Source organism: Paenibacillus sp. P36 (assembly GCF_045866505.1).
Classification (GTDB): Bacteria; Bacillota; Bacilli; order Paenibacillales; family NBRC-103111; genus Paenibacillus_E; species Paenibacillus_E chondroitinus.
Genome location: NZ_AP038372.1, coordinates 772,501 through 830,171 on the forward strand (window position 1 = coordinate 772,501; position 57,671 = coordinate 830,171).

The 57,671-nt window shown below is 49.0% G+C and carries 43 protein-coding genes, 28 tRNA genes and 5 rRNA genes (2 of these 76 only partly in view); 61 read left to right on the forward strand and 15 right to left on the reverse strand.

Translation table 11 applies throughout. The features are described 5' to 3' along the window. The 28 genes from ACKTT9_RS03445 to ACKTT9_RS03580 form a co-directional block, all read left to right on the forward strand. Positions 1–1,222: ribosomal RNA gene (locus ACKTT9_RS03445) — 23S ribosomal RNA — on the forward strand (it extends 1,694 nt beyond the left edge of the window). A gap of 69 nt (positions 1,223–1,291) precedes the next feature. Continuing rightward, positions 1,292–1,408: ribosomal RNA gene (rrf, locus tag ACKTT9_RS03450) — 5S ribosomal RNA — on the forward strand. A 48-nt stretch (positions 1,409–1,456) separates the two neighbouring features. Then, positions 1,457–1,533 (forward strand) — tRNA-Ile (locus tag ACKTT9_RS03455). A gap of 28 nt (positions 1,534–1,561) precedes the next feature. Further along, a tRNA-Ala gene (locus ACKTT9_RS03460) sits at positions 1,562–1,637 on the forward strand. A 3-nt stretch (positions 1,638–1,640) separates the two neighbouring features. Beyond that, positions 1,641–1,713, forward strand: a tRNA-Asn gene (locus ACKTT9_RS03465). 19 nt (positions 1,714–1,732) lie between these two features. After that, positions 1,733–1,821: transfer RNA gene (locus tag ACKTT9_RS03470), tRNA-Ser, on the forward strand. A gap of 23 nt (positions 1,822–1,844) precedes the next feature. Further along, a tRNA-Met gene (locus ACKTT9_RS03475) sits at positions 1,845–1,918 on the forward strand. A 15-nt stretch (positions 1,919–1,933) separates the two neighbouring features. Then, a tRNA-Ser gene (locus ACKTT9_RS03480) sits at positions 1,934–2,022 on the forward strand. Between the two features lie 21 nt (positions 2,023–2,043). Further along, positions 2,044–2,118: transfer RNA gene (locus tag ACKTT9_RS03485), tRNA-Glu, on the forward strand. 26 nt (positions 2,119–2,144) lie between these two features. Beyond that, positions 2,145–2,220: transfer RNA gene (locus ACKTT9_RS03490), tRNA-Val, on the forward strand. Between the two features lie 23 nt (positions 2,221–2,243). Further along, positions 2,244–2,320, forward strand: a tRNA-Asp gene (locus ACKTT9_RS03495). Between the two features lie 17 nt (positions 2,321–2,337). Then, positions 2,338–2,413, forward strand: a tRNA-Thr gene (locus ACKTT9_RS03500). Between the two features lie 9 nt (positions 2,414–2,422). After that, positions 2,423–2,504: transfer RNA gene (locus tag ACKTT9_RS03505), tRNA-Tyr, on the forward strand. A gap of 20 nt (positions 2,505–2,524) precedes the next feature. After that, positions 2,525–2,597, forward strand: a tRNA-His gene (locus ACKTT9_RS03510). 13 nt (positions 2,598–2,610) lie between these two features. Continuing rightward, positions 2,611–2,682 (forward strand) — tRNA-Gln (locus ACKTT9_RS03515). Between the two features lie 10 nt (positions 2,683–2,692). Then, a tRNA-Lys gene (locus ACKTT9_RS03520) sits at positions 2,693–2,768 on the forward strand. A 19-nt stretch (positions 2,769–2,787) separates the two neighbouring features. After that, positions 2,788–2,867: transfer RNA gene (locus ACKTT9_RS03525), tRNA-Leu, on the forward strand. A gap of 37 nt (positions 2,868–2,904) precedes the next feature. After that, positions 2,905–2,976, forward strand: a tRNA-Gly gene (locus tag ACKTT9_RS03530). Between the two features lie 4 nt (positions 2,977–2,980). Beyond that, positions 2,981–3,051: transfer RNA gene (locus ACKTT9_RS03535), tRNA-Cys, on the forward strand. A 15-nt stretch (positions 3,052–3,066) separates the two neighbouring features. Then, positions 3,067–3,152, forward strand: a tRNA-Leu gene (locus tag ACKTT9_RS03540). Between the two features lie 21 nt (positions 3,153–3,173). Next, positions 3,174–3,250: transfer RNA gene (locus ACKTT9_RS03545), tRNA-Arg, on the forward strand. A 5-nt stretch (positions 3,251–3,255) separates the two neighbouring features. Next, a tRNA-Leu gene (locus ACKTT9_RS03550) sits at positions 3,256–3,334 on the forward strand. A gap of 6 nt (positions 3,335–3,340) precedes the next feature. After that, positions 3,341–3,414: transfer RNA gene (locus ACKTT9_RS03555), tRNA-Pro, on the forward strand. A 13-nt stretch (positions 3,415–3,427) separates the two neighbouring features. Continuing rightward, a tRNA-Gly gene (locus ACKTT9_RS03560) sits at positions 3,428–3,498 on the forward strand. A 384-nt stretch (positions 3,499–3,882) separates the two neighbouring features. Further along, positions 3,883–4,074 carry a hypothetical protein gene (locus ACKTT9_RS03565; protein WP_157319811.1) on the forward strand — a complete coding sequence of 64 codons (192 nt, stop codon included), beginning with the start codon at positions 3,883–3,885 and terminating at the stop codon, positions 4,072–4,074. A 329-nt stretch (positions 4,075–4,403) separates the two neighbouring features. Continuing rightward, positions 4,404–4,982: a TetR/AcrR family transcriptional regulator gene (locus tag ACKTT9_RS03570; protein WP_407870510.1), complete on the forward strand. Its 579-nt coding sequence runs from the start codon at positions 4,404–4,406 to the stop codon at positions 4,980–4,982. 94 nt (positions 4,983–5,076) lie between these two features. Continuing rightward, positions 5,077–5,514 carry a HEAT repeat domain-containing protein gene (locus tag ACKTT9_RS03575; protein WP_407870511.1) on the forward strand — a complete coding sequence of 146 codons (438 nt, stop codon included), beginning with the start codon at positions 5,077–5,079 and terminating at the stop codon, positions 5,512–5,514. Positions 5,515–5,587: 73 nt separating this feature from the next. Beyond that, the gene (locus ACKTT9_RS03580; RefSeq protein ID WP_407870512.1) at positions 5,588–6,220 is read left to right on the forward strand and encodes a spore coat protein; all 633 of its coding nucleotides are present in this window, start codon (positions 5,588–5,590) and stop codon (positions 6,218–6,220) included. 49 nt (positions 6,221–6,269) lie between these two features. On the opposite strand, the gene ACKTT9_RS03585 is transcribed toward ACKTT9_RS03580, so the two are convergent. After that, the gene (locus ACKTT9_RS03585; protein ID WP_407870513.1) at positions 6,270–7,019 is read right to left on the reverse strand and encodes a YqcI/YcgG family protein; all 750 of its coding nucleotides are present in this window, start codon (positions 7,017–7,019) and stop codon (positions 6,270–6,272) included. Between the two features lie 62 nt (positions 7,020–7,081). Next, positions 7,082–7,669, reverse strand: coding sequence for a DUF1989 domain-containing protein (locus tag ACKTT9_RS03590; protein ID WP_407872953.1), 588 nt, complete (start codon positions 7,667–7,669; stop codon positions 7,082–7,084). Positions 7,670–7,845: 176 nt separating this feature from the next. Here ACKTT9_RS03590 and ACKTT9_RS03595 point away from each other — a divergent pair, with 176 nt between their 5' ends. From ACKTT9_RS03595 to ACKTT9_RS03630, 8 genes are all read left to right on the forward strand, one after another. Beyond that, entirely contained in the window at positions 7,846–8,919 is a 1,074-nt protein-coding gene (locus ACKTT9_RS03595; protein WP_127458748.1) for an aromatic acid exporter family protein, read from the forward strand. 383 nt (positions 8,920–9,302) lie between these two features. Continuing rightward, positions 9,303–10,838, forward strand: a 16S ribosomal RNA gene (locus ACKTT9_RS03600). Between the two features lie 215 nt (positions 10,839–11,053). Beyond that, positions 11,054–13,969: ribosomal RNA gene (locus ACKTT9_RS03605) — 23S ribosomal RNA — on the forward strand. A gap of 104 nt (positions 13,970–14,073) precedes the next feature. After that, positions 14,074–14,190, forward strand: a 5S ribosomal RNA gene (rrf, locus tag ACKTT9_RS03610). Together the 16S, 23S and 5S rRNA genes with 3 tRNA genes alongside form the textbook arrangement of a ribosomal RNA operon. 30 nt (positions 14,191–14,220) lie before the next feature. Then, positions 14,221–14,297: transfer RNA gene (locus ACKTT9_RS03615), tRNA-Met, on the forward strand. A gap of 8 nt (positions 14,298–14,305) precedes the next feature. After that, positions 14,306–14,381 (forward strand) — tRNA-Lys (locus ACKTT9_RS03620). A 19-nt stretch (positions 14,382–14,400) separates the two neighbouring features. Then, positions 14,401–14,480 (forward strand) — tRNA-Leu (locus ACKTT9_RS03625). Between the two features lie 167 nt (positions 14,481–14,647). Beyond that, positions 14,648–15,355 (forward strand): phytanoyl-CoA dioxygenase family protein, encoded by a 708-nt coding sequence (locus ACKTT9_RS03630; protein ID WP_407870514.1) that lies wholly within the window; start codon positions 14,648–14,650, stop codon positions 15,353–15,355. A gap of 9 nt (positions 15,356–15,364) precedes the next feature. Here the strand turns inward: ACKTT9_RS03630 and ACKTT9_RS03635 are convergent, their stop codons facing one another. After that, positions 15,365–16,234, reverse strand: coding sequence for a helix-turn-helix domain-containing protein (locus tag ACKTT9_RS03635; RefSeq protein WP_407870515.1), 870 nt, complete (start codon positions 16,232–16,234; stop codon positions 15,365–15,367). A 138-nt stretch (positions 16,235–16,372) separates the two neighbouring features. Between ACKTT9_RS03635 and ACKTT9_RS03640 the strand changes: the two genes are divergently transcribed. The 3 genes from ACKTT9_RS03640 to ACKTT9_RS03650 all read left to right on the forward strand — a co-directional run bounded on the left by ACKTT9_RS03640 (position 16,373) and on the right by ACKTT9_RS03650 (position 16,634). Continuing rightward, a tRNA-Gly gene (locus ACKTT9_RS03640) sits at positions 16,373–16,447 on the forward strand. Between the two features lie 8 nt (positions 16,448–16,455). Then, positions 16,456–16,532: transfer RNA gene (locus tag ACKTT9_RS03645), tRNA-Arg, on the forward strand. 28 nt (positions 16,533–16,560) lie between these two features. After that, positions 16,561–16,634: transfer RNA gene (locus ACKTT9_RS03650), tRNA-Pro, on the forward strand. A 70-nt stretch (positions 16,635–16,704) separates the two neighbouring features. Here the strand turns inward: ACKTT9_RS03650 and ACKTT9_RS03655 are convergent. Continuing rightward, positions 16,705–17,277, reverse strand: coding sequence for a DUF1697 domain-containing protein (locus tag ACKTT9_RS03655; RefSeq protein ID WP_407870516.1), 573 nt, complete (start codon positions 17,275–17,277; stop codon positions 16,705–16,707). A 367-nt stretch (positions 17,278–17,644) separates the two neighbouring features. Here ACKTT9_RS03655 and ACKTT9_RS03660 point away from each other — a divergent pair, with 367 nt between their 5' ends. From ACKTT9_RS03660 to ACKTT9_RS03685, 6 genes are all read left to right on the forward strand, one after another. Then, the gene (locus tag ACKTT9_RS03660; RefSeq protein WP_407870517.1) at positions 17,645–18,682 is read left to right on the forward strand and encodes an HD-GYP domain-containing protein; all 1,038 of its coding nucleotides are present in this window, start codon (positions 17,645–17,647) and stop codon (positions 18,680–18,682) included. Positions 18,683–18,724: 42 nt separating this feature from the next. Beyond that, complete coding sequence (locus tag ACKTT9_RS03665) at positions 18,725–19,615, forward strand: diguanylate cyclase (RefSeq protein WP_157319448.1); 891 nt, start codon at positions 18,725–18,727, stop codon at positions 19,613–19,615. Between the two features lie 21 nt (positions 19,616–19,636). Further along, positions 19,637–21,436 carry an ATP-binding protein gene (locus ACKTT9_RS03670; protein ID WP_127458589.1) on the forward strand — a complete coding sequence of 600 codons (1,800 nt, stop codon included), beginning with the start codon at positions 19,637–19,639 and terminating at the stop codon, positions 21,434–21,436. A gap of 5 nt (positions 21,437–21,441) precedes the next feature. Then, a complete protein-coding gene (locus tag ACKTT9_RS03675) occupies positions 21,442–23,103 on the forward strand; it encodes a thiamine pyrophosphate-binding protein (RefSeq protein ID WP_407870518.1) in 1,662 nt (553 codons plus the stop codon). Positions 23,104–23,241: 138 nt separating this feature from the next. Then, positions 23,242–24,120, forward strand: coding sequence for an aldo/keto reductase (locus ACKTT9_RS03680; RefSeq protein ID WP_127458587.1), 879 nt, complete (start codon positions 23,242–23,244; stop codon positions 24,118–24,120). A 136-nt stretch (positions 24,121–24,256) separates the two neighbouring features. Further along, the gene (locus ACKTT9_RS03685; protein ID WP_407870519.1) at positions 24,257–26,272 is read left to right on the forward strand and encodes a transglycosylase domain-containing protein; all 2,016 of its coding nucleotides are present in this window, start codon (positions 24,257–24,259) and stop codon (positions 26,270–26,272) included. Positions 26,273–26,348: 76 nt separating this feature from the next. On the opposite strand, the gene ACKTT9_RS03690 is transcribed toward ACKTT9_RS03685, so the two are convergent. Both ACKTT9_RS03690 and hprK read right to left on the reverse strand, forming a co-directional pair. Continuing rightward, on the reverse strand, positions 26,349–27,287 hold the full coding sequence (locus ACKTT9_RS03690; RefSeq protein ID WP_407870520.1) for a hypothetical protein: 939 nt from the start codon (positions 27,285–27,287) through the stop codon (positions 26,349–26,351). 62 nt (positions 27,288–27,349) lie between these two features. After that, on the reverse strand, positions 27,350–28,258 hold the full coding sequence (hprK, locus tag ACKTT9_RS03695) for an HPr(Ser) kinase/phosphatase (protein WP_127458584.1): 909 nt from the start codon (positions 28,256–28,258) through the stop codon (positions 27,350–27,352). A gap of 180 nt (positions 28,259–28,438) precedes the next feature. On the opposite strand from hprK, the gene ACKTT9_RS03700 reads away from it, so the two are divergent. Beyond that, the gene (locus ACKTT9_RS03700) at positions 28,439–28,705 is read left to right on the forward strand and encodes a zinc ribbon domain-containing protein (RefSeq protein WP_407870521.1); all 267 of its coding nucleotides are present in this window, start codon (positions 28,439–28,441) and stop codon (positions 28,703–28,705) included. A gap of 78 nt (positions 28,706–28,783) precedes the next feature. Here ACKTT9_RS03700 and ACKTT9_RS03705 read toward each other — a convergent pair whose 3' ends face one another. The 4 genes from ACKTT9_RS03705 to ACKTT9_RS03720 all read right to left on the reverse strand — a co-directional run bounded on the left by ACKTT9_RS03705 (position 28,784) and on the right by ACKTT9_RS03720 (position 32,559). Then, the gene (locus ACKTT9_RS03705; RefSeq protein ID WP_157325949.1) at positions 28,784–28,954 is read right to left on the reverse strand and encodes a hypothetical protein; all 171 of its coding nucleotides are present in this window, start codon (positions 28,952–28,954) and stop codon (positions 28,784–28,786) included. A gap of 148 nt (positions 28,955–29,102) precedes the next feature. Next, positions 29,103–30,485 carry a DUF4129 domain-containing protein gene (locus tag ACKTT9_RS03710; RefSeq protein ID WP_407870522.1) on the reverse strand — a complete coding sequence of 461 codons (1,383 nt, stop codon included), beginning with the start codon at positions 30,483–30,485 and terminating at the stop codon, positions 29,103–29,105. Further along, the gene (locus tag ACKTT9_RS03715; protein WP_407870523.1) at positions 30,448–31,599 is read right to left on the reverse strand and encodes a DUF58 domain-containing protein; all 1,152 of its coding nucleotides are present in this window, start codon (positions 31,597–31,599) and stop codon (positions 30,448–30,450) included. Before ACKTT9_RS03715 ends, ACKTT9_RS03710 begins: the two co-directional genes overlap by 38 nt. 3 nt (positions 31,600–31,602) lie before the next feature. Beyond that, positions 31,603–32,559 (reverse strand): AAA family ATPase, encoded by a 957-nt coding sequence (locus tag ACKTT9_RS03720; RefSeq protein ID WP_407870524.1) that lies wholly within the window; start codon positions 32,557–32,559, stop codon positions 31,603–31,605. A gap of 226 nt (positions 32,560–32,785) precedes the next feature. Here ACKTT9_RS03720 and ACKTT9_RS03725 point away from each other — a divergent pair, with 226 nt between their 5' ends. The 7 genes from ACKTT9_RS03725 (at position 32,786) to ACKTT9_RS03755 (ending at position 42,980) form a co-directional block, all read left to right on the forward strand. Further along, the gene (locus tag ACKTT9_RS03725; protein ID WP_407870525.1) at positions 32,786–34,444 is read left to right on the forward strand and encodes a response regulator; all 1,659 of its coding nucleotides are present in this window, start codon (positions 32,786–32,788) and stop codon (positions 34,442–34,444) included. 114 nt (positions 34,445–34,558) lie between these two features. Next, entirely contained in the window at positions 34,559–36,253 is a 1,695-nt protein-coding gene (locus ACKTT9_RS03730; protein WP_407872954.1) for a sensor histidine kinase, read from the forward strand. Between the two features lie 12 nt (positions 36,254–36,265). After that, a complete protein-coding gene (locus ACKTT9_RS03735; protein ID WP_407870526.1) occupies positions 36,266–37,252 on the forward strand; it encodes a substrate-binding domain-containing protein in 987 nt (328 codons plus the stop codon). Between the two features lie 112 nt (positions 37,253–37,364). Continuing rightward, the gene (locus ACKTT9_RS03740) at positions 37,365–38,447 is read left to right on the forward strand and encodes a galactose ABC transporter substrate-binding protein (RefSeq protein ID WP_315956034.1); all 1,083 of its coding nucleotides are present in this window, start codon (positions 37,365–37,367) and stop codon (positions 38,445–38,447) included. Positions 38,448–38,584: 137 nt separating this feature from the next. Further along, a complete protein-coding gene (locus ACKTT9_RS03745) occupies positions 38,585–40,102 on the forward strand; it encodes a sugar ABC transporter ATP-binding protein (protein WP_157325961.1) in 1,518 nt (505 codons plus the stop codon). A gap of 18 nt (positions 40,103–40,120) precedes the next feature. Beyond that, the gene (gene mglC / locus ACKTT9_RS03750) at positions 40,121–41,152 is read left to right on the forward strand and encodes a galactose/methyl galactoside ABC transporter permease MglC (protein WP_407870527.1); all 1,032 of its coding nucleotides are present in this window, start codon (positions 40,121–40,123) and stop codon (positions 41,150–41,152) included. 97 nt (positions 41,153–41,249) lie between these two features. After that, positions 41,250–42,980 (forward strand): methyl-accepting chemotaxis protein, encoded by a 1,731-nt coding sequence (locus tag ACKTT9_RS03755; protein ID WP_407870528.1) that lies wholly within the window; start codon positions 41,250–41,252, stop codon positions 42,978–42,980. 324 nt (positions 42,981–43,304) lie between these two features. On the opposite strand, the gene ACKTT9_RS03760 is transcribed toward ACKTT9_RS03755, so the two are convergent. Next, positions 43,305–43,769 carry a RidA family protein gene (locus ACKTT9_RS03760; protein WP_407870529.1) on the reverse strand — a complete coding sequence of 155 codons (465 nt, stop codon included), beginning with the start codon at positions 43,767–43,769 and terminating at the stop codon, positions 43,305–43,307. Between the two features lie 33 nt (positions 43,770–43,802). Next, positions 43,803–44,960: an alanine racemase gene (locus tag ACKTT9_RS03765; RefSeq protein ID WP_407870530.1), complete on the reverse strand. Its 1,158-nt coding sequence runs from the start codon at positions 44,958–44,960 to the stop codon at positions 43,803–43,805. 281 nt (positions 44,961–45,241) lie between these two features. On the opposite strand from ACKTT9_RS03765, the gene ACKTT9_RS03770 reads away from it, so the two are divergent. The 6 genes from ACKTT9_RS03770 to ACKTT9_RS03795 all read left to right on the forward strand — a co-directional run bounded on the left by ACKTT9_RS03770 (position 45,242) and on the right by ACKTT9_RS03795 (position 53,028). Continuing rightward, entirely contained in the window at positions 45,242–47,038 is a 1,797-nt protein-coding gene (locus ACKTT9_RS03770) for a sensor histidine kinase (RefSeq protein ID WP_407870531.1), read from the forward strand. After that, positions 47,035–48,594: a response regulator gene (locus tag ACKTT9_RS03775; RefSeq protein WP_407870532.1), complete on the forward strand. Its 1,560-nt coding sequence runs from the start codon at positions 47,035–47,037 to the stop codon at positions 48,592–48,594. Before ACKTT9_RS03770 ends, ACKTT9_RS03775 begins: the two co-directional genes overlap by 4 nt. Positions 48,595–48,723: 129 nt before the next feature. Then, positions 48,724–50,073: an extracellular solute-binding protein gene (locus tag ACKTT9_RS03780; RefSeq protein WP_407870533.1), complete on the forward strand. Its 1,350-nt coding sequence runs from the start codon at positions 48,724–48,726 to the stop codon at positions 50,071–50,073. A gap of 78 nt (positions 50,074–50,151) precedes the next feature. Next, positions 50,152–51,027: a carbohydrate ABC transporter permease gene (locus ACKTT9_RS03785; protein WP_127458203.1), complete on the forward strand. Its 876-nt coding sequence runs from the start codon at positions 50,152–50,154 to the stop codon at positions 51,025–51,027. A 35-nt stretch (positions 51,028–51,062) separates the two neighbouring features. Further along, entirely contained in the window at positions 51,063–51,935 is an 873-nt protein-coding gene (locus ACKTT9_RS03790) for a carbohydrate ABC transporter permease (protein ID WP_127458202.1), read from the forward strand. Positions 51,936–51,963: 28 nt separating this feature from the next. After that, complete coding sequence (locus ACKTT9_RS03795; RefSeq protein ID WP_407870534.1) at positions 51,964–53,028, forward strand: Gfo/Idh/MocA family protein; 1,065 nt, start codon at positions 51,964–51,966, stop codon at positions 53,026–53,028. 106 nt (positions 53,029–53,134) lie between these two features. On the opposite strand, the gene ACKTT9_RS03800 is transcribed toward ACKTT9_RS03795, so the two are convergent. The 3 genes from ACKTT9_RS03800 to ACKTT9_RS03810 form a co-directional block, all read right to left on the reverse strand. Continuing rightward, the gene (locus tag ACKTT9_RS03800; protein ID WP_157326010.1) at positions 53,135–53,977 is read right to left on the reverse strand and encodes an SDR family oxidoreductase; all 843 of its coding nucleotides are present in this window, start codon (positions 53,975–53,977) and stop codon (positions 53,135–53,137) included. 96 nt (positions 53,978–54,073) lie between these two features. Then, positions 54,074–55,690, reverse strand: a complete 1,617-nt coding sequence (locus tag ACKTT9_RS03805; protein ID WP_407870535.1) for a long-chain fatty acid--CoA ligase — start codon at positions 55,688–55,690, stop codon at positions 54,074–54,076. Between the two features lie 141 nt (positions 55,691–55,831). Then, the gene (locus ACKTT9_RS03810) at positions 55,832–56,629 is read right to left on the reverse strand and encodes a Cof-type HAD-IIB family hydrolase (RefSeq protein ID WP_407870536.1); all 798 of its coding nucleotides are present in this window, start codon (positions 56,627–56,629) and stop codon (positions 55,832–55,834) included. Positions 56,630–56,750: 121 nt separating this feature from the next. On the opposite strand from ACKTT9_RS03810, the gene ACKTT9_RS03815 reads away from it, so the two are divergent. Together ACKTT9_RS03815 and ACKTT9_RS03820 are read left to right on the forward strand one after the other, a co-directional pair. Next, a complete protein-coding gene (locus tag ACKTT9_RS03815; RefSeq protein WP_407870537.1) occupies positions 56,751–57,443 on the forward strand; it encodes a DNA alkylation repair protein in 693 nt (230 codons plus the stop codon). A gap of 36 nt (positions 57,444–57,479) precedes the next feature. Continuing rightward, positions 57,480–57,671, forward strand: partial view of a helix-turn-helix domain-containing protein gene (locus ACKTT9_RS03820; RefSeq protein ID WP_407870538.1) — the start only. The gene runs 651 nt beyond the window's last position; 192 of the gene's 843 nt are visible here — the first part of the coding sequence; it begins with the start codon at positions 57,480–57,482; its stop codon lies off the right edge, out of view.

Genomic DNA, 57,671 nt, shown 5'->3' on the forward strand with positions numbered 1-57,671 from the left:
TCTCGTTAAGGAACTCGGCAAAATGACCCCGTAACTTCGGGAGAAGGGGTGCCTCGGTAGGGTGAATAGCCCGAGGGGGCCGCAGTGAAAAGGCCCAAGCGACTGTTTAGCAAAAACACAGGTCTGTGCGAAGCCGCAAGGCGAAGTATACGGGCTGACGCCTGCCCGGTGCTGGAAGGTTAAGAGGAGTGGTTAGGAGCAATCCGAAGCTATGAATTGAAGCCCCAGTAAACGGCGGCCGTAACTATAACGGTCCTAAGGTAGCGAAATTCCTTGTCAGGTAAATTCTGACCCGCACGAATGGCGTAACGACTTGGGCGCTGTCTCAACGAGAGATCCGGTGAAATTTTAATACCTGTGAAGATGCAGGTTACCCGCGACAAGACGGAAAGACCCCATGGAGCTTTACTGCAGCTTGATATTGGACTTTGGTACGATCTGTACAGGATAGGTGGGAGCCTTTGAAGCCTGAGCGCCAGCTTGGGTGGAGGCGCCGTTGGGATACCACCCTGATCGTATCGGAGTTCTAACCTGGTACCGTGATCCGGTATGGGGACAGTGTCAGGTGGGCAGTTTGACTGGGGCGGTCGCCTCCTAAAATGTAACGGAGGCGTTTAAAGGTTCCCTCAGAATGGTTGGAAATCATTCGCAGAGTGCAAAGGCATAAGGGAGCTTGACTGCGAGACCTACAAGTCGAGCAGGGACGAAAGTCGGACTTAGTGATCCGGTGGTACCGAATGGAAGGGCCATCGCTCAACGGATAAAAGCTACCCTGGGGATAACAGGCTTATCTCCCCCAAGAGTCCACATCGACGGGGAGGTTTGGCACCTCGATGTCGGCTCATCGCATCCTGGGGCTGAAGTAGGTCCCAAGGGTTGGGCTGTTCGCCCATTAAAGCGGTACGCGAGCTGGGTTCAGAACGTCGTGAGACAGTTCGGTCCCTATCTGTCGCGGGCGTAGGAAATTTGAGAGGAGCTGTCCTTAGTACGAGAGGACCGGGATGGACGTACCGCTGGTGTACCAGTTGTCTCGCCAGAGGCACCGCTGGGTAGCTATGTACGGAGGGGATAAGCGCTGAAAGCATCTAAGCGCGAAGCCCCCCTCAAGATGAGATTTCCCAGTATGTAAGACCCCTTGTAGACGACGAGGTTGATAGGTTCGAGGTAGAAGTGCGGTAACGTATGCAGCTGACGAATACTAATCGGTCGAGGGCTTAACCAATAAACCTATAGTTGTAACTTTACGCAAGTTTCGTATCTAGTTTTCAAGGCGCAAACCACGCTTTGACTGTTTGGTGATGATGGCGGAGGGGACCCACGCGTTCCCATCTCGAACACGACCGTTAAGCCCTCCAGCGTCGATGGTACTTGAACCGCAGGGTTCTGGGAGAGTAGAACGTTGCCAAGCAGTACCCCTTGTGGGTGTTTTAATATCCACAGGAGTAGTTATCAATTTTGGCCCTTAGCTCAGCTGGTTAGAGCGCACCCCTGATAAGGGTGAGGTCGGTGGTTCGAGTCCACTAGGGCCAACCATTAATTTTTTGTTCCAGACAAGCCTTAAGGGGCCATAGCTCAGCTGGGAGAGCGCCTGCCTTGCAAGCAGGAGGTCAGCGGTTCGATCCCGCTTGGCTCCACCATATTCCCTGATAGCTCAGTTGGTAGAGCACTCGACTGTTAATCGAGTTGTCACAGGTTCGAGTCCTGTTCGGGGAGTCCTAACCCATAAATACTAGGAGAAGTGTCCGAGCTGGCCGAAGGAGCACGATTGGAAATCGTGTAGGCGTCACAAGCGTCTCGAGGGTTCGAATCCCTCCTTCTCCGTTTCTTATAAAGTTAGACATTATGGCGGCGTAGCTCAGCTGGCTAGAGCGTACGGTTCATACCCGTAAGGTCGGGGGTTCGAGCCCCTCTGCCGCTAGTAATTCGTTATATTGGAGAGATACCCAAGTGGCTATAAGGGGACCCTCTGCTAAGGGGTTAGACTGCGTAAGTGGTGCGAGGGTTCGAATCCCTCTCTCTCCGTTGTAAATTTTCATTCAGCATGGCCCGTTGGTCAAGTGGTTAAGACACCTCCCTTTCACGGAGGTAACAGGGGTTCGAGTCCCCTACGGGTCACCATTCTTACCTTAGAATTTTATTCCCATGGAGGCTTAGCTCAGCTGGGAGAGCATCTGCCTTACAAGCAGAGGGTCGGCGGTTCGATCCCGTCAGCCTCCACCATACATGTTCAACTTTATAAATGTGGAGCCGTGGTGTAGAGGCCTAACATGCCTGCCTGTCACGCAGGAGACCGCGGGTTCGAATCCCGTCGGCTCCGCCATTATAACAATTGAATACGCCGTTGTAGCTCAACTGGTAGAGCAACTGACTTGTAATCAGTAGGTTGGGGGTTCAAGTCCTCTCGACGGCACCATTGCTTTATGGAGGCTTAGTGAAGTGGCTAAACACGGCAGACTGTAAATCTGCTCTCTCCGAGTTCGGTGGTTCGAATCCATCAGCCTCCATTTCTTTACCTTTTAATGTGGCGGTCGTGGCGAAGGGGTTAACGCACCGGTTTGTGGATCCGGCATTCGCGGGTTCAAGTCCCGTCGTCCGCCCATTACCTTTCATTGGGGATTAGCCAAGCGGTAAGGCAACGGACTTTGACTCCGTCATGCCAAGGTTCAAATCCTTGATCCCCAGTTTCTTTCATGAGTCATTAGCTCAGTTGGTAGAGCACCTGACTTTTAATCAGGGTGTCGTAGGTTCGAATCCTACATGACTCACCATTTGCCTTATTTACAGCATGCGCGTATGGCGGAATTGGCAGACGCACTAGACTTAGGATCTAGCGGGCGACCGTGGGGGTTCAAGTCCCTCTACGCGCATCATTCCTCAAAATAGTTGAGGAAACCCCATTATCATGCGGAAGTGGCTCAGGGGTAGAGCATCGCCTTGCCAAGGCGAGGGTCGCGGGTTCGAATCCCGTCTTCCGCTTTTTGGCGCTATAGCCAAGTGGTAAGGCAGAGCTCTGCAAAAGCTTTACCCCCAGTTCGAATCTGGGTAGCGCCTTCTGCCTTTAAGCAAGCCGGAGTGGCGGAATCGGCAGACGCACAGGACTTAAAATCCTGCGATAGGTGACTATCGTACCGGTTCAAGTCCGGTCTTCGGCATTATTTACCTCAATTTCATACGCGCCCTTAGCTCAGCTGGATAGAGTATTTGACTACGAATCAAAAGGTCGGGAGTTCGAATCTCTCAGGGCGCGCCACATATGCCGGCGTGGCGGAATGGCAGACGCGCTCGACTCAAAATCGAGTTCTCACGAGTGGAGGTTCGAGTCCTCTCGCCGGTATTTTCTCGGGACGTAGCTCAGCTTGGTAGAGCACCTGCTTTGGGAGCAGGGGGTCGCATGTTCAAATCGTGTCGTCCCGACTTTTAACATCATGCGGGTGTAGTTCAATGGTAGAACTTCAGCCTTCCAAGCTGGTAGCGTGGGTTCGATTCCCATCACCCGCTTTAAGCAAATGACCACCTTCGGGTGGTTTTTTGCTTTAGCAGGTACAAATAAGAGAACACCAGGTCGCTATTTTAGCAATAATAGCCCTTTGAGCAAGTGTAGGGGAACAGGGATCCCTTATTTCATTATTTAAATCAGCCAGTTGCTCCATTTAGCCAAAATAGAACCCTGTAGTTCCCCATTGCCTTCTGAGTTCCCTCATTTCAGCAGAATAAGGGACTGAAGTTCCCCAATGGATCTCTCCTTCCCTGCGGATGAAGTTTATGGACGAAGCATCAACTGTGAATATTTTAGCATAAGGACTAAGACAAACAGACAAGCATAGGCGAATATACATATACGGATTCATCAAAAGTTGATTATCAACTAGGAGGTGTTTCGGTATGGTTTTTTGGATAATCGTCGTTGTCATTGTTGTAATCGGTTTGTTAATCTGGGCTAGCAGGAAGAAGAAAACGGCGGTAGAAACAACAGCAGTGAAAACACATAAGGAGTGCTCCTACTGTAATGAGGAAATCGAAATCGATGCGGCAGTTTGCAAGTACTGCAGGGGGATTGTGGTAAGCTCAAGCTAACTCGATACATGATAAAAGCAAAAAGCAAAAACCTGAGGGGAACAAGCCTCAGGTTTTTGTGCATTCATGTTATGCTGCGGCAGCCGAAAAGCACGCTATTCCGATTGAAAAATGACCACCGGTTACGAATATATTTATACTGTTGGTCATAATTTATTTCGGAAATTAGATTCCAAAATATGAGAAAATAAATACATGCTATGCTATTAATAAAGTCACTTCCCATAAATTATTGTACCTATGGTCATTTTATTAATTGAACAAACCCGACGTTTCCTCTATACTTGGAATATACAGCGTAAACATTAGCGATAAACGGAGATGACTCAATGAACCGTGAGGAAAAAAAGCGGGCAACGCGCAAAAAAATCATAGACACAGCGCTAGAACTGTTTGCGGAGCAAGGTTACGAAGCGACAACGGTTCATCAGATCACGGAGCGTGCTGGTGTTGCGAAGGGAACGTTTTTTAACTATTTTGCGACGAAAGAAGAAGTTTTCTGTGATATTCAAACATTCTGGGCGTCGACGGAGTTTGTTAAGCTGAAGGATAAAGTTGGGCCAATTCTCCCTCATTTGCGGGAGTTTCTTATCGAATTGGTGAGGCTCGTACCTTATACCCGACAACTTGCCCGTGCATTATTTCAAAGCAATCTTAGCAACGAGAAGTCACTATCTAATCAGTTGGAGATGTTGGAAGAGCTAAAAGTAGTGCTCATTCCTGTCATAGAAGAAGCACAAAAACGAGGAGAATTCTCAACCGTTTTCCCAGCAGAAATGATAGCGGACCAAGCTATTCAAACGTATATGGGCGTATTAATTACCTGGGGCATGGGGATGGGCGATGAGAGGCTTAATACTCAGATGGCTGTCAGTTTCGAGCTGTTTTTTCGAAGTCTGCGGCCATAGATCTATTTCATTGGCGCTCCGGCCCAAAAAAGTGTAACATCATTGTAGTAAAAAAACATGCGCAAATTGCAGCAGTCAAAGGAGCTTGAGCCAGTTGAATATAGAAGTAAACAATGAAGTACCCGCCAATTTTGAGGAACTAAAAAAATCCGCAAATCGCTCATCCAATTGGAGAGAACGTCAGGATGCTGTCGAACAATTAGGACAATGGAATGATCAACAGAGCATAAATATTTTGACTCGTATGATGACCAGTGATGCCGTATATCCCATTCAAGAGCTGGCTTACCGCAAGCTTAAAGCTTTTGGTGAAGATGTTCAGCTGCCGCCACGGAAAAAAGGGGATTTGGTCAAAGGTGCAGGCAAGGTATTTGTGCGCATTAAAAAGAGCTTACCAGAAGGTCATACCTTTGAGGCGTTTAAAGAAAAGCTTCAAAAAACCAGAACTGACGTGTACGATACGTACGAAGGGGACAAGGGCGCTGACTTTGATCATTGGCTTGAGACCACTTGGGCTTCATTGCTGAAGTAAGAGAAACGTATAATTTCCACTAATCTAACTCATATTATCGAAGTTACCAATCCATATCAAAGGAGACTTCGAGATGCAGCAGCAAACACCATACAATAACATGAATCAAATGGCGCCTAATATGAACCATGGGGGACACGAGCTCTTTGATTTGCATGAAGTGTTAGCTTGTACCATTAATGTACTTGATCAGTTTATGATTTTCAGGCAGTTCGTCCAAGATCCCGAGCTTCTGGATATTTTGGATCATCAGTACAGCTTCACCCTCTACCACTACAATTTAACGGCAGAGTGCTTTACTACAGGGCAAAAGCCGAGCCAAGAGACACAGACCTACATGATACGGAATCTGTCTCAGCCCATCTATGGAATCAAGCCTACTCAGCCCAAAAAGCCGAATCAATCGCTGGCTGATGTGAAGGATGCTGGTATTAGCGCACATATGCTGGGGCTTATCAAGTCTCATGCCTCGCTATTAACGATGACCTCTGTTGAGGTAACGAACCCTACAGTGCGTCGTGTACTGGCTTCCCAAGTGCAGAACTTTATTGAGATGGCTTATGAAATTTTCTTGTATCAAAATAGAAATGCTTACTATCAGGTTCCACAATTGGGTACAGCTGATATGCAGAAAATGCTGAATACCTTCGTCCCGGCTCAGGGCATGCCGCAAATGCCTCCAAATAATCGGGCAACGATTCATTAAAAGATAAAAAACCAGCTGGGGTCTGCTTAGACCTTGGCTGGTTTTTTAGTTACTTCTTTTTCATGGACATCGACGCAAAAGGGCATTTCGAAGCTACACTTTCATCGTCACGCAGAAAATATTGCTCCCACTCCAGATTGTCTGTCTGACCATACCATTTGAGGGAGGGATGCGCTGGAACGCCGTCGTACTCGACCAGTTTCTGACGAATCAAGCTTTTCATATTGCGTCCGAAAGCGGTAGAATCATTGATTTCCTCAAAAACCCATCGAGGCTGGAAGGTGATTAGAAAATAAGGTGTCCACCGGCTTCGGCGAACCTGATGGGCAGGTGTCCCGCAAAAGGCGAAGTACGGATGCCCACTATAACAGAACTCCCAAGCATGGTGGGAGGGGTCTTGAGGAATGTGTGCGGGCCACGGCACCGGATCTTTGGCGCTTACCCGGCTTAATACGGACCAGAAGACCTGTTCATAATCTTCTACAGAGAAATTAGCCGTCATGTCTGTTGGCGTTTCAAAAAATATAACAAGCGAAGCGTACCGACCGGTATCACGGGAGCATTCACCGTATTGATACAGCAGCTGCGCAGTCTCTTCAATTGCTTTATCGGATCTGGGATCTGCTGCAAAGCCAAACCTCAAGCTGTCAGTGAGATACCCCTGCCGCCCTGGGATGCAGGGGTACATGCGTTCATCATCGGCAATCATATGCCCGAACTTGCGAAAGGCGTCTTGCTGCCAGTCAGGCAGCTCTTTTCCATTGTGATCCAGCCAACTCTTAGATTTCAAATGAACCATAACCAAACCCTCCTTCTTCCATTCGGAGCATAGTATGCTGAGTGGAAGAGTTGGGTGAATGCCTACATGATTTCTACATCAATAGGTGAACACTTGAACCCATTACATGCGCTCTCGGAGCACGGACAAGCAGACACCGCTATGATTAAATCCATTTCCGCCCGAAGCTCAATATAATCGCCAGCCTTCGATAGCGGCCTCTCAACCGTAATTTCCCCTGATGGATGTATGACGGAATTCATAAATAAGTTGACGGGGTAATGTTGATCAGGGGCAGGGATTGCAAACTCGGCTAAAGCCTGATTCAGGTTATGATAACAGCTTGCATGATCCTTTTTATTGTATAGCACCTCGTACATTTCGCTGCGGCAAGCTGGATTAATGAAATCGTGTTGACCTACGCGGTCGGTTACGATGGTTAACATTGGCTTGTATGTATTAGTATAAAGCAGATCCCCTGGCTTCACTTTCAGTTTATGAAGGGAATCCATTGTAACTCCCGGGTCCAGCCGTTCCCTAAAGTCGTTATCACGATAAGCGACAAAGTCAGCGACTTGCTCGCCTTCTACATCGGTTATTCTAACCGTTTGACCCTTGCTGAGCTTGAATCCAAGCCCCTGGGTGGCCGGAATTCGCCATTTTTGTTTGATCATATGTGCCTCCAAAACGAGTTTGTGGAAATTACTTTAACAGTATGGCTTCAGCAAGAGACTGTCATGCAGTTAGACTGGCAGAATTGAACTAGGGAGCTAAGAGCTTATTTTGCATCAAACCCATTACCTGTGTAAGATAATAGGGAATTACTATTTTGGATGAGGGGGATTTCATGGTTTTCGGTGCGCGTGTTTGGAAAACGGGTATCGCCGTTGCTTTGGCCTTATACATAAGTGCCTGGCTAAATTTTACTCCTCCTGTCATTGCCGCTGTTGCTGCTATCTTTGCTATGCAGCCTTCGATTTACCGGTCGTGGCGCTACTTTCTGGAGCAGCTGCAGACAAATATTCTTGGTGCGGCATTGGCTCTGCTGGCGGGTATGTTTTTCTCAAATAATGTCATTGCTATTGGCATTGTCTGTATTATTGTCATTATTCTCAGTCTTAGAATGCGTATGGAAGAAACGATAGGTCTTACTTTGGTTACCGTTGTAGCGGTGATGGAGGCTTCAGGGGAATGGGAGTTCGCGCTTAATCGGCTGCTTCTTAGCTTGATTGGTATCGGATGCGCCTTTGTGGTGAATATATTCTTCTTTCCGCCGAAACCTAAGGAGCAATTCGCTGCACAGATTCAGACTATTTTCAGCAAAATGTCACTCCTTCTTCGCACAGTGATCTCCAATGAAATGAAAGAAACGGTGTTTCGTGAGGAAAAAGAAAGCCTTCGCAGCGGTCTCAAATCCCTGTCTGAAAAATACAGACTCATGGAAGAAGAGATCAAAAAACTCAAAGGCAAGGGAAATGGCTTCAGCCGCATACGCGAGCTTGTTGTATACAAACAAAAGCTGCTCGCTATGTATAAAGGGTTAGAAGTGATTGAAGCCGTAGATGAACATTACTTTCAGGCCGCTCGAACTGAGGCGATTGACGACTATTTCGATCAACATATGGAAAAGTTAATAAAATTCCACGAACATGTGCTGCTGAAATTCGATGATAAGCTGAAAGAGGATAGTACGGAAGGTATGGAAATGGAAGCTGAGAATGATCGCTTCATGACGGTTCTCATTGAGCGTTATACCCAACAGCCGCAGGGATTATTGCGTTTATCCGTAGTGGCTGCCGCTATGTATGACTATGGTCATCAAGTTGCACGGTTGGATAAGCTTGTCGAGTATGATCATCGTGGTGAAAGTGAAGAAAGAGAGCCTCTGGAATTACTGCTTAAAGGTATCAGGTTAAAATAGCTCTTAGCTTAGAACCTTGGAGCCTCCTAGTTGTCAGATAAATTCTGGTACTAGGAGGTTCTTTTTATAAAATGTAGGACAAGGCTTGCTTTCCAAAATTGTATGTGCTATATTATGATTCTTGCTCCGAACGGAACAAGGCGCAAGCCGAGATAAAGATCTGAACGTGTTGAATATCTTCACGAATGGATGAAAAAATTAAAGCTTGCAATTGAAAAACAGATATGGTATATTACTTCTCGCTGCTTCGGTAACACGGCAGTGAGCGAAAGAAATTGATCTTTGAAAACTGAACAACGAGTGAGTAAGCACAGTCGAGCAATCGACTATAAATGAGATTGTAAAATCTCGCTAGCAAGTCAATTGAGCTATTCAGCTTTTCTATTATGGAGAGTTTGATCCTGGCTCAGGACGAACGCTGGCGGCGTGCCTAATACATGCAAGTCGAGCGGAGCACTTCGGTGCTTAGCGGCGGACGGGTGAGTAACACGTAGGCAACCTGCCTATAAGACTGGGATAACTATCGGAAACGATAGCTAAGACCGGATAACTGGTTTTCTCGCATGAGAGAATCATGAAACACGGAGCAATCTGTGGCTTATAGATGGGCCTGCGGCGCATTAGCTAGTTGGTGAGGTAACGGCTCACCAAGGCGACGATGCGTAGCCGACCTGAGAGGGTGAACGGCCACACTGGGACTGAGACACGGCCCAGACTCCTACGGGAGGCAGCAGTAGGGAATCTTCCGCAATGGACGCAAGTCTGACGGAGCAACGCCGCGTGAGTGATGAAGGTTTTCGGATCGTAAAGCTCTGTTGCCCTAGACGAACAGCAAGGTGAGTAACTGCGCTTTGTGTGACGGTATAGGAGAAGAAAGCCCCGGCTAACTACGTGCCAGCAGCCGCGGTAATACGTAGGGGGCAAGCGTTGTCCGGAATTATTGGGCGTAAAGCGCGCGCAGGCGGTTAATTAAGTTGGGTGTTTAAGCCCGGGGCTCAACCCCGGTTCGCATCCAAAACTGGTTGACTTGAGTGTAGGAGAGGAAAGTGGAATTCCACGTGTAGCGGTGAAATGCGTAGAGATGTGGAGGAACACCAGTGGCGAAGGCGACTTTCTGGCCTATAACTGACGCTGAGGCGCGAAAGCGTGGGGAGCAAACAGGATTAGATACCCTGGTAGTCCACGCCGTAAACGATGCATACTAGGTGTTGGGGATTCGATTCCTCGGTGCCGAAGTTAACACAGTAAGTATGCCGCCTGGGGAGTACGCTCGCAAGAGTGAAACTCAAAGGAATTGACGGGGACCCGCACAAGCAGTGGAGTATGTGGTTTAATTCGAAGCAACGCGAAGAACCTTACCAGGTCTTGACATCCCGATGTAACACCTAGAGATAGGTGCCCTCTTCGGAGCATTGGAGACAGGTGGTGCATGGTTGTCGTCAGCTCGTGTCGTGAGATGTTGGGTTAAGTCCCGCAACGAGCGCAACCCTTGATCTTAGTTGCCAGCACTTCGGGTGGGCACTCTAAGATGACTGCCGGTGACAAACCGGAGGAAGGTGGGGATGACGTCAAATCATCATGCCCCTTATGACCTGGGCTACACACGTACTACAATGGTCGGTACAACGGGAAGCGAAGCCGCGAGGTGGAGCCAATCCTTATAAGCCGATCTCAGTTCGGATTGCAGGCTGCAACTCGCCTGCATGAAGTCGGAATTGCTAGTAATCGCGGATCAGCATGCCGCGGTGAATACGTTCCCGGGTCTTGTACACACCGCCCGTCACACCACGAGAGTTTACAACACCCGAAGTCGGTGGGGTAACCCGCAAGGGAGCCAGCCGCCGAAGGTGGGGTAGATGATTGGGGTGAAGTCGTAACAAGGTAGCCGTATCGGAAGGTGCGGCTGGATCACCTCCTTTCTATGGAGACTCGGTCTTGATAAGACCAGTCAAGTGCGCAAGCACACATCGCTTACTCACTCGTGTTCAGTTTTGAAAGAGCAATCTTTCAAAAAAAGTTGACAACCAACATCGCTTTGCGCATGTAATGGTTGCAACATTGTTCCTTGAAAACTAGATAACGAAACAAAACGTAAAGTAAGAACTTAGGTAGCAATACCAAATGTATTTTTCTAGGTTAAGCTAGAAAGAGCACACGGAGGATGCCTAGGCACTAGGAGCCGAAGAAGGACGTGGCGAACGACGAAATGCCTCGGGGAGCCGTAAGCAGGCTTTGATCCGGGGATGTCCGAATGGGGGAACCCAGCTGTGGTAATGCGCAGTTATCTCCATCTGAATACATAGGATGGTTGAAGGCAGACCCAGGGAACTGAAACATCTAAGTACCTGGAGGAAAAGAAAACAAAAGTGATTCCGTCAGTAGCGGCGAGCGAAAGCGGAATAGCCCAAACCAAGGAGCTTGCTCCTTGGGGTTGTAGGACCTCATCATGGGGTTAGTTTGGTAGGCGAAGTGATCTGGAAAGGTCCGGCATAGAAGGTAAAAGCCCTGTAGCCAAAATCAAACGAATCTCCTAGAGGTATCCTGAGTACGGCGGGTCACGTGAAACCCCGTCGGAATCCGGTAGGACCATCTGCCAAGGCTAAATACTCCCTAGTGACCGATAGTGAAGCAGTACCGTGAGGGAAAGGTGAAAAGCACCGCGGAAGCGGAGTGAAAAAGAACCTGAAACCGTGTGCTTACAAAAAGTCAGAGCACTCTTTATGTGTGATGGCGTGCCTTTTGTAGAATGAACCGGCGAGTTACGTTCCCGTGCGAGGTTAAGTCGAAAAGACGGAGCCGCAGCGAAAGCGAGTCTGAATAGGGCGCTTTAGTACGTGGACGTAGACCCGAAACCGTGTGATCTACCCCTGTCCAGGGTGAAGGTGAGGTAACACTCACTGGAGGCCCGAACCCACGAATGTTGAAAAATTCGGGGATGAGGTGGGGGTAGCGGAGAAATTCCAATCGAACTCGGAGATAGCTGGTTCTCCCCGAAATAGCTTTAGGGCTAGCCTCGGATGTGGAGTTGTGGAGGTAAAGCACTGATTGGGTGCGGGGCCCGCCAAGGGTTACCAAGTCCAGTCAAACTCTGAATGCCACAAACTTAAATCCGGGAGTCAGACAGTGAGTGCTAAGATCCATTGTCAAAAGGGAAACAGCCCAGACCATCAGCTAAGGTCCCCAAGTGTGTGTTAAGTGGGAAAGGATGTGGAGTTGCACAGACAACCAGGATGTTGGCTTAGAAGCAGCCACCATTGAAAGAGTGCGTAATAGCTCACTGGTCGAGTGACTCTGCGCCGAAAATGTAACGGGGCTAAACACGCCACCGAAGCTATGGCTTGCACGTTTGTGCATGGGTAGGGGAGCGTTGTATGTACGTTGAATTCTGACCGTAAGGACAGGTGGAGCGCATACAAGTGAGAATGCCGGTATAAGTAACGAAAAGATCAGTGAGAATCTGATCCGCCGAAAACCTAAGGGTTCCTGAGGAAGGCTCGTCCGCTCAGGGTAAGTCGGGACCTAAGGCGAGGCCGAAAGGCGTAGTCGATGGACAACAGGTGGAAATTCCTGTACCACCGTAGCCGTTATGAGCAATGGAGTGACGCAGAAGGATAGTGACGCGAGCTGATGGATGCTCGTCCAAGCAGTGAGGCTGGTTAGTAGGCAAATCCGCTAACCGTAAGGCTGGGCTGTGATGGGGAGGGAAACTTTAAGTACCGAAGGTCATGATTTCACACTGCCAAGAAAAGCTTCTAGCCAGGCGAAGGTGCCCGTACCGCAAACCGACACAGGTGGGTGAGAAGAGAATTCTAAGGCGCGCGGAAGAACTCTCGTTAAGGAACTCGGCAAAATGACCCCGTAACTTCGGGAGAAGGGGTGCCTCGGTAGGGTGAATAGCCCGAGGGGGCCGCAGTGAAAAGGCCCAAGCGACTGTTTAGCAAAAACACAGGTCTGTGCGAAGCCGCAAGGCGAAGTATACGGGCTGACGCCTGCCCGGTGCTGGAAGGTTAAGAGGAGTGGTTAGGAGCAATCCGAAGCTATGAATTGAAGCCCCAGTAAACGGCGGCCGTAACTATAACGGTCCTAAGGTAGCGAAATTCCTTGTCAGGTAAATTCTGACCCGCACGAATGGCGTAACGACTTGGGCGCTGTCTCAACGAGAGATCCGGTGAAATTTTAATACCTGTGAAGATGCAGGTTACCCGCGACAAGACGGAAAGACCCCATGGAGCTTTACTGCAGCTTGATATTGGACTTTGGTACGATCTGTACAGGATAGGTGGGAGCCTTTGAAGCCTGAGCGCCAGCTTGGGTGGAGGCGCCGTTGGGATACCACCCTGATCGTATCGGAGTTCTAACCTGGTACCGTGATCCGGTATGGGGACAGTGTCAGGTGGGCAGTTTGACTGGGGCGGTCGCCTCCTAAAATGTAACGGAGGCGTTTAAAGGTTCCCTCAGAATGGTTGGAAATCATTCGCAGAGTGCAAAGGCATAAGGGAGCTTGACTGCGAGACCTACAAGTCGAGCAGGGACGAAAGTCGGACTTAGTGATCCGGTGGTACCGAATGGAAGGGCCATCGCTCAACGGATAAAAGCTACCCTGGGGATAACAGGCTTATCTCCCCCAAGAGTCCACATCGACGGGGAGGTTTGGCACCTCGATGTCGGCTCATCGCATCCTGGGGCTGAAGTAGGTCCCAAGGGTTGGGCTGTTCGCCCATTAAAGCGGTACGCGAGCTGGGTTCAGAACGTCGTGAGACAGTTCGGTCCCTATCTGTCGCGGGCGTAGGAAATTTGAGAGGAGCTGTCCTTAGTACGAGAGGACCGGGATGGACGTACCGCTGGTGTACCAGTTGTCTCGCCAGAGGCACCGCTGGGTAGCTATGTACGGAGGGGATAAGCGCTGAAAGCATCTAAGCGCGAAGCCCCCCTCAAGATGAGATTTCCCAGTATGTAAGACCCCTTGTAGACGACGAGGTTGATAGGTTCGAGGTGGAAGTGCAGCAATGCATGCAGCTGACGAATACTAATCGGTCGAGGGCTTAACCAAAACCAGCTGACTAAGCAGTTAGTCGCTACGTCTAACGTAGATGACAAATATTCTTTACGCAAGTTTCGTATCTAGTTTTCAAGGCGCAAACCACGCTTTGACTGTTTGGTGATGATGGCGGAGGGGACCCACGCGTTCCCATCTCGAACACGACCGTTAAGCCCTCCAGCGTCGATGGTACTTGAACCGCAGGGTTCTGGGAGAGTAGAACGTTGCCAAGCAGTACCCCTTTGGGGTGTTTTAAATAATGACGCGGGGTGGAGCAGCTCGGTAGCTCGTCGGGCTCATAACCCGAAGGCCGCAGGTTCAAATCCTGCCCCCGCAACCAATTATTATGAGTCATTAGCTCAGTTGGTAGAGCACCTGACTTTTAATCAGGGTGTCGTAGGTTCGAATCCTACATGACTCACCATTTGCCTTATTTACAGCATGCGCGTATGGCGGAATTGGCAGACGCACTAGACTTAGGATCTAGCGGGCGACCGTGGGGGTTCAAGTCCCTCTACGCGCATACCTAGCAAAAAGGATTAAGTATCACTAACTTAATCCTTTTTGCCTTTTGTGCGTTCTTTTGTAGATAAGTGAACAAAATTGCTAGTATTCGCCTCGTCGATTGGAAGTAATGAAGCCTCCTTCTCATTTACAATAAAGTCATATCCACAAAGGAGGTTAAGGCATATGATACAAGTCACAAGGTTTGTATTGACGCAGGAGATGGTCGAGCAGTTTTATCGAGAAGGGTTCTTTTATGCTCGAGGCTTTCTTACAAAAGAAATGGTTGATGCGATCAATGAAGAGAATGCTGCCTTTGCTAACGAAAAAGGGACAGGCGAATGGAAAAGTAAAGCCATCATCGATATTGCCGCGGAGCAGGAACTATATCCTGAGACCACGAGGTTTTTGACGAGTCCGGATATTGTAAGCTTTTTAGAGCAAATTCTAGGGGATCAAGTCAAACTGTGGATGGGGATGTACGCGGTCGTAGCTCCCCACGGCAATGGTTTGGAGTGGCATCAAGATAATCAGTACACACATATTCTGGGTCATATGCTCAATGGTTTTATTGCCCTTGATGATATCAGTCAAGAGAACGCAGGCTTGTGGCTGGCCCCGGGATCACATTTACTCGGGCGGCAGCCCAATATCAATACAGAGCCTGGCCATAAGCGCGCTGCAGAGCCGGAGAATGGTGTACCTTGTCCACCATTAGCCCCAGGCGATGCTGTGTTCTTCCATCGTGAGACGCTGCACCACAGCAAGAAGAATCACACGGATAAGCCTAGACGCGCCTATGCCTTCCAAGTCGCGGCGGCAAGCTGCCGGTACGCCCAGTCGGGCAAACGGCTTGAGGACCGTGTCCTTTTGTCCGGATACGTCAAAGGATAAAGTCATCTTTTAATCAACCTTAGCTGTGATACTGGATGATGTTGCTGCCTGTCTGCGGTATACGCTTGGTGTCATCCCCCGATGTTCTTTGAATACTTTGTTGAAGTAGCTAGGGGTGCTGAAACCGCAGGCGAGGGCAATATCTGTAATGGATTCATGCGTGTGCATCAGCATATGAGCTGCATACTGAAGCCGAAGTCGAATGACAAATTCATTAGGAGAAGAGCCTGTCAATTCTCTGAATTTGGTATAGAACCAGGTCTTCTTCAGGTCTGACCTATGGATAAGCAAATCTACGTCCACTTCTTCTGACCAGTGGGTGATGAGATGCTCTATGGCTGCTATGACGCCGGATAGGGAGGGAGCCGCGAACGATTGCTCTAACGAATGGTAGTACCTTTGAATTTGGACAAGGATTTGAATGAACAACGTCATCTGCTGGAGCTGCCAGCCTGGCTGATCTTGCTTCTGCTCCTGCAAGGCCTCCGTAGCAAGCCGTATGATCGATTGTGCGTATGGCGATGCTGCGGGGATTACCTGGGACGTGTTCATCGTATAAAAAGGGACTAGCAAGCTGTATCCGCCCGGAATGAAAGCAACGTAATCGGGTGAGAAGAGAAGCATGATCCAACGGCTTGGTTTCCCTTCCTCCCGGGTCAAGTTCCAGTGCGGTTCGAACGGGCGCAGCAAAAGGATATCGCCAGGATCGGCATAATACCACTCGTCGCCAATCGGATATTTCATTGTACTATCAAGGGCTATACTGACCTCCAAAGCGGCATGCATATGAAATTCATGCTCCGTGTATACCGCCAGCTTTTCTTCGAAGATGATCCCTTGTGCAACCTTGACGTTCTGATCAAAAAAAGATGCTTCCACATATTCCCTCCTCTCGGTGATGGAAAACTACAGGTAAAAACTGGCGAAAAATAATTAAACATTTTATTTGCTTTTTGTAAAGAATCCTGTTATATTACTACTTGTCGCTTTTAAAGAAGCGGCATGAAACACCTACTTGCGGAAGTGGCTCAGCGGTAGAGCATCGCCTTGCCAAGGCGAGGGTCGCGGGTTCGATCCCCGTCTTCCGCTCCATATTTTAAGCGCCCTTAGCTCAGCTGGATAGAGTATTTGACTACGAATCAAAAGGTCGGGAGTTCGAATCTCTCAGGGCGCGCCATTTTTACATTTAACATACATAGCAGTATCGGGACGTAGCTCAGCTTGGTAGAGCACCTGCTTTGGGAGCAGGGGGTCGCATGTTCAAATCGTGTCGTCCCGATCAAACAAAAAGAAGTATAATCGATCAGTAGATAGACTGGGAGATTATGCTTCTTTTTATGTTTTCTGTGTTATCGTTGCGTGGAAGCAGCCATATCATTGGCTAAGGAAACAAGCTTACTAAGCGTTTTCCAATTGCGCACGGTAGCAGGAACATCAAGCTTCGGCAGGTTATTGGCAAGCTTGGATTTTAGAATGCTGTGTCGGTACAGCAGATAGATTTCTCTTCCTTTTGCTCGCAGCTGGTCATCCTCGGTTTGGAACACCTCAAGACGTGCTAAGCTTTCTTTGGACGGCTCTTTAGGCAGGAAGGCTACGTAAAGGCTTTCGGCATCGGACATAGACTCCGCTTCGGAGATTTCGTCGGCCGTGTACGGGCAATTGGCGGCTATGAGATTCAGTTCCTCCGCAGTTCTCAAAATCACGGCTAAAGAGATATGAAAGACGCGGTCAATCTCACTCTCGATCAGCTGGCGCAGCGATTCTTCATCCGCATCCGATTCGAACAATACATTGCCGCTCTGAATATAGGTCTGAACACGAAGCAGCCCGATTTGCTCCAATGTTTTTCGAAGCTCAGCCATTTTGATGATATTTTTCCCACCCACATTAATGCCACGCAATAACGCGATATAGATCGCCATCCCATTCACTTCTCTCTTTTAATATACATGAAATATACATCAAAATATCCATCAGCGCCATTCCCTTAATATCCATACTTTACCATGGAAAAAGTGTAGTTACATACTACATCATGGAAGGTAGTGACATCATGTGTCGAAAGTCCCATCCAGTTTGCGAAGTGGCGCCCTATTTGCTTTGACACAAATCGACGAATGTCTCTCGCGTAAACACTCATAACGTGTGAAATTATAACTTTTCTAGTAAAAAAATATTAAAATTATGGAAAAAATTATTTATAATAGAGGAGATTCTCCTTAACAAGAAGAACTAGTACTAATTAAAATGTCGGGGCAGTCTACTTGAGAAGAATAAGAGGTAACATCTATGCAGAATTCATTGTTTTTCAAGAATGTGATAAATTCTGATTCCATCTTCGAATCGATCGGCCAATTGAATGATATTGCCAAAAAATCAATAGGCTGTGAACATATCTCTCTTTTTCTAATGGATGAGAAACATCAGATTACCCCAGCTTCTTATTCCGTAAATATTAGTACAGCAGTCATGGAGCAGTTAAAGTACATAGTCCTTCACACACAATTTTTTTCCCAAATGCCAGAAGGTTCCCGTTTGTCGGTGTATGAGGCAGATGGAATGCTTCGCGATCACCTTCTAAAATCCAGATACGAATGTATTTATGGATTCCACATAAAGCACGGCCCTTCGTACGGTGCCCTACTATTCTCATTTCCTTCGGATATTCAGTTGAAAGACGATCAATTGCAGTTATGCAATCTCATCAAATTACATATGGAGCAGTTGATTAAAAAGATTCAATTCCGCAAGCAAGTGCTTAAGCAGCAGGCTTACGAAAGTCTCTTTAACACATTAAGAGTGAAAGACAGTTTTACAGTTGATCATTGCTATAATGTTGCTTTCTATTCTACGCTGCTTGGCGCGAAGGCCGGCGTCAGCGAAACCGAGTTGGAAACTTTGAAGCTGGGCGCTTTGCTTCACGATGTAGGGAAATTAGCTATTCCCGATCATATTCTCATGAAGCCCGGCCGTTTAACGGACGAAGAGTTTAATGTCATCCGCCAACATCCTGTGATTGGGTTTGAATTGCTGAAGGAACTGCAGGATGTGGAACATCTATTGCCTATGGTCAGGTGGCATCACGAGCGGATGGATGGACGGGGGTACCCGGATCAATTGAGCGGATCGGACATCCCTTATCTCGTACGGATTGTAAGTATCGCCGATGCGTTCGACGCGATGACATCCACGAGAGTTTACCGGAACTCGCTTCACGTTCATGAAGTAAGAGAGCAGCTGCTTACTCATGCGGGCAAACAATTTGACGAGAAATTGGTACGGATCTTCTTAAGCATCATCGATGAGCAAATGCAAATGAATGGTTAGTGGACTCAAAACTATTATCGTAATGAAAGATGGGATAAATGAATGAGCGGTCGTATTCTTATCATCGATGATGAACCTCATAACTTAAATATACTGCGTATATTTTTGAATTCGTTACATTATGAAATTTTTACCGTTGAAGATGGTACAGAAGCGCAGGCGATGGTCAAAGAAGTGATGCCTGATCTGATTTTGCTCGATGTGATGATGCCGGAAATTACAGGGTTTGAAATATGTAAAAGCTTGATTTCGGAACCTGATTTTGACACACCCATTATTTTCTTATCGGCCAATGCGCAGAAAGAAGACATTTTACAGGGATTGCGCCTAGGAGCGGTTGATTATTTAACAAAGCCTTTTGATTTGGATGTGCTGGAACGGAAAGTTGAGATCGCCCTTCATCAAAAAGCCAAGATTAAGAACTTGAAGAAAGACAATAAACAACTGGCCAAATTGGTCTACGTAGACGCATTAACCGGTCTATATAATCGAGCTTATTTAGATATTACGATCCGGATGATCAGTGAGGGAACTAAGAAATTCCAGGCTGCTATGATGGTGGATATGGACTATTTTAAAGATATTAACGATAATTTCGGCCATTTGGTTGGCGATCAAGTATTGCGGGAAGTTGCTGCAATCATACAGTCTAAGGTTTCAAGCGATCACGATTTAGCGTTTCGTTATGGCGGGGATGAATATTTGGTTCTGCTCCATAATGAAGCGAATTGTGTTGAAATAGCCAATAGCATCATTAAGGATGTAGATAGTTTAAAAGTTAGCTTGGCACCTAATAAGATGCAAGAGTTTTCTGTAAGTATTGGATTAACCAATAATTTCGATCCGACCTGTTTTGAGCAAATTATTACACAAGCGGATGCCGCACTACTCGGAGCCAAAAACAGTGGAAGACATCAAATAAAGATTCGTTAGACAAAGGAGAATGAGGAAAGCATGGTCATGGAGCTTATGAGTTTTCAGAAATTGTTTCAAATGACAAAAGTTATCAATTCACAGTTTGAGCTGTCGGAAATTTTGCAGGTTTTCGTAGATGCGATCGCCGGCGAGATTACGCAAGCAGATTTGGTTGGTTTTTTCCTGAAGCAGCCCGATGGTACGTTCAAAGGATATAAAGGCAATAAATTACCTGTTGATATCACGGAATTGTTAATTGATCCGAAAGAGGATGAATTTGTAAGAGATATTTTACGAAATCAATCCAGTGACTACATTTCTGATACAAGTATAGATTTGCGTTTGGATCAGTCCAAAAGACAGTTGCTGAAAATTAAATCCATCCTCGGTATCCCGGTCATCGTCGATAATGAGGTGTTTGGTCTAGTCTTCGTTCATGATTTCGGTAAACCAATGAATATTACGCCAGAGCAAATGGAAGTCACGGAAGCCTTTGTTAATATGGCCAGTGTAGCCATTCGCAATATCCGGATGTTTGAGCAGCGTCAACTGCTTATGGAAAAGCAGCAGCTTCTTCTTGATGCGACGAAAGCATTGTCCGAATCGTTATCTGTCAAAGATGTACTGAACACGTTTTTCTACTACATGCGCAAAGCAAGCGGATCGAAGGATATCGGAATTCATTTATACAATGAAAAAGAACATACGATTGAGCCTTATCAGTTGTCCTCAGAGAATGTGACGATGGATGAATGGAAGGTGAAACATCGCGAGGTCAAATTAACGATCGAAAACGATCGGCTGTTGTATGAAGTCATCACGGAGAAAAAAGCGGCAGCCATCGAGGATGTTTATGCAGATCCACGGCCTAATCATAAAGCGTTCGTTTCTTTTGACATCAAAAGTATCATGGTATTCCCGTTGGTAGCCAAAGGCTCGGTATACGGCGTCGTGGCGATCCCGTCGATCGGGAAGCAGCGCAAGTATGAAGCCAGCATTCTGGAGTTCTGCCAATCTATCTCGGATGCGACGGCAACGGCATTATCCAATGCGCAGCATACCGAAACACTGGACCATTCCGTGCACGAGCGCTCCATAGAGCTGCAGCAAGCTAACTTCAAGTTAGAGGGTCTTGTGCGGGAATTGGAGCATTTGAACGAGCTCAAAAGCGATTTCATTGCGACACTCTCGCATGAGCTGCGTACACCGATTACAGCGGTTAAAGGATCTGTAGATATCCTTGGAAAAGGCATTCTTGGCGATCTCAACGATTCGCAGAAGGACTTGCTGGATATTGCAGCTAAGTCCATCGACCGATTGCTTGATCAAGTGAATGAACTGCTCGATTTTGCCAAAATGGAAAATGGGAAGTTTGAGCTCCTTTATACCGAAGCGGATTTCAATGAAATTGTTAAGGAATCGGTCCATATCGTACAGTCACTAATTAATAAAAAGAAATTGATTCTGGTCGTTGAAACCGAAGTGGATAAGGATACCGTCGTCCGAGTTGATAAACAACGCATTCTGCAAATTCTGCTTAATTTACTTTCCAATGCGATCAAATTTACGCCTCCACTGGGTGTAATTACGATAAAAACGAAATTCGAGGATAGCTTGCTCACGGTTGAGGTGCAGGATAACGGGATCGGGATTCCTTTTGAAAAGCAGAAAAATATCTTTACCAAGTTCTATCAGGCGAATAATCAAATCAATGGGACAGGCCTTGGTCTTGCGATTTCCAAACAACTGATCGAGCTGCACGGCGGCCGTATTTGGTTCGAAAGCAGTGAAGGCCAAGGTTCGGCATTTAAATTTACATTACCTATTGGAAAGGAGTAACGAAGATGCGGGCGATTGAAGTAGGATTGAGATTTCTTGTGCAGCAAGGAGTAAAGTATGTATTCGGTATTCCGGCGGGTTCGATCAATGCTATTTATGATGCCCTGCTGGATATCCCAGAGCTTAAACCGATAGTAGCCAAACATGAGAACAGCTCCGGTTATATGGCGGGTTCTTATACGAGAATTACCGGTATTCCATCACTATGCGTAGCTTCCAGCGGCCCAGGAGCGACGAATCTGGTAACGCCGGCTGCGAATGCTTGGAAACAGAAACTGCCCGTTATTTTCATAACGGGCTCGGTTCCATCGACGAAGCTGGGCAAGGGGGGCGCGCAAGAGTTGTATGCGGAGCCGATCTTTGCTTCTATCACGAAGATGAGCCGGACGGTACTGGATCCACATGAACTGCCGGAGATTCTGGCAGAAGCTTATCATACAGCGATTAGCGGTGTGCCGGGTCCAGTTCATCTGGCGATTCCGATCGACATCCAAATGAAGGATATCGGCGAAAGAGAACTTCCGGTGCTGCCTGCCGTGGAGCAGCCCGTTATAGATTTGGCGGCTGCCAAAGCTGCTGCACAGCGAATAAAGGCCGCAGGCTCCAAGGGAGCTATTTTGCTCGGAAATGGAGCAAAAACAGCATCGGACAGCATTATGCAATTTGCTGAAACGCTGGGTTGGGGCGTTGCGACCACACCTCGCGGTAAGGGAGCGTTCCCTGAGAATCACCCGCTGTCCCTAGGGGGATATGGCCTTTCGGCTAACTGGAAGGCAAGCGAGTATTTGAATGGCGGCAACCACGAAGTGCTGCTGATCATTGGGTCAAGCCTTGGCGAGCTGGCGACAAGCAACTGGGAGCCGCGTTTGGTTGCAGGCCGTGAGCTGATTCACATCGATTATGACGCTAATGAGCTAGGGAAAGTGTATGAGACGCATTACCCGGTACATGGCGAAATCAAGTTGGTTATCGCGGAGCTGCTTGAACAGCTGTCCGCAGACGGACAGAAGGATGAAGCAGCTGTCAGCGATGCTTTCGCTGGTTTGGCAGAGGCTGCAGCAGCAGCCGAGCCTGGCGAGGAAAAATGGAATACACGCTCAGCCATCCGCGGACTAAGTGCTGCAGCACCGAAAGATGCACGCTTCTTCCTGGATATCGGGGAATTCATGACCTACTCGATTCAAAATGTGTTGATCGAAAGCGGCCAAGCATTCGATATCGACATTAATTTCGGAGGCATGGGCTCCGGACTTGGCGGAGTTATCGGCGCTCAACTAGCAGAGCCGAGCAGGCCAACGATTTGCATAACAGGCGACGGCTGCTTCTTCATGCATGGTATGGAAGTACTGACAGCGAAAGAGTATCAGCTTCCGATTCTTTTTGTCGTCATCAATAATGCCCGCTTGGGTATGGTTTATCATGGACACATGCTGCAGTACAAACGCTGCCTCGATGATTTCTCACAAGAGCGCGTAAGTATCGCAGGAATTGCGAGATCCCTTGGACTGCGCCATGCTGAGATTACATCGCTGTATCAATTGCAGAGTGAACATGTGAGTGAATGGCTATCCCATGGGGAGCCGGTTGTTGTAGAGGTGATCGTGGACGGGAACGAAATTCCTCCTATGGGGGAGAGAGTGAAGTTTCTGCAAGGAGCAACCTATTAATTGGAGTTGCTGATTGAAGCTCTTGGATGCTTGCATCCGGGAGCTTTTTTGCCTATGTGAGGAAGGTGATTGTATTCTTGGTTCTGGAAATGATATGGTTATAGAGAGCAAGAACACTAAGGAAGGGGCGCTTCATCCATGTTGAAACGAACCATAGGTCGTTTGAATTACGAAAGCTCAGTCGTTATGTTTGGAGCCGCAAGTCTCGGCAATGTCAAGCAGGAGGAAGCGGATGCGTCAATTGCTTATGCCCTGCAGCATGGGGTGAACCATTTCGATACAGCCGCCAGCTATGGCGATGCTGAGTTGCGCATGGGGCCTACCATTAGCCAAGTGCGCGGAGAGATTTTTCTAGCTACGAAAACAGGGCAAAGATCGAAAAAGGAAGCGAAGGAAGAGATTTACCGTTCTTTGGAACGAATGAAAGTGGATTCCGTTGACCTGCTTCAGCTGCATGCCGTCGGTTCGATGGAAGAGTTGGACCGCTGCACAGAAAAGGGCGGTGCCTTGGAAGCGGCTTTGGAAGCAAAGGCTGAGGGCATCGTGAAGGAAATTGGCATTACGGGACATGGGCATGATGCGCCTAAAGTTCATTTGGAAGCGTTACATAGATTCCCCTTCGCTACGGTGCTGCTGCCACTGAACTATTATATGTACAGCTTGCCGGAGTATCGCGAGGCTTTCGATGCATTGATGGAAGAGGCGGGCAAGCAGCAAGTGGCGGTGCGGGTCATTAAAGCCATCGCCAAGGCGCCGTGGGCTGAAGGGCAGGAGCGTCCTTATGCGACGTGGTACGAGCCTTTTGATCAGCAGCAGGTGATTGATGCCTGTGTGCATTTTGTGCTATCGTTCCCTGGCATTTGCGGGTTCGCTAGCGCAGGGGACGTTCATTTGTTCCCGAAAATCGTGGACGCCGTCGAACGTTACGGTGCCATGAAGGATGAAGAGGCCGAGCGGATCCTGAGCGGGATTAGCGGGTATACCTCTGTTTTTGGAGCGCCGACCTCGATCGCCTAGTAAATAAACGCGTTTTCTCCGTAAGGGGAGGGCGCGTTTTTTGTTGCTCAAAATTGACATGAATTGGACTCACTTATGCGTCGCTAACTCTGGACAGAGGACGAATATCTATAGCGAACATAAGGGGGAAGGTAAGATGATTAAACGATTGTGGACAAGCAAGAGGTTCTGGCTAATAAGCCTGGTCACGCTGATGGCTGGCGGTGTAGCCGTATTCGCAGCTTGTTATTCATACATTCGCGGGCTCGATGTGTCGAAATTAAATCAGCCGCTGCCCGAGGCCACGCTCGTGTTAGATAAGAACGGCAAACCGGCGGCACAGCTGTCTTCGTCAAAGATCGACCCGGTACCGATATCGCAGATGCCCAAGGTGCTTACGGATGCCGTTGTGGCTGTGGAGGATCGGAGATTTTATGAACATACCGGCATTGATCTTCAGTCTATTTTCCGCGCAGTAGCCCGCGATGTGGTGCGAGGCAGCTATTCGGAAGGTGCAAGTACGATTACTCAGCAGCTGGCACGGAACCTTTTTCTCAATGCAGACAAAACTCTGGGGAGAAAATTACGCGAGGCAGCGTACGCAATCAAAATTGATACGACTTACAGCAAAGATGAAATTCTGGAGATGTATTTGAACAGTATTTATTTTGGGGAAGGCAGCTGGGGGGTTCAAGGGGCGGCCAGGACTTATTTTAATAAAAATGTACAAGACTTAACGCTGCCGGAAGCAGCGGTGCTTGCCGCGCTGCCGAAGGCGCCGAGCCTGTACTCGCCTTTTCAGGATGAAGCGCACGCACTTGAGCGCAGGAACACGGTGCTGGTATTAATGCGCGATGAAGGCAAGATTACGCCGCAGGCGTACGAGAGTGCAAAGGCGGCACCGATCGGCGTTATGAAGTCGGATAAAAGCAATGATCTGAAAGGCAAATATCCCGCTTATGTCGATGCGGTTATTAGTGAAGCCGTTCGCCTATACGGTTTCACAGAAGAGCAATTGCTAACGGGTGGCCTACGCATCACAACAGAGCTGGATCCTACCGTGCAAAATGCGGTAACGGAAGTTTATAAGGATGACAGTCTCTTTCCCGAAAGCAAGCCGGATCAGCTCATCCAGAGCGGCGCGGTCATTGTAGACCAGCGGACTGGCGGTATCCGCGCTTTGGCAGGGGGGCGGGGGGAAAGCGTCTTCCGAGGTTTCAGTCATGCTACGCAGCTGAAGCGGCAGCCGGGATCAACTTTTAAGCCGATTGTTGTATACGGTCCTGCGCTGGAGCAAGGGTATCAGCCATATTCCACGCTATACGATGGGCCGCTCAACATTGATGGATATCAGCCCCAAGACTGGGATCATCAATCACGCGGGCAGGTGACGATGCAGGAGGCGGTTGTGTCTTCCTGGAACGTGCCGGCCGTGTGGCTGCTGCATGAAGTTGGCATTGACCGCGGACTGCAATTTGCTAAGTCGCTGGGTATCACGCTGCCCGCTCAAGACCGTCAGCTCGGCATCGCGCTGGGCGGACTGTCGGAAGGGGTCTCACCGCTCCAAATGGCGCAGGGTTTCAGTGCTTTTGCCGCTAAAGGGAATTATCACGAAGCGCACACCATCACGAAAATAGAGACCAGCACAGGTCATTTGCTCATACAAGCTGCACCGCAGAGTGTACAGGTCATGAAGCCTGAGACAGCCTATGCGATGACATCGATGCTCCAAGTCGCTGTAAGGGAAGGGACAGGGAAAAATGCCGCGATGAACCGCCCTGTTGCCGGGAAATCGGGTACCACGCAGCTGCCTCAGACGAAGGAGTTCGAGGGGATAAGCAGCGGCAGCGCTAAGGACGCCTGGTTCGTGGGGTACACACCGGAGCTGACGGCAGCCGTTTGGGTCGGTTATGACCGCACGGACAAAACCCATTACTTAACGACTTCCGGCGGGGCTGTACCGGCTGTTTTATTTCGCGAGATGATGGGGCGGGCGCTAGCTCAAGCTCCTGTTGTTCTGTTTGATATGCCCGTTGTGGGGGCGGAGGAACCGGTGGATAAACCGGAGAAGGAGTCAGGCAAAGGGCCTGACAAGGGGCCAGGTAAAGGACCGGATAAGAAGCCGGATAAAGGGCCGGGTAAAGAGCACGGACATGGGAAAGGGAAGGATTAGCAGGCTTCAGCTAAACTCTACGAAAGCTTTATAACGAAAAAGCCGCCAGCTCCATGGGAGACTGGCGGCTTTCTCATTATTCGTCGTGCTGGCTGTTGCCACGTTGCTTATCCTTATCTTTACGCTCATCTTTGTGATCATCTTTAGCTTTTGGCCCTTTTTTTGGCTCATCTTTGCGCTTATCGTCTTGATTGTCGTCATGATCATCGCCAGGTTTCTTTTGAACTTGCTGCGGCTGTTGAGGCTGCGGTTGCCATTTGGTTTTCATGTGGACATTCAATTTGTTTGCGTCCAAGTTATAGTGCTGGGCAAGCAGCCCTGCAATTTTCTGCTCAGCATCGGATGATTTGAGGTCGATAGAAGCGAGCAGATTCTGGATCCACTGGGCAGCTTCCTCCCCTTTAAGGTGAATCATGCCGGAATCTTCAGGTTTAACGCTTAGATCATACGTTGTCCCTTTATCATCCTTGGATTGCCCGATATGCAGCTTGAAATGCTTGCCGTCAACATTAAGATCGAAGCCCTGCAGGTCTGGATAACTGTTTTTATCCACCGTGGTGGGCTTCGTGCTGGATTCCGGCGTTGGAACTGCCGACGTAGGTGTCTGCGTCTGCGTAGGCACAACCGTTGCAGAGGGACTCTGTGTCGGCACAACCGGAGCAGCAGAAGCAGCCGGGGACGGCGTTGGTTCATTTGCAACGGAAGAAGATGCTTTTACATAGGCAGCCTGCTGCTTGCTATTAAGGATTAACTCAATCTGATCCCCTGCGTGTAAGTCGGCAAGCTGAGCTTTTTGATCATTTTTGAAAACCCACACAGATTTCGCTAAGGGTACCGTTTGGTCCCCTGTATCCGTGGTGACAGTGACGGCCTCTGAACTGGCAGATTTGAAAGTGCCGTTGACTGAAGTTGAGATGGCAGAGTTAGTTGAAGTTGATGCGTAGGCTGTCCACCCGCAAACCAACAACGCCACCAGCGTAATAGAAATAATAATAAATGGTAATCTTTTGCGCATAAGAAAACACCTCCACTAACACCTTTCGGCATAGGGGGGTGTTTTGGGACGGTCTTAGGTTTTTAGTCGCTCTGCAGACGCTGCATGAATTCTTCAGCTGCACTGTATCCCTGCTGGCGCAAATACCAGCTGTTCGCCGCAGCCTCAACAAGTCCGGCAACGTCGCGTCCAGGCTGCAGTTGGATTTCAATATGCGGAATTCGAATATCCATATATTCCGTGAAAGCAGGCTCAAGCTCCAAATCGTTATTGAGCGCATGCTCCTGCCACTTGGTCAGCTCGATGTCGAGCACGATCCGCGTTTCATCTTGGAACGCTTTGCGGCCATAGAGACGCGACACGTTAATAAGCCCAATGCTGCGCAGCGCAAGGAATTCCTTTGTTTTTCCGTTGTGCGTGCCCAGCAGGGTCTCGGGGCTAATTTTTTTCAGCACCACGATATCATCGGCCACGAGGCGATGCCCTCGGCGGATCAAAGTGTGGGCGGTTTCGCTTTTGCCAACACCGGATTTGCCACGAAGCAAGATGCCGATCCCTGATACATTGACGCAGACACCATGGATGGCCATCTCTTGCGCCAAGGATTTGCTGAGATATAAATCAACGAGATCCTGAAATTTACTTGTGGCTGCGGCTGTACGGAGCAGGGGAATGCGCTCTTCTTCGCAATATTTCGTTAAATATTTCAAGCCTTCCTGGTTTCTCGTGACGACAAAACAAGGCGGATGATATTTGACAATATTACCGATATGCAGATTTCTTTCATGTTCGGTGAGCTTGTGCAGGTAAGTAATTTCTTTCCTCCCTAAGAGCTGTACGTGCTCTTGCGGGAAATACTCGAAATAGCCGACAAACTCAAGGCCGGGGCGATGCGCCTTCGTTTTGGTAATCGGACGGTGCAGTTCCGAGTGTCCGGCAAGTACTTCGAGCGAGAAGCGCTCGACTAAATCTTTGACTGTGACGGGCTTCACAATCTGTCCCTCCTTTATAAATTCATGCTAATCTCATATCATTCGCTTAAATCCTGCAAGATTCCTGCTATGAAAGCGCTTGAATGTGGCATTTTTGTACAGAATGTGTCAAATTATGCGTTGCTTTCGGGGACAGCCTTGGTATGATAGAAGCAAGAAGCGAATATGGAGGTACATCCAATGGAGGCTTATAAAAACTGCCAAAGCTGCGGGATGCCGCTAGCACGTGATGAACAAGGCGGAGGAACGGAGAAATCGGGTGCGAAGAGCAAAGTTTATTGCAGTCATTGCTATCAAAATGGCAAATTCACGCAGCCTGATTTAACGGTAGATCAGATGAAGGAAATCGTGAAGATGAAGATGGTGGAGTTCGGATTTCCCCGTTTTCTGACCGGACTTTTCACACGGAATATTCCTAAGCTGCAGAGATGGTCCTCGAACAAATAGCGAAAAAAAACGCCCTATGCAAGAAGCGCACAGAGCGTAGGCCATGTTGGTCGTTTCGTATGTTTATGTAAAAGCAGCTTACCTGTTGTAGCCGCATTTTTTCGCAAGTGTTGGCCATGTTGAGAGAAACATGTTTTCCCACCGGTCTTCAGGCAATACCATGATCCATCTTGCAATTTGATCCAAGCCCATGTCACACAAAGTTTGAACGACTTCTTCTCTTTCACAGCTCGTTTTTAATGCTAACATCTCAAAACCACCTCATCACTTGTATTCAAACAATTATGCATATGCGGCGGAGAGCCGGAATGTGACGATTTTCCATAAAAAAGTCAAAGAGGCCATGCCGTTGAACGCGGCATAGCCTCTTTTAGGTTTACAAATTAGGCCGATTTGGCTATTTTAAGTGATTGCGAAGGCTAGGCTCGACCGCTTGCAGCACTTGACCCAGCTGAGCGTCGGAGACGTCGGTTTCACCGTACCGCACTTGATTATAGGCCGTTGTAATGGCATGAACGGTTTCTGGTGAAAGCTGCTTTCCTAAACTTAAATCTTTTTCCGTTTCATTAGGAGTTAGAGCATCCTTATACGTATACCCGTTCTGAGCGGCCCGCTCGATCAAGAGGCGGTAAAGATAGCGGACGCGCTCTCGATTGTTCGGTAAAAGCGCCCATTTCTTCGCATGGCTTCTCTCCTTGTTTCTTCCTTTCCTCACTTGCTGCCACCACAGGCGTGGAAGCCCTTTCCAATCGACAAGCGCTTCTTTTTCATCAATAAAGCCCTCGGATTCCCCCTCTTGCTTGCTGCTGAGAGAACGGTTCATTAAACGTCTTAAGAAGGCATTCACCACAGGCAGGAGCTTGGTTACAATCACATAAACGGCAAGAACAATCAGCGCGATAACGATGAGATATCCGAAGATAACCTGAATATAGTGAAACAAGGCGTCCAACCAGCTCGGTTCTTTCGCTTCAGCCGGAGGTAGGAGCGGCGGCGGTGCGGACGGACTGGGCTCAGGCAGCGTTTCCGGCGGCGGACCGGATTGCAGGAGAGACACCAGCCATGCGATGGCAGCGCGTAAACCCGCAACGATGCCTTGTCGAAGCTGCTGAAAGTAAGCAACGACGAAGATAAGGGCAATTAATACCGTTAACCAAATTCGGCTCGAGCGCTTCACGGTTTCCGATAACGAGGAAGAGGCGGCCCGCTCATCGCTGGCAAGTGTCGCTGTTAACAGGCCTGTTCGCTGCATAGCAAAGAAAAAGATGATGAGCGAGACGAACCCTAGGCCATTCAACCAGCCCATATAAGGTTGAAAGGAGGCTTGATGTCCCATGATCGGTACACCGATGAAGTACACGGCGCCTGCAACTGCAAACGAGGCTCCCGGGAAGATGGCAGGCCAGCCGTCTTTCGTACAGCGAATACCGCGATAGGCGAGAAGCATGCCGATAGCGGCACAAGTCCAGCTGTGCCAGTTATTCCCTTGGAACAGATAGGCTGCTGCAAAGCCGACTAGTGCACATCCCAGAAGCTCATAAAGCGTGCGAGATAGCCAAGATATGCGCCCCAATAAGCTGCCTGCCACGAAAACAAGCATGAACTGCACGATCAACGGCCAGAGAGATATCTCTGACAAATAAAGGTGCGCAGTTACGACAAGGGGAGAGAATAGAATAAGTTCAGCTCCCGCGAACAAAAGAGAATTTCCGATGACTCGAAGATAAGTATACCTAGTCTGGTTAACTTGCTGAGATTGCCCCTGAAGCGTTGTTGACATCGGATGGACTCGCCTCCTTTTCATGAAGGGTTAATAGCCCATGCTGCAAGGGAACGATAAAGACGGTATGCCCCTGCGCTTCAAGTCGCTGAATGCTATCTTCAATGGCATCTGATACGAAAGCGGTCAGCAGAATAATATCCAGGGCGCTCCCTTCCTGCAAAGTGCACTCATCCAGAAAGTCACTGCAGGAGCGGGTGTAGGAAATGGTTAGCTTCGCCATTGTTTCGAACAGATATTCCAGATGCGGGTGACCGCCGGCGGGAGGAACATGCACTGTGACACCGGACTGCTGGGCGAGAGACCCGTTATACCCGAAGCCAACAGGAATTCCTTGGCTAATCGCATACTCCGCCAACGTAGCGGCGTATGATAAACCTTTCTCAACCAGCTCCGGATCGCTAACAGCGTCCCACATGGTTGCGGTTATTTGGGTATTGACGATGATGAGCAGCCTCGGGTCCGCTGTGAATTCCCGATTATAGACCTGCAGTCGCTGGCTTCGGGCGGTGGCTTTCCAATGGATGCTGTTCATCGTATCCCCGTAACGATACTCGCGTACACCCGAAACGAGGAACGGATCGGGCATTATCCAGCGCTTCACCGTAACATCTCCTTGCCAGCGGCTGGAAAGAAGCGGGATGTCATCCCGGCTTACCAAGCGCGGATACACGAGGAGCTCCAAATCCGTGCGCTGGCTCTTCGTTGCCGCCTGCATGCCGACAAGATCCCCGATGGATGCGGATACGGTTTCAAGCTTATACCAGCCACGCTGTGCGCAGTATACCTGATGGCGTCTGACGATCCGGGTATACGGCATCAGACTGAAAAGACTGCGATGGTTCTGAAACATCGCGCCGCTGCTTACGGCAAGATTGCTTTGCTTGGCAAAATGAAGCCCAGCATGAATCGTGGATTCCAAACGCAGCCAAGGAACCGGAGCAAGCTTGCGATTCTGAATCGTTTCGATCATTTCGATGCGATCACCAGCATGGCAGTGTGCTGTATTGAAGGTTCGTTTAATCGTAAGACCGCGAAACCCCCAACGGTTGAATATGGTGTGTTGGACAAGGTAGACAAAGCCGGCGATGATGAGGATCCATGAGATACCCATCCGCTACCTCAGCTTGACTTCCGTCGGCACAGGCGTCGCCGCAAGAATGCCCGCCAGCAGCGTCTGCACCTGCTGGTCCTGCTGGCGCGAACGTGTCCGCAGCAGGATGCGGTGCGCCCAGACGGGCCCGACTAACGCTTTGATGTCGTCCGGCAGCACGTAGTCGCGGCCGCGCAGCGCCGCGTACACCTGCGCCGCCTTCATCAAGGCGCGCACGCCGCGCGGCGAGACGCCAAGCGCGGCATCCGCATGCGTGCGCGTAGCTTCCGCGAGCTGCACGAGGTACTGCAGCAGCTCGTCACTGAAGCGCACTTGCACGAACAAGCGCTGCGCTTCAAGCAGCTCAGCGCGTCCTACAACCGGCAGCAGCTGATCAAGCGGGTCCTGCTGTTGGTAGCGCTTTAAAATCTGCACCTGCTCCGCCGCAGACGGATAACCAAGCGAGAGCTTCATCAGGAAGCGGTCGAGCTGCGCTTCCGGCAGGGGGAACGTCCCCTGATTCTCGACGGGGTTCTGCGTGGCGATCACGAGGAAAGGCGCTTCGAGCGCGCGCGTTTCCCCGTCGATGCTCACTTGGCGCTCCTCCATGCTTTCCAGCAAGGCGGATTGGGTGCGCGGCGTCGCGCGGTTAATTTCATCGGCTAGCACGATGTGAGCGAATAGCGGTCCCGGGCGGAATTCGAATTCGCCGAGTTTTTGATTGTAAAAGTTAATGCCGCTAACATCCGAAGGCAGGAGATCCGGTGTGAACTGAATGCGCTTCATCGTGCCGTCCAAGGAGCGGGCCAGCGCTTTAGCCAGCTGCGTTTTCCCGGTACCCGGCACATCCTCAAGCAGCACATGTCCGGAAGCGATGAGGGCGATAACCATCAGCTCGACCGTCTCGTCTTTTCCTACAATGACTTTACCTACATTTTCCTTGATGAGCGTAGCGATTTGTCCTATTCGTGCGAAGTCCAACGGCTGTTCCTCCCAAATCATTAATGTGGTGAACAATATGTAAATCGGGACATAAGAGTTGTCTACTTAAGTTTAACAGAGACTAGGTGATTTTTACCATTACTTCCTTGACGCCTGCTAATCCTGTTGTGTATTCCAAAGGCAGTTAGTACAATATGGATAAATAGCCTAATTACTAATTACTTACAAATCAGCACTTTATATGTAAATGTTTAGGGGGACCCTGATGTACAAGCTAATTTTAGTGGATGATGAAGAGGATGTCCGTGAAGGTGTTGTTCGCGAGGTGGACTGGGAAGCCATCGGCTTCGAGGTCATTGAGAAAGCGGAGAACGGCAGAGAAGCGCTGGAAATGGTAGAGCGATTACAGCCGGACGTCGTTGTAACCGATATTCAGATGCCGTTTATGAATGGGCTGCAGCTGGCCGAAGCGATTCGGGAGCGATTTCCAACCATTAAGCTGATCATTCTCACGGGGCATGATGAGTTTGAGTATGCCCAGAGAGCGATTAAGCTGCATATCGATGAATACGTGCTGAAGCCTTTTTCCGCGCAGGAGCTTATCAATGCCTTGCTGAAGGTGAAAGGGCAAATTCAGGAGGAAGTGGCGCACCGGGAGAATGTGCAGCTGCTCATGGAGCATTATCGGAAGAGCATGCCTGTGCTGAAAGAGAATTTCCTGGCAACGCTCATGAACCGAAAGCTTCCGCGCGAAGAAGTCTACGAGAAAGCGGCAAACTACGGGATTGATATAGGCGGCCAAAGCTTTGTCGCTGCTGTTTTGAGTATCGATGGCGTCCTCATTCCTGAAGAGGAGCTGGAGAATCGGGAAGAGCTGTCCAAGTCCGTTTCCTTAAAATATTCGCCGGATCAAGCGCTGAAATACTTCGCCCTATTAAATATCACGGAAGAGATTGTGGATAAACACCGGTTTGGCCTTGTTTTTATGCATGACGATCATGTGGTTGTGTTATCCGTAAGGGAGAGTGAGAACAGGGAAATCGCGCTGCAAGAGACGATGAAGGTGCTGGAAGAAGTTCGGCAGAATGTGGAAAAATATTTGAAATTCACCTTAACGGTTGGTATTGGTACTGTCATGAAGGATGTGACCAAAATCAGCTATTCCTATGAAGACGCTGTATTGGCGCTGGATTATCGACTTATTCTTGGCAATAACCGCATTATTTCCATTGATGATGTGGAGATGCGCACTGTGGAGAAGGTTCGGTTTGACGATGTGAAAGAGCACGCTTTGACGCGTTGTATCAAGGTTGGGACGAATCAAGAGATCCGGGAGACGATGGACGAGCTTTTTCAGGGAATTGAAGGAGCTGTTTCCGTTAAGGACTATCAGATTTATTTGCTGGAAATTCTGACTTGCATTTTGAAGGCGGCCAAAGATTCGAATTTGAACGTGGACGAGGTTTTCGGCGACAACTTCATTCCTTTTACAGAGATCAATAAGTTTAAGTCGTTGGAAGAAGCTAAACACTGGCTTGCCGAGTTATGCGCCTCGATGATGAACCATATCGCTACGGATCGCCAATATACCTACAAGAATCTGGTTGAGATGGCCAAAGATTATACCAAAAATCATTATCACGAAGGCGATATTACGATTAATAAAGTGTGCAGCCATTTGCATATTAGCGCGGGGTATTTCAGCAGTATTTTCAAAAAAGAAACGAAAATGACCTTCGTCAACTATTTGAACCATATCCGCATGGAGGCGGCGAAGGAGATGCTGCGCTCCACAGATATGAAGGCGCTGGAGATCGCTGAGAAGGTCGGTTATGCCGATGCGAACTATTTCAGCTTTTCGTTCCGTAAAAATGTTGGCGTTTCTCCAAAGGAATATCGCAATAACAGCAGCAAAGGGCAGTAGGGGTCAAGGAGTGGGGGGTTAGTTTTGATACGAAAAATACGAGCTCTATTCAAGGCTTTGTACGAGGTGCTGCTCGATACCATCCGGGTGAAAAGCATCCAATTTGCGATTACGATGTCTTTTATTTTCATCACCGTGACCGTTATGCTGATCATTTCACTGGTGCTCTATAATAAGTTCTCCAAGACGGCGGAAGAAAGTGCCTTTTTAAATACACAGCAGATTGTAGAACAGGTCCAGTTTAACTTGGAAAATTATATAAAAGGCATGGCGGACACGTTCGAGGTGGTCGATGCCAAGATTGCCAAAAGCCGCGGCATCCCCTCCGACAAGCTGACGGAACAGTTGGAAACGATCGCAAGCACGCGCGAGGATATTGTCTCCATTAATTTATTTGCTGCGGATGGCGAGCTGATTACGGGTCTCCAGAATGCCGGCATGCGCAAAAATACGAGGCTGATTGAACAGTCCTGGTTTAAGTCCGCTTTGGACAATCCGAACCATCTTTCCTTTTCGCTGCCGCATATTCAGAACCTATTCAAAGATCCGTACCGGTGGGTTGTTTCGATGAGTAAAGGAGTTACTATCGAGCATGGCGGGAAGTGGGAGGACGCGGTGCTTCTGGTGGATGTGAATTTTAAAACGCTGGATGACGTGTTCCGTACGGTTTCCTTAGGCAAAAAAGGTTACGTGTACATCATTGATGATTCGGCAGGCAACATTGTGTACCATCCTCAACAGCAGCTTATTTATATTGGCTTAAAGTATGAAAATGTGGAGCAGGCGCTCAAATTCTCCTACGGCAAGTATATGGATGTCAGCGAGGGGGAACCCCGGCTTAATGTCGTTAGGACCGTTAATAATATCGGTTGGAAAATTATCGGGGTCTCCTATATGGATGAAATGATCACGACCCGCAAGGAAATCAGCACATTTATGATTTGGCTGTTGGTCATTGTTCTTATTTTTATTTTGCTCATCTCCTCCTTCATGTCAGCGCGCATTTCCAAGCCGATCAAACGGCTTAAGAAATCGATGGAAATGGTCGAGAAGGGGCATTTTGACACGTACATACATGTTCGCGGCGCAGATGAAGTGGAGCAGCTTTCACGAAGGTTCAATCTCATGGTATCCAGGGTGCGCGAGCTGATGGATCAAAATATTCATGAGCAAGAGATCAAGAGAAAAAACGAGCTTGAGGTGCTGCAATCGCAGATTAATCCGCATTTTTTGTACAATACGCTCAATTCCGTGGTTCGGATGGTTGGGAACGGGAAAAACGAAGAGGTTGTTACGACGATTACCTCCTTGTCCAAGTTTTTTCGGATTTCGCTCAGCAAAGGGAAGAATATCATTACGATTGCAGATGAGATCGAGCATATTCGGAACTATTTAATCATTCAAAAGATGAGGTATAAGGACAAGTTCGATTATGACATAGAAGTGGATGAAGAAGTGCTGCCTTATAAAACGCTAAAGTTAATTTTGCAGCCGTTTGTAGAGAATTCGCTCTATCATGGCATCGAGTATATGGTGGACGAAGGTCATATTCACATATCAGCTAGGAAAATAGGCGATAAAATACAGCTCCAGGTCCAGGACAATGGTGTTGGGATGTCAGAGGAAACACTCAAAAACATTATGATTGGCTCTGTAAAAAGCGATAAGGGCTCAGGGGTTGGTCTGCGTAATGTGCATGAGCGGATTCAGCTGTATTTTGGCGTGGATTATGGCGTTAAGGTGGAGAGCGAGCTTGAAGAAGGAACGATCGTGAAAATCTGGATTCCAGCCATATTGGAAGATGAATAGGGAGGATAAGCGATGGATAAAACAATGAAACTTGGCCCCCTCATATTCGCCATATTGGCCGCTGCCTTCTCCATGTCCTCCTGTATGCGCAATACGGAGACTGAGAGTACACCCACCGAGAAGAAGAAGCATTTGGAAGTGGTGTTAAGAAGCCAGAACGGGGACTATTGGAAAACGGTTAAAATGGGAGCGGAGGTCGCTGCGAAGGAATTTAATGTGACTTTGGATTTCAGGGCGCCGGACGATGAAGGGGATGTGAAAGGGCAGATCGCCTTAATGGAGCAATCCGTTAGTAGCGGTCCTGACGCCATCGTGCTTGCGGCTAATGACTATAAGGAATTGTCGGGAGTTGTAGACGATGCTGAGGGACGAGGCATTCCTGTTGTCGCGATCGACTCTGAAGTGGAGTCACGCAAAGCGAGAAGCTTCATAGGCGCCAACAATTATGAGGCTGGTCAAATGGCAGGTCAGCAATTAATTAAGCTTGCCGGACCCAAAGGAAATATCGCAATTGTGAGCTTTAAACAAGGAGAGCGCAATACGGAGCTTCGGGAGCAAGGGCTTTTGGATGAAATATCGAAATATCCGACCATAAAGGTCATTGCCAAGGTATACACGATGACAGACCGGGGGACGGCGGATCAGCTAACACAAGGCATCATTGAGAAGTATCCGCATTTGGACGGGATTGTTGCCCTGAATGAAATCTCCTCCATTGGTGTTGCCGATGCGATTCAACGAATGAATCTGCAAGATAAAGTGAAAATCATTACATTTGACAGCACATCGGAAGAGTTGGAGCTGCTGCAGGAAGGCGTTATCCAAGCTACGATTATTCAAAATCCGTTCAGCATCGGGTATTTAGGCGTTAAAAATGCGGTTGAAGCCTCACGTGGGAAGAAGATTCCGAGCCGTGTAGATACCGGGATTAAGGCCATCGACCTTAATAATATGTTTTGGTCGGATAATCAAAAATTGCTATTTCCGTTTATAAAGTGATGAGAATTTCGATAGAAGATATGAGGATATTGCATTTGTTTCGTAGTCCGCATGCCGTATATTTAGAAATGTAAATAAACAAACAAAACAACCTTTTAGGGAGGGTCTTACCTTGAAAAAATTGATTACCCTTGCAGTAGCGAGTGCTTTGGTTGCAACCGTAACAGGATGTGGCGCTAAAACAGAAAAACCAGCAGCATCTCAAGCTCCAGCAGCAAGTGCTGGCGCAGCGGCAACAGCAGCTCCTGCTAAAACAGACGGCAAAAAACCAACAATCGGTGTAGCTATTTATAAATTTGACGATACATTCATGTCCGGTGTTCGCGCGGCGATCGCTGATGCAGCGAAAGACAAAGCAACTGTGGATATCGTAGACAGCCAAAACTCACAACCAACACAAAATGATAAAGTTGACCTTTTCATCACGAAAAAAGTAAACGCTCTTGCGATCAACGCGGTTGACCGTACAGCAGCAGGCGTTATCATCGATAAAGCAAAAACAGCTAACGTACCGGTGGTCTTCTTGAACCGTGAGCCGCTGGCTGACGATATGAAGAAATGGGATAAAGTTTACTATGTAGGCGCGAAAGCTGAGCAATCCGGAACAATGGAAGGCCAATTGCTGGTTGACTACTTCAAAGCTCACCCGGAAGCGGACAAAAACAAAGACGGTAAAATTCAATACGTTATGCTGAAAGGCGAACCAGGACACCAAGATGCTGAGCTTCGCACGAAGTTCTCCATCCAAGCAATCACAGATGCTGGTCTTGGCGTAGAGAAAGTAGCAGAAGATACAGCGATGTGGGATCGTGTAAAAGGTCAAGAAAAAATGGCAGCTTTCCTAGCTTCCAGTGAAAACAAAATCGAAGCTGTTCTTGCGAACAACGACGATATGGCTCTTGGCGCTATCGAAGCTTTGAAAGCAAAAGGTTACTTCAAAGACAATAAATTCTTGCCGGTTGTAGGCGTTGACGCTACGGCTCCTGCGCTTCAAGCACTTAGCGATGGCACATTGCTCGGAACTGTTCTGAACGATGCGAAAAACCAAGGTGCTGCAACAACGAACGTAGCAACTGCTCTTGCTAACGGTCAAACACCAAGCAAAGAAACAACAGGCTACGATGTAACAGACGGTAAATATGTTTGGATTTCCTACAAAAAGATTACAAAAGCGAACATGAACGAAGCGAAGTAATCCGAATAGAAGCGGGCAAGAGCAGTTATCCGCTCTTGCCTTCTTATTTGGAAACCCGTGCAAAGATACAGAGAAAAAGGCTTAGAACAATGGCTTCACTTTGTGGGGATTATCGTGAGCTGGTAGGGGGAGTTACCATGACATTACATGAGTATTTACTGGAAATGAATCAAATCTCCAAAGAGTTCCCCGGCGTCAAGGCGCTGGATAACGTTACCCTGAAAGTTCGCCCAGGAAGCGTGCATGCTTTGATGGGAGAAAACGGGGCTGGTAAGTCGACGTTGATGAAATGCTTATTCGGTATCTATAAGCCGGATGGCGGAGAGATCAAGCTGAACGGCGAGACCGTGTCCATCCTTAATTCCAAGGATGCGTTAGCAAACGGCATTTCCATGATTCATCAAGAGCTGCACCCGGTTCCTCATCGCAACGTGATGGAGAACATTTGGTTGGGCCGCTTCCCGGAAAAAGGGATTGGGCCATTGAAGTTAGTGGATCACAAGAAGATGCGCAGAGATACAGAAAAGTTGTTTGAACAGCTCCAAATGGATATTAAACCGGACACACTCGTTGGCACCTTGTCGGTTTCGAAAGTGCAGTCCATTGAAATTGCCAAAGCCGTTTCTTTCAATTCGAAAGTCATTGTTATGGATGAGCCGACTTCGTCATTAACAGGAAATGAAGTTGAACAGCTATTTCGCATCATTCGCGACCTGAAAAGTCGTGGCGTCTCGATCATCTATATTTCACATAAAATGGAAGAAATTCTTGAAATCTCGGATGAAGTAACGATTATGCGTGACGGAACAAAGATTGGGACGTGGCCATCCTCAGAGCTGACAACCGATATGATCATCTCGAAGATGGTTGGACGTGATCTCAAAGAGCGCTTCCCTGAACGAAGCAATGTACCGAACGGTGTATTAATGAGTGTTGAGGGACTGACTTCGGTCATTCCAAGATCTTTTAAAAATGTTTCTTTCGACCTTCGTAAGGGAGAAATTCTTGGCGTGGGCGGTTTGGTTGGCGCACAGCGGACGGAACTGATGGAAGCTTTGTTCGGACTACGCGGTGTTGCATCCGGCCAAATTTCGATCCATGGCAAGCAAGTAAAGCTGAAATCGCCGATTGACGCCATTAAGCACAAAATCGCGCTGCTTACGGAAGAGCGCCGCGTGACAGGGATTTTCCCGGTATTGTCCGTGCTTGAGAATACGGTCATTGCGAATTTAGGCCGATACATGAACCCACTCGGATTCATTCAAGAGGCGAAACGGAAAGTCGAAGTAGAGAAAAGCATTGAGATGCTTCGGGTGAAAACGCCGAACATGCATGCATTGATCAAAAACCTTTCTGGTGGTAACCAGCAAAAGGTGCTCTTGGCCAGATGGCTGCTTACAGAGCCGGACGTGCTCCTGCTGGATGAGCCGACTCGCGGAATTGACGTAGGAGCGAAGTTTGAGATTTATTCCATCATTGCTGACCTTGCGAAGCAGGGGAAAAGTATTATCATGATCTCTTCTGAAATGCCCGAGCTTCTTGGGATGTCAGACCGAATCATGGTCATGTGTGAAGGACGCCTTACGGGGATCGTAGAAGGAAATAAAGCAACAGAAGAAGAGATCATGCGCCTTGCTGCACAGCATATGGCATAAATGGGGGGCCAAGAAACCATGAGTACAAAAACAGAAACATTAAAATCTAGAGACATTAGTGGGTTCGTGACCAAATACGCAATCTACATCGTATTGGTCGTGCTCGTTATTGGGATCGCAATTTATGATCCGCGCTTTTTATCCGTTAGTATTCTACGTGACATTTTGCTGCAGTCATCCACACGTGTCATTATTGCTTTGGGTGCTGCCTTCATCTTGATCACGGGAGGCACCGACCTTTCGACTGGACGGATTGTCGGTTTGACGGCCGTTATCTCGGCATCCATGCTGCAAACGCAGGATTATGGCCGCAGATTTTTCCCGGATCTACCGCACTTACCGCTGCTTGTTCCAATTATCATTGCGATTCTGGCTGGTCTTTTGGTAGGTCTCATTAATGGAATTATCGTCGCTAAATTGAAGGTTCCACCTTTCATCGCAACATTAGGAACGATGGTTGCCGTATACGGTGCCAACTCCTTGTACTTCGATATGAAACCGAATCAGTCCCAGCCTATCGGTGGTTTGAGACCTGATTTTAGTAAACTAGGAACAGGTTCTATTGGCTCTGATGCCACGTACTCATTACCTTATATCGTTATTATTGCTGTAGCTGTAGCGATTATCGTCTGGATCGTTTTCAACAAAACCAAACTTGGTAAATACATGTACGCAATCGGTGGCAACATTCATGCTGCAGTTGTTTCGGGGATTAACGTTAACCGTTACCTGATTTACATCTACTCCATTGCGGGCGCTTTGTACGGATTGGCTGGGGTGCTGGAAGCAGCAAGAACCGGCGGCGCAACGAACAACTACGGAAACATGTACGAGCTTGATGCGATCGCAGCTTGTGTAGTCGGCGGCGTATCGACATCCGGTGGTATCGGAACGGTTCCCGGCGTACTTGCAGGGGTACTCATTTTCAGCGTAATCAACTACGGTTTGACGTTTATCGGGATCAGCCCTTACTGGCAGCTAATCATTAAAGGTGTTATCATCGTGGCTGCGGTAGCGTTCGATATGCGTAAATACATGAACTCTAAATAATAAAGCAAAAAGGATAGCAGGCTGTCGCGTAAAGGGGCAGCCTGTTATTTTACGAAGACAATTGAAAACGGTTGCTACATAAAAAGGGGGCCCATGTATGCAGGAAAAAAAGATTTCCGCTACGGAAAAAAAGAGGTTTTCAATTTCTTTAAGAGGCAAAATTGTAGGAACCTTCGTTATTGTTTCATTACTTGTTGCGGTGACTAGCGGCTTGTCTTACATCTATCTGAATAAAGTTGATCGCTCTTATTCCAAGCTTTTGAACGATCATGTAACGATTCTTCGGCATGTTGCAGAGATTAAAGAGAAGACGCAACTACAGAACAGCCTGCTGCTAGGTTATGTGCTTAATCCGACGAAAGAGAAAGAGAAGTTTTTAACGGAAACGAATGCAGGGTTAACTGAGATTATTGGACAAATGAGCGAGTTTGCCAAAAATGAGGACGAGCAGGGCGCGATCCAGTCCATGGCGGATTCTAACCAAACGTTCATGCGTCTGGTTAATAAAGTGGCGGAATACGCGGATAAAGGGAATGTCGATTTGGCCAAAGCCGAGGCGATGCAGTGGGCGATTCCCACGACAGAAACGTTAACGCAGTCTGCAGCGAAGATCGAAGAATTGGAAAGAGCCGTTCAGGAAGTGGATACGGCACGTAATCATGAGGTCGTGCAATCGACCGTTCGAACGTTGATTTATGTTAGCGTAGCTGCATTCTTATTTGCGTTGGCGATTGGCCTCTTATTATCGCGGACGATTGTGAATCCAATACGTTCTATGGTGAGAGCCGCAGAAAGGATTGCGGACTGCGATTTATCGACCGGCAGCATCTATGTGAGCAATAGAGACGAATTAAGGGATTTGGCTATGGCCTTTAATGGCATGAAAGCTAATCTCCACAGCTTAATCAGCCAGGTGGGCAGCAGTGCCCAGCATGTAGCCGCCGCCTCTGATGCGCTAAGCAATAATGCTGAGCAGGTTAGTGAGTCTTCGGAGCGGATCACTTATACGATTCAGGAGATTTCGACGGGGACGGATGCGCAGGTACGGAGTGTGCAGCAAGGCGTTTCCATCATGGAAGAAATGTCAGCAGCGGTTATTCAAATTGTAGGCGTCACGCAAACAGCCAACCAGCAGTCTTCACTCGCCTTGGAAGCCGCAGGCGCGGGTAACACAGCCGTTGAGACAGCGATTGCCCAAATGCAAGCTATCTCTCAAAAGATGAAGGTGCTTGTAGAATCTGTTCAGCGGCTAGGGGAGCGCTCTGAGCAAATCGTGCAAGCGAATGCCATCATTGCCGGTATTGCGAGACAAACGAATATGCTCGCATTGAATGCCTCTATTGAGGCTGCGCGGGCAGGGGCGGCCGGCAAAGGCTTTGCGGTCGTCGCCGATGAAGTCCGCAAGCTGGCTCTTCAGACGGGAGCAGCGGCTGAAGAAGTGACTCAGCTTGTTTCGAGTATACAAGAAGAAACAAGTGTGGTTATGAACGCCACCCAGGCAGGAAGCCAAGAGGTGGAGACGGGGCTTGAAGTTGTCGGCGTAGCACAGGCAACGTTCCTGCGCATCAGCGATGCGATGGACGATGTCGCTCGCCAGATTGCGGAAGTGGCCGCCAGCTCGGCCGCTATCTCCACGAAAACGAGCGCAGCCGTTGACGTGATTCGCGGTATTGACGAAGTCGCGGGGCAGACCGCTTCCGGTGCGCGCAACGTCTCCTCCAATATCGAGGGGCAGTATGCGAGTATGGAGGAGATTGTCTCTTCGGCCTCCGTGCTGAACAGCATGGCCGGGGACTTGCAGGGTTTGATTGCTCGATTCCGTGTGTGAGTGCGGCGGAATAGGCCTGAGGATGTTTCCTCAGGCCTGTTTTGTATTTGTATTTGTTACACGGCGTGTAGAGTGGAATAGAAGGAATTTATGCCGATAATCTGCACCGTTTCTGCCGACAGGGGGAATTAGCTGGAGAAACTCCATCTAAATCGCTGGGTGCAGGGTGGAAACTGTTAGATATGGCAAAATTAGCATCAGAAACTCCACTTAATTGGAAAAAAAGGAGCCAGACGCGGAATATAGCAGGAGTATTCGGCGTTAACCATAACGGTGGATACTCCAGTCACCTATCATTCGCGCACGCCGAGATGCCCTACGTGTTTAATCCCGCACTTCAACAATCAGCTCAATCTCCACCGGTGTGTGAAAAGGCAGATCGCTTGTGCCGATGGCGGAGCGGGCATGCTTGCCTTTTTCGCCGAAAACATCGACTAACAAATCGGACGCGCCGTTGATGACATAAGGCTGGTCTCCGAAACCCGGTGCGCTATTGACGAAAGCGAGCATCTTCACGATTTTAACGACCCGGTCCAAATCACCGAGATGTCCCTTCATAACCGCTAAGCAGTTAATGATGGTTTGGCGTGCTGCCGCTTGTCCCTGCTCAATCGTCACTTCACGGCCAAGCTTGCCCTCATACATCAATTCTCCGTTAATCCGGCAGTCTTGACCGGACAAATAGATGAGATTCCCTGTTTGATTGCAAGGAATGTATGTAAAGCGTGGTTCAAGGGATGGAGGGAGTGTAATCCCTAACTCTTGCAGGCGTTGTTCAATGTTCGACATGCGATTGACCTCCAGTTTTTATGTGTATTAAGCTTACTCCAGCATGCCTCGAGCAAGCACAGGTGTAAGAGTGTAAGTATGGCCACTCTGCATCATCACATGATTATGTAAGTTGACGGTGCTGCAAATATGATTGGGAATAATACGCAGCTTATCGCCTATTTGCAGGTTGGCCGCTTGGGCTAGCGGTCCTAGCTCAATCATGCCATGTTCCTCGGTTAAGCGGGCTAACGTCGCATCCGCAAGCCCGAGGATGTGCCCAAAGCCCTTCAGCTGCAGAGGCTCGGTGCCCGGCTGAACGTCGGTGGCGAAGGTTTTACTGCCGCCGTCGACAATCGCGAGGTCAGCCGAGGGACGGCTGACGACGGTGACGAGCACGCTGCCCGCGCAGTCCTCCAAGATGCAGACACCTAGCCGGGCCTGCATCCTGTCGTGGAACACGTAGGTGCCGGGGCGCACCTCGGTCACGCCTTCAACCGCCGCAGCGTAAGCAGCGGTTGGCGTGGAGCCCACGCTGACATCCGTGATCGCGATGCCCTGTGTTCTGAGGCGCTCGGCGAGCTGCACCATCAACGCGCCTTCTTCCTTACCGGCTGCTGCAACGTCAAGCGTCGGCTTACCGGCAAGCAAGGAGCCGCGGAAGGTGTAGATGCCGGTCAGCCGCAAGTGCGGCATGGCAGTAATTTCAGCCGCCAGAGCAGCGGCCTGATCGTACAAAACGCCGGTACGGCGCAGGCCTGTGTCAATTTCCAGCCGAACCTGCAAGGAGTGCCGATGGCGGCTGGCGACGTGCTCCAATTGCTGAGCACCTGCCAAGCTATCGACACCAACAATGAGCTCGATTTGCTCGCTCAGACGAATGGCGCGTTCGATTTTGCTGGCGGTGACAAGCGGGTAGGCGACAAAAATGTTGCGAATGCCATGCGCGGCCATGACTTCTGCTTCCGCTATTTTCGCCACGGTGATACCGACAGCCCCAGCTTCGATCTGCTTCAGCGCGATAGCGGGGATCTTATGCGTCTTCGCATGAGGACGCAGGTTCACTTGATGGATGCGGGCCACATCAGCCATGGCCTCAATGTTGCGATCCATCCGAACAGCATCGATGAGGAGACTCGGGGTCTCTATTGCTTCTAATCCTTCTAATTTTTCCAACGCTTCCAATGTTTTAGTTGTTTCCAATGATTCCATCAAACATCACTCCCTTTTCGCTGCACTTTTACTTTCTTCCAAGTAGCTGTAGAGGGTATACTTTGAAATATTCAGATAGGCGCAAATCGTTTCGTAACCTTTTGGGTATACGTCGAGCCAGGTTTGTGCCAATTCGTTTGGTTTTGCTTTCTTGTCTTGAGCAAAATGGTAACATAAAAATTTCTAATATCAAACAAAAAGTTTGGTTGCCTAAAGAAAAGTAAGATGTCTAAACACTGCACATGCTACTATGTAAAAGTAAAAAGGAAGGAGGGGCGCCCATGAGACGCTGGTTTGCCAAGTCCCTGAAACGCAAACTGTCATTAATTATTTTACTCGCAGTCGTATTGCCGCTGCTTTCCATGGGGACCGTTTCCTATCGCATTGCCACTTCGGTGACGGAAGATAAAGCGAAGCAGGCCGGCATGAACACCCTGAAACAAATAACGGATAAGCTGGATTTCGTTATTCAAGACGTGGAGAATATGTCCATTTTTCTTATCGGCCAAAAAGATATTCAAACCTACTTAAGCAATAAAGAAGGGGACGTAAACAGCTATTCGCTAATTGTCGGGACCTTATGGAACTTATCCTATTCCAAAAAATATATTTCTAACATTACGATTACCCCGATAAATGGCAATCCGGTATTATACACAACGACGATTACGAATTCAGGACTTAATCCGCTTTTACAACAGTATGAATCCGTTTACAAATCCACAACCAAATGGTGGTCGCCGCTTTATGTGAACCAAACAACGGACGGTCCCAAGAGGGTGATCACACTCGTTAGACCAATCAGGGATGTCAGCACATTCCGAACGATCGGAACGCTCGCTTTTTCCCTTGATCAAGCGGAGATTGAGCATTATTTGACGGATGCGGGTTGGGAAAGCAGTGGTTTTGTCATGCTGACTGACCAATACAATCAAATTATTGCTGGGGGCGAACCAGGCTGGTTGGCTCGGAAGGTTGGAGATGTGTTTCCGAACTTAGACAAGCTGGGTGAAACCAATGGTGTGCTTAACGTACCGAGAGGGGAACTGCCGCACACGGTTTTGTATAACTCTATGCCTCGTTTAGGCTGGAAATTGGTCGGGTTCATCCCGACAGAAATTTACCAGAAACAAAATGGTTACGTGCTTACCGTAACCGCTGTGACGATTGTTATTGCGCTCATGCTTGCAATGGGGTTAGTGCTTTATTTCTTGCAATGGGTGACTAAACCGTTAACCAGGTTAACCAAATCGTTGAAAGATTTGAATCCGGATGAGGCGATCCCGACCTATGAGGTGAAAAGCGCCGACGAAGTCGGGCTGCTGGTTCACAGCTATAATAAGCTGAGCGAGCGGATCGGCAGGCTGAAGGATCAAGTGCAGCAAAATGAAGCGAAAAAGAAGGAAGCAGACATCATGGCCCTTCAGGCGCAGATTAATCCGCACTTTTTATACAATACACTTTCTTCGATCCACTGGATTGCTCTCATGAACAAGGATCGTCAAATTGCCGAGATGATTGGGGCGCTTAGTGATTTCTTGCGTTTTAGCCTAAATAAGGGCGAAGAGTTCTGTTCGGTTCAGCAGGAAATTTCACATGCCCAGAATTATGCCTATATCCAGGCCATGCGTTTTCCCGATCAGTTCGAGATTGAGTTTTTTATTGTTCCGGAAATGCTGCAAACGACGATGCTGAAGCTGCTGCTGCAGCCGTTGATTGAGAACAGTCTCATTCATGGTATTCAGAAAAAGAAAGCCAAAGGGCATGTCTACGTCCATGGGGAACTGCGCGATAATCAGATGAAATTTGTCGTAGAAGATACGGGAATCGGCATGGACGAAGCGAAGCTGCGCGACATTCACGGACAGCTGGTTGCGGCTAACCAACAATTGGGAATGCTAACCGAAGTTGCGAAGGAAGCGAAGCTGCCGGTGACCTCTTATGGACTTATTAATGTGCACAGACGATTGCTGCTGCATTATGGCCTTGGGTCGGGCCTTGTTGTGGAAAGCACGTTAGGTATGGGAACTCGGATATCATTTTCAATTCCGCTTGGGACGGGGGAGCTGACGACATGAGAATTTTGATTGTAGACGATGAAGTGATAATAAGAACCGGTCTTTGTACCGTGATCGATTGGAAAGAACTCGGGCTTGAACTGCTGCCTGCAGCATCTTCGGGGGAAGAGGCGTTAGAGCGGATTGCGGAAGAAAAGCCTCACATCGTGCTGACGGATATCCGTATGCCGGGGATCGACGGGATTCAGCTGGCCCGTGAAATCAAAGCGCAACTACCGGATACCGAGATCGTCATCCTGACGGGGTATGATGATTTCTCCTATGCCCAACAAGCGCTCCGTGAAGGGGTGACCGATTATTTGCTGAAGACAAGCCGCCCGGAAGAGATTATTAAAGCTGCATTGAAAGCGAAGCAGAACGTGATGGATAAATGGGAAACGATGAAGCAGGAGAATCTCCAGCAGGCTGCGCTGCGCAATCAGTTGTTAGATCGAGCGCTAACACGGGGCTTGCACGATGATGCGGAAGCAAGGGAACAGCTGCGTGTCTGGTTCCACAGAAACGGCGTAGACGTTCATCCGGAATCCGGGGTGGCCGCGGCAATGCAAGTGATGCTCGTTTCCGTATCGGGCTGGGAAGCGGGGCTTACGGAGCTGCTGCAAGGCGCAGCGCAGAATATCCTCTTCGAGCTGCTTCCGTGCGTGACGCTTATGAACAAGGAGCACTTGCTGCTTGTTGTCCGTTATGAAGAAAGCGGCATGGAGCAAGCGGGGCTTAAAGCTGCGCTGAAGCGGGTAACCGAAACGTTGAAATGCACGGCATTTGCGGCGCTCGGAACCGTTGCGCGGGATTACGATAGCCTGAAGAATTCCTACCTGGCTGCAAAAGAGGTTTTTGCGTACCAAGGACTGCTCGGTTCGCAAGGTCTTTTCACATTGGCGGATATTCGAGAGCGAAGCGGGGGGCGTACGGTTCTTACCGAGAAGGAGGAAGCCGAGCTTGCGGCCATTCTGATGAGCGGCAATGCGACGGACCTGCGGCATTGGGTGAACCAGCGGGTGCGCGCGCTGATGGAAGACGCCTTTGCGACGCCGATGACGGTGCAGGGCTATCTGCAATCGATGATTATCGCTGGCCACCGCTGGTTGGAGCGGGCGAATTCATCGGAGGCTTCGCGTAACAAACTCCCCTCCTATGAAGGGGAAGGGCGCCCGGAAGAGGAGATTTTCAAAATCCTTACAGCGATTATGAACCTGTTCCATCAAGGGCTGGATCAGAATAAGTATGCTTATGTGTACAAGTCAATTGCCTATATCCGCGATAATTTGCATCAGCCGATTTCACTGCAGCAGGTTGCCGGTTTTGTTCATATCAATCCGAATCATTTTAGCGAAGTATTTAAACGGGAGACCGGATGCACCTATATTGAGTTCGTCACACAGGAGAGGATGAAGCGCGCGGTAGATCTGCTGCAAAGTACACAAACCAAAGTCAGCGATATTGCCAGAAGAGTGGGATACGAGGACATCAAGTATTTTACGCAGCAATTTAAAAAGCATACCGGGCAAACCCCATCCGAATATCGACAGGGTTCGACTGGAATCGACAAAATTTAAAGACTGAAAAATGTCCCCCCTTGCGCCGAAGTCTCTCCCGTACCGTCTCCTACAGATGTCCCCTATACTAAAGTTGTAACAAGAGAGCTACAGATTAGGTTTTTACGAAACTTTTAGGGGGTCCAACGAATGAAGAAGTCATTTATCGTTACATTGGCGGCCACAATGTCACTAGCGCTCTTAGCTGGTTGCGGTGCTGGTGGCACAACAGATACAGCCAAAGATAGCGCAGCACCTAAGTCGACAGAAGCAGCAGCTAAGCCTGGTGAAAAAGTTAAACTATCCATTTGGCACAACTATACAGGTGAAGATCTTCGCGCCAAATTGATGCGTGAATATATGGAAAAGTTCAAGAAAGACCACCCGAACGTGGAGTTGGATATTCAGGGGATTCCACCCGATGGCTACCGTCCGCGTCTTAAAACAGTTGCTGCAGCAAATGAAATGCCGGATCTATTCGTCATGTGGCCTGGTGTTATGACAAAGGAGTTCGTCGGTGGCGACTTGATTCAGCCGATCAACGAGCTGCTTGACAGCAAAACCGAGTGGAAAAATGGCTTTATGCCAGGATCCTTCGATGATTTCACAATCAGCGGCAAAACGTATGCTGCGCCAATGGCTTTGTCCCCAACGTCGATCCTTTACTACAACAAAGAAATCTTTAATAAATATAATGTTCAGCCGCCAAAAACTTGGGATGATCTCATGAAGCTGGTGGACACGTTCAAAAAGAACAATGTAACGCCAATCGCACTAGGTAACAAAGCGGCATGGGTAGCGCAATCCAGTATCCTTAGCTCGCTCGCTGACCGCGTGACAGGAACGGAATGGTTCTTGAAAGCGGTAGATCAGAACGGAGCGAAGTTCACGGATCCGGAATTCGTGCAATCGCTAACGTATCTCCAGCAGCTTGGTAAAGCAGGCGCGTTCCAAGATGGTTTCAACTCCATCGATAATACACAAATGGAACAAATGTTTGCACAAGGCAAAGCCGCTATGATGATCGACGGCGGTTGGGCGCTTCCGAACCTGGCAGCGAATACATCCAAAGAAGCTTTGGCTAACATGGCTGTAACGGTTCTGCCATCTGTCCCTAACGGTAAAGGGGATCCAAACTCACTTTCCGGTGTAGTAGGTACAGGTCTTGGAATGAGCAAGAAAGTTACCGGCGCACAAAAAGCAGCAGCTTACGAGTTGATCTACGCATTGTCTGGTCCAGAAGCACAGAAAGCTATTTTGGAAAGCAATCAGCTTGTGTCCTACAAAGTAGATTTGGATACGACAAAAGTATCCTCCTTGTTCGCAGAAGTGTACAAAATGATGAATACGGTTAAGAAAACTCCTGTATACGACGGCAAGCTTAGCTCCGCTAGCGCTGATGTTGTGAACAATGGTCTTCAAGAGCTCCTCATGGGCGGCAAGCCGGAGGATATCGCCAAGAAAATTCAAGACGCACAGGCGAAAGCCGTCGGCAAATAACGTATGGCCATAGGACTCCAGCCAGGTTCGGCTGGAGCCCTTTTTTCAAAAAAAGTTAGCAAGGGGGGAAATGAAGTCATGACCGTATCCGCAAGAATCAGAGGATTCATAACTATAGGGCTTCTTCCAGCCTTAGTGCTCTATCTGTTTTTTGTCATCGTACCGATTTTCTGGTCAGCTTACTATGGCTTTTTCGACTGGAAAGGGATCGGAGCGGCCAAATTTATCGGATTAGACAACTATGTAGAAGTGTTCCAAGATCCAATTTTCTGGAAGTCGTTCAAAAACAATATGCTTATCGTTGCAGCGTCCGTGTTCGGTCAAGTGCCGATTGCTTTGATTTTAGCGCTTTTGCTTATGAAGAGTACGTTTTTCCAACGTGTCATTCGTGCTTCCGTTTTTATGCCTATGGTGCTCTCCTCGGTTGTTGTCGGGATCATCTGGGGTTACATTTATCACCCGCAAATCGGTATTTTGAACTTCTTGCTCGATGGCGTCGGCCTGGACGGCTGGAAGAAAGCTTGGCTTTCCGATCCGAAAGTATCGATGTACGCACTCATGGTGCCGATCATCTGGAATTATATTGGACCTTATATGATTATGTTTATTGCCGCTTTACAAAATATTTCGCCAGAAATCGAAGATGCTGCGCAGCTTGATGGGGTGGGACCGGTTCGCAAATTGTTTGCCGTCACGCTGCCCATGATCTGGGATACTGTTAAAGTTGCTGTCGTCCTGTGTATCTCGGGAAGTTTGAAGGCATTCGACCTGATCTATGTCATGACAGGCGGGGGTCCGGCGCATTCAACCGAACTGCTGGCTTCCTACATGTATAACAGCACCTTCAATGTATATCGTTTCGGCTTCGGAAGCGCGATTTCCACAGCCATTATTATTCTTAGTTTGATCTTGATTGTAGGCAGCCAACGTTTGATGAAACGGGATTATCGTTAAAATAAAGGAAGAGAGTTCTCTCAGGAGGGACATCTATGGAGCAGGTTGTATCGATGCAGACGGGTTTTCCCGCTGGAGGTAAGCGACGGAAAGTTTGGACGCGAGGCGTCGTTAATATTTTGCTTAGTTTGTACGCGTTAGTCACGTTATACCCGCTCATTTGGTTATTTATGAGTGCCTTGAAATCCAATGAAGAGTTTTATTCACGGCCCTTTCTAATGCCGCTAACTTGGAAATGGGACAACATCGTCCGGGCCTGGAAAGTGTCCGGGATGGGGCTATCGCTTTGGAATTCCACGGTTGTCACGATTGCTTCTCTCGTGCTGACGTTAGTGTTGGGGGCTCTGGCAGCCTTTGTCTTATCGCGGTTTGAGTTCAAATTAAAGCCGTTTTTCATGGGATTATTCCTGCTTGGGATGCTCATTCCGATTCACAGTACACTAGTTCCACTATTTATTATCATGAAAAAAGTTGGTCTTTTGAATACGTACGGCGCACTTATTCTGCCTTATGCAGCTTTTGAGCTGCCCCTTGCGATTTTCGTTGTTGCGGCTTATTTAGTTACTATTCCCAAAGAAATTGAGGAAGCCGCTTTGATCGACGGCACAGGCTATTGGGGCATTTTCTTCCGCATGATGCTGCCGCTTAGCTTACCGGCACTCTCGACAGTTGCGATCTTAGGATTTTTGCGGTTTTGGAATGACTTTGCGTTTGCTCTCGTGTTTATCAGTAAACCTGCGTTGAAGACGGTTCCGCTGAGCTTGTCCGCTTTTGCTACAGGTTATATGACCGATTACGAGCTGACGATGGCCGCGCTTGCCATTGCTGTACTGCCAACAATTGTCGTGTTCCTGCTGTTCCAAGAGCAAATTATGAAGGGTATGACGGCCGGTGCTGTAAAAGGTTAATGCCATTCATCATCTTACGGAGGACATCATGACGAAATTAAAAGTAGCGGTGATCGGTGCCGGCTCCATCTCCGATGCACATTTGACCTCATATATGGAACATCCTGAAGTGGAGCTTTACGGCATCGTCGATATGAACGAGGAGCGGGCGCGCGCGGCTGTCCAAAAATATGGTGCGCAGGTTGCTTTTACAGACTACCGCGAAATGCTGGCTGATCCGCAGGTGGAGGCAGTGAGCATCTGCACGTGGAACAACACGCATGGCGCTTTGAGCATCGCCGCCTTGGAGGCAGGCAAACACGTGTTATGCGAGAAACCGCTCTGCACGACCGTTGAAGAAGCCTTGCGCGTCGAGGAGGCGGTTTGCCGCAGCGGCAAGCTGCTGATGGTCGGCTTCGTTCGCCGCTTTGGTACGAATGCGCAGGTGCTGCGCCGCTTCTTGGATGCTGGCGAGCTTGGCGAGATTTACTACGCCAAGGCTTCGTACTTGCGCCGGTTAGGCAATCCCGGCGGTTGGTTCGCCGACAAGGAACGCGCCGGCGGGGGCCCGCTTTTTGACATCGGCATTCATGTCATCGACTTGTGCTGGTACTTGATGGGACGGCCGAAGGTGAAATCGGTCAGCGGGAACACCTACAAGAAGCTGGGCAATCGCTCGAACATTAAGAACTTGACCTTCTATAAGGCAGCGGATTATGATGCCACTCAGAATACCGTGGAAGACATGGCGAACGCGCTTATCCGGTTTGAAAACGGTGCGTCGCTCATGGTCGACGTTTCATTCACCTTGCATGCGAAGATGAAAAATGAGTTCGCTGTGAAAATATTTGGCGATCGGGGCGGTGCCGAGATCGAGCCGGACTTCTGCATCGTGAGCGAGAAGCATGATACGATCATCAACGTGACGCCGCAGATCGATCATCCTTCGTTCGAGTTCATGGACGGCTTCCGCAACGAAATTGACCATTTCGTGCAAGCTTGCCTGGGGCGCCAGGAGCTGATTTCACCTGTTCGAGACGGTGTGGAGTTGACCAAGATCTTGTGCGCGGTTTATGAGTCGAGCGAGAAGGGGATTGAGATTCAGTTTGGCTGAGTAAGTTAGTTTCCGGATATCAGGTTCATTGTGGATAACTTTCAAGCCCCTAACCTTATAGGTTGGGGGCTTTTCAATTTGCTGCCTATTTCGCATCAGAAGTCCGCTACGACTTCCCCTTGCGCGTAATATCCGCAAGGTTAATCCACTCCTCGTCGGTCACCTCGAGCAAGTCATTGAATTGCCCGGCGCCTTGCAGCCATTCGCCGCCGTCGATCGTGACGACTTCGCCGTTGATGTACCCGGCATAGTCCGAAATCAGATAAGCTGCGAGGTTCGCAAGCTCATCCTTTTCTCCAACCCGCCGCAGCGGTACGCGGTTCAGCAGCTTCTCCGACAGCTCTGGCGTCGGAGCCAGCCGGCTCCACGCGCCGTCGGTGGGGAACAGCCCCGGCGCGATCGCGACTTGCCGGATGCCGTGGCGCGCCCACTCGACGGCAAGCGAGCGCGTCAAAGCGAGCACGCCGGCCTTCGCGGCCGCCGACGGCACAACGAAGGCCGAGCCCGTGGAGGCATAGGAGGTGACGATGTTCAGCATCGTCCCGCCGGTGCCTTGCTCGATCCATCGTTTCCCCACTTCCAGCGTCGTGTAAAACGTGCCGTGAAGGACAATATTCAGCACCGCATCCACCGCGCGCGAAGATAAATTTTCAGTCGGGCTGGCAAAATTTCCAGCCGCATTGTTGATGAGAACATCGATCCGGCCATAATGTTGTTCCACGGCGGAGACCATCTCTGCGATTTGCTGCGGATCGCGCACATCACAGCTTTTATAGAACACATCACCATCCATCTCGGAAGCGGCCTTCGCCAATACTTCCTCACGTCGGCTAGTAATGGCAAGCTGCGCCCCCAACTCCAGGAAACGCTCACCCATAGCACGGCCAAGGCCAGTTCCCCCGCCTGTGATGAGAATGACTTTATCCTTCAATAAAGATGCATCGAACATATCCATCCTGCCCCTCATCTTGAAATTGCCGCATCGCTAATGAGCAGAAGCAGCTTCGAATTGCTCGATCCAGCTCGCCAGATCCGCCGAACGAGTTCAGTCTCCTGTAAAATAGGTTTGATACTGCTCGCGAAGCTCGCGCTTCATGAATTTCCCGACCGAGGAACGGGGGATTTCGTGTAGGAAAACCACATCATCCGGAATCCACCACTTGGCAAATTTGTCTTCGATGAACGTGAGCAACCCCTTTTTATCCCCCGCTTGCAAGGCAGCATCTTTGAGGACGACGCAAGCGAGCGGCCGCTCACCCCATTTGGGATGGGGAACGCCGATCACGCAGGCTTCATATACATTCGGGTGCGCCATCAAAGCATTTTCCAAATCGAGAGAGGAAATCCATTCTCCGCCGCTTTTGACTAAATCCTTGGCTCGATCGACCAGTTTCACGAAACCTTCAGGATCAATGACCGCGATATCTCCGCTATGAAACCAGCCGTCTTGGAAGCCCTCGGCAGTTCGGTCATCTTGGTAGTATTCGGTCGCTACCCATGGTCCCCGCAGCCAAATTTCCCCCATCTCCTTGCCGTCCCAAGCCACCTCGCCGCGCATTCCGACGATTTTCATATCAAGTCCAGGTACGAGCAGTCCTTGCGTGGCCCGTGTGGCGTACTGTTCATCAAGCGAAGCTTCTTCTTGATAGCTTTTTAGGCGGGCGACGGTAACGAGCGGACATGTTTCCGTCATGCCATAAGCATGATAGAACGGGACATTCAGCCGCTGCTCGTAGCTCTCAATGAGGCTGCGCGGGGCAGCAGATCCGCCGCAGACTACGGCGCGCAAAGATGATAAATCCAGCTGCAGCGCCTCTTGCGCTTGAAGAGCAGCTGTCCAGACCGTGGGCACGCCGGCTGCGATGGTGACCTTTTCGTCCGCGATCAAGCGGAGCAGAATATCCGGCGTAGGGGCCGGTCCGGGAAGCACCTGCTTGCTGCCGAACCAGACCGAGGCAAAGGGGAGCCCCCAGGCGTTAACGTGAAACATTGGTACGATAGGTAGTACAGCGTCGCGCTCCGAAAGAGCTAGCGTATCCGCCAACCCAATCGACAACGAATGCAGATAGATCCCGCGATGAGAGTACACGACGCCTTTGGGATTTCCCGTTGTGGCCGATGTATAGCACATCCCTGCGGGAGCGCTTTCATTTATATATTCAGGGTATGTGTAAAGAGGATCACCGCTATCTATCATGTTCTCATACCCATAGACGGGCTGTAAAGAAGTCGGTGGCAGGTCTTTTTTATCTGTCATGATGATATAGCCCTCGATGGTCGTCAGTTGATCCTGGATTTTTTCTATAATGGGCAGCAAGGTCTCATCTACGAGGAGGAAACGATCTTCCGCATGATTGAGAATATAGGCGATATGATCGGCGGGGAGGCGAATATTCACCGTATGGAGGACCGCTTCCATGCAGGGAATGGCGAAATAGGCCTCCAAATGCCAATGATGATTCCAGGCAAAAGTAGCAATTCGATCCCCGGGCTGTACCCCTAACGCTTGCAGCGAGCTGGACAATCTCTTCGAACGTCTGCCGAAATCAGCATACGTATAACGGTGAATGCCGGTACTTGTTCGGGAAACAACCTCTTTTTTGGGGAATAAGGTTTGGGAACGTTCGAAGAGGGAGCGCAGCGTTAATGGGTAATTGTCCAAATGGAAACACCTCCGGGGATTGGCTATTTCTATAGTAAATATATAGGGAGGAGGGACAGGATATGTCCGAAAGTAAACCCTACCCAAATAAAAAAAACCGATACCGCCACATGTTGTACATGCAGGGAATCGGTTTTACGTCTACACATTCAAAATAAACTTCTCAATAACGTGCCTAACGCCGTCTTCGTTATTGCTTTTGGTCACATAATTCGCGAGCTCCTTAAGCTCCGGCAAAGCATTGTCCATTGCGACCCCAAGCCCCGCAACTTCAAGCATTTCGCGATCGTTCCACGCATCGCCGAGGGCAATGACCTCATCCAGCGTGCAGCCGATATGGTTGGCAAGGAAAGCGATGGCGTGGCCTTTGGTGCCTTCTTTGTGCATGAATTCCAAGTAGTGCGGTTTGGATTTCGTAATGTGCATCTGGTCGCCGAGCAGAGGAAGCAGCTCCTCGCGAATTTGGTCGCAAACCTCCGGTTTGTCCACAATCAGCAGCTTAGGCTGCGGAATGTCGATCCATTGGCGCAGGTCGCCGATGATATAAGGCGTTTTGGACAGACGCACGTAATTTTTAATTTTATCGTTATCCTCAGCTGCATAAAGCTGGTCGCCATGGTAAAGCTGAAGATGGAGATTTCTCTTTTCGCAATAATCGAGCAGGTAGCGGGCGCTCTCCACAGGCACCATACGTTCATACAAGACTTCCTCGTCGAGGAGATTTTTGATCGAAGCGCCTTGATACGTAATGATCGGTACGTTAAGCCCGATTTGGTTAGCAATTTTGGCTGCAGAGGGAAAGCTTCTGCCTGTCGCAATCGTTACCGTCACACCTTGAGCAACTGCTTGATGCATAGCGTCAATCGTTTCCTGGGAAATCGTCAAATCATCACGCAAAAGCGTATCGTCCAAATCCGATGCTACTAACTTGTAAGTCATGTGTTCCTCTCCGTTCCGATAGGTAGTCTATATAAAAATTCTGCTTTAAGCATACCCGAATCAAAGCGGAATTGCTAGAATAAAGCGAGAGCTTTATAGTTTAAAAGGAGGCGCGTCATCGATGACATCACTTTACACGGACAAGCTGGAGGCCTTGCTGAGAGCGCACAGCAGTGAGGTTGATGCAGCTGCAATGTCCGCATATATGCGCGACCAATTTCCTTTCCTCGGTATTCGCAACCCGCAGCGCGTGGCTTTGACGAAAGCATTTTGGAAGGAGCAAGGCTATCCCAAAGGAGCAGAGGGCGTGAAAGTGGCGGAGGAGCTTTGGGCATTGCCGGAGCGGGAATTCCATTACACGGCGCTGCAGCTGCTCACTCAGCTTCGCAAAAATGCGGATAAAGAGCATATTGATTTGCTCGAGCGTATGGTTGTAACGAATTCCTGGTGGGACACCGTTGATCCGATTGCTGACCATTTAATTGGTGTTCACCTACAGAAATATCCGGAACTTATCCCGGTCTATGTCGAAAAATGGCTCTCATCAAGCAATATGTGGCTGCAGCGGACAGCGATTTTGTTCCAGCTCAAGTATAAGCAGCGCACAGACGTGCCGCTTCTTTTTAGCTGTATTCGGCGTATGGCGGATTCGAAGGAGTTTTTTATTCGGAAGGCCATCGGCTGGGCGCTGCGTGAATATTCGAAGACGGATGCTGCGGCTGTGCAGGCTTTTGTCGCTAAGACCGAGCTTTCACCGCTTAGTGTGCGGGAAGCATTGAAGGTCATTCAGCAGAAGGAAGAGAAAGTGCAATAGACTAGTTGATATCTAGGAATTGGAGGAATCCAACTGATGTCGGAATTTATGTGTTTTTCTGCTAAAGAGAATCGCACGACGATCCCTGGAAAGCTAGTATCGGGCCGCTACCGCCAGCCGTTCGGCTATCGCGTGAAGCGGTCGAAAGGAACGAAAGATTTCTACCTCACCATGACATTGCACGGAAAGGGATTATTTCATAACGGAAGTGAGACCTGTGAATGCCCC

Bases quoted from the DNA above. Each gene is read 5' to 3' on its own strand.
- ACKTT9_RS03565 (WP_157319811.1), top strand. From the start codon at position 3,883: ATGGTTTTTTGGATAATCGTCGTTGTCATTGTTGTAATCGGTTTGTTA.
- ACKTT9_RS03570 (WP_407870510.1), top strand. From the start codon at position 4,404: ATGAACCGTGAGGAAAAAAAGCGGGCAACGCGCAAAAAAATCATAGAC.
- ACKTT9_RS03580 (WP_407870512.1), top strand. From the start codon at position 5,588: ATGCAGCAGCAAACACCATACAATAACATGAATCAAATGGCGCCTAAT.
- ACKTT9_RS03585 (WP_407870513.1), bottom strand. From the start codon at position 7,019: ATGGTTCATTTGAAATCTAAGAGTTGGCTGGATCACAATGGAAAAGAG.
- ACKTT9_RS03595 (WP_127458748.1), top strand. From the start codon at position 7,846: ATGGTTTTCGGTGCGCGTGTTTGGAAAACGGGTATCGCCGTTGCTTTG.
- ACKTT9_RS03630 (WP_407870514.1), top strand. From the start codon at position 14,648: ATGATACAAGTCACAAGGTTTGTATTGACGCAGGAGATGGTCGAGCAG.
- ACKTT9_RS03655 (WP_407870516.1), bottom strand. From the start codon at position 17,277: ATGGCGATCTATATCGCGTTATTGCGTGGCATTAATGTGGGTGGGAAA.
- ACKTT9_RS03660 (WP_407870517.1), top strand. From the start codon at position 17,645: ATGCAGAATTCATTGTTTTTCAAGAATGTGATAAATTCTGATTCCATC.
- ACKTT9_RS03665 (WP_157319448.1), top strand. From the start codon at position 18,725: ATGAGCGGTCGTATTCTTATCATCGATGATGAACCTCATAACTTAAAT.
- ACKTT9_RS03670 (WP_127458589.1), top strand. From the start codon at position 19,637: ATGGTCATGGAGCTTATGAGTTTTCAGAAATTGTTTCAAATGACAAAA.
- ACKTT9_RS03675 (WP_407870518.1), top strand. From the start codon at position 21,442: ATGCGGGCGATTGAAGTAGGATTGAGATTTCTTGTGCAGCAAGGAGTA.
- ACKTT9_RS03680 (WP_127458587.1), top strand. From the start codon at position 23,242: ATGTTGAAACGAACCATAGGTCGTTTGAATTACGAAAGCTCAGTCGTT.
- ACKTT9_RS03685 (WP_407870519.1), top strand. From the start codon at position 24,257: ATGATTAAACGATTGTGGACAAGCAAGAGGTTCTGGCTAATAAGCCTG.
- ACKTT9_RS03690 (WP_407870520.1), bottom strand. From the start codon at position 27,287: ATGCGCAAAAGATTACCATTTATTATTATTTCTATTACGCTGGTGGCG.
- ACKTT9_RS03700 (WP_407870521.1), top strand. From the start codon at position 28,439: ATGGAGGCTTATAAAAACTGCCAAAGCTGCGGGATGCCGCTAGCACGT.
- ACKTT9_RS03705 (WP_157325949.1), bottom strand. From the start codon at position 28,954: ATGTTAGCATTAAAAACGAGCTGTGAAAGAGAAGAAGTCGTTCAAACT.
- ACKTT9_RS03710 (WP_407870522.1), bottom strand. From the start codon at position 30,485: ATGTCAACAACGCTTCAGGGGCAATCTCAGCAAGTTAACCAGACTAGG.
- ACKTT9_RS03715 (WP_407870523.1), bottom strand. From the start codon at position 31,599: ATGGGTATCTCATGGATCCTCATCATCGCCGGCTTTGTCTACCTTGTC.
- ACKTT9_RS03725 (WP_407870525.1), top strand. From the start codon at position 32,786: ATGTACAAGCTAATTTTAGTGGATGATGAAGAGGATGTCCGTGAAGGT.
- ACKTT9_RS03730 (WP_407872954.1), top strand. From the start codon at position 34,559: ATGTCTTTTATTTTCATCACCGTGACCGTTATGCTGATCATTTCACTG.
- ACKTT9_RS03735 (WP_407870526.1), top strand. From the start codon at position 36,266: ATGGATAAAACAATGAAACTTGGCCCCCTCATATTCGCCATATTGGCC.
- ACKTT9_RS03745 (WP_157325961.1), top strand. From the start codon at position 38,585: ATGACATTACATGAGTATTTACTGGAAATGAATCAAATCTCCAAAGAG.
- mglC (WP_407870527.1), top strand. From the start codon at position 40,121: ATGAGTACAAAAACAGAAACATTAAAATCTAGAGACATTAGTGGGTTC.
- ACKTT9_RS03755 (WP_407870528.1), top strand. From the start codon at position 41,250: ATGCAGGAAAAAAAGATTTCCGCTACGGAAAAAAAGAGGTTTTCAATT.
- ACKTT9_RS03760 (WP_407870529.1), bottom strand. From the start codon at position 43,769: ATGTCGAACATTGAACAACGCCTGCAAGAGTTAGGGATTACACTCCCT.
- ACKTT9_RS03765 (WP_407870530.1), bottom strand. From the start codon at position 44,960: ATGGAATCATTGGAAACAACTAAAACATTGGAAGCGTTGGAAAAATTA.
- ACKTT9_RS03770 (WP_407870531.1), top strand. From the start codon at position 45,242: ATGAGACGCTGGTTTGCCAAGTCCCTGAAACGCAAACTGTCATTAATT.
- ACKTT9_RS03775 (WP_407870532.1), top strand. From the start codon at position 47,035: ATGAGAATTTTGATTGTAGACGATGAAGTGATAATAAGAACCGGTCTT.
- ACKTT9_RS03780 (WP_407870533.1), top strand. From the start codon at position 48,724: ATGAAGAAGTCATTTATCGTTACATTGGCGGCCACAATGTCACTAGCG.
- ACKTT9_RS03785 (WP_127458203.1), top strand. From the start codon at position 50,152: ATGACCGTATCCGCAAGAATCAGAGGATTCATAACTATAGGGCTTCTT.
- ACKTT9_RS03790 (WP_127458202.1), top strand. From the start codon at position 51,063: ATGGAGCAGGTTGTATCGATGCAGACGGGTTTTCCCGCTGGAGGTAAG.
- ACKTT9_RS03795 (WP_407870534.1), top strand. From the start codon at position 51,964: ATGACGAAATTAAAAGTAGCGGTGATCGGTGCCGGCTCCATCTCCGAT.
- ACKTT9_RS03800 (WP_157326010.1), bottom strand. From the start codon at position 53,977: ATGTTCGATGCATCTTTATTGAAGGATAAAGTCATTCTCATCACAGGC.
- ACKTT9_RS03810 (WP_407870536.1), bottom strand. From the start codon at position 56,629: ATGACTTACAAGTTAGTAGCATCGGATTTGGACGATACGCTTTTGCGT.
- ACKTT9_RS03815 (WP_407870537.1), top strand. From the start codon at position 56,751: ATGACATCACTTTACACGGACAAGCTGGAGGCCTTGCTGAGAGCGCAC.